Source organism: Streptomyces sulphureus DSM 40104, from assembly GCF_000381025.1.
Classification (GTDB): Bacteria; Actinomycetota; Actinomycetes; order Streptomycetales; family Streptomycetaceae; genus Streptomyces; species Streptomyces sulphureus.
In genome coordinates, this window is the sequence record NZ_KB905817.1 from 440,673 (window position 1) to 482,388 (window position 41,716).

General features: G+C 72.0%; 33 protein-coding genes, 1 pseudogene and 1 riboswitch (1 of these 35 running past the window's edge). Of the genes and pseudogenes, 20 read left to right on the top strand and 14 right to left on the bottom strand.

The features are described 5' to 3' along the window. Both F603_RS0117085 and F603_RS0117090 read right to left on the bottom strand, forming a co-directional pair. Positions 1-140 carry the 5' portion of a 2-hydroxyacid dehydrogenase gene (locus tag F603_RS0117085; RefSeq protein WP_019547200.1) on the bottom strand. It extends 913 nt beyond the left edge of the window, so only the first 140 of its 1,053 coding nucleotides appear in the window; the start codon lies at positions 138-140; its stop codon lies off the left edge, out of view. Next, positions 137-808, bottom strand: a complete 672-nt coding sequence (locus F603_RS0117090) for an HAD family hydrolase (protein ID WP_026328490.1) — start codon at positions 806-808, stop codon at positions 137-139. The genes F603_RS0117085 and F603_RS0117090 overlap by 4 nt, the downstream gene beginning before the upstream one ends. Positions 809-1,035: 227 nt before the next feature. On the opposite strand from F603_RS0117090, the gene F603_RS0117095 reads away from it, so the two are divergent. From F603_RS0117095 to F603_RS0117125, 7 genes are all read left to right on the top strand, one after another. Then, complete coding sequence (locus F603_RS0117095; protein WP_019547202.1) at positions 1,036-1,821, top strand: DeoR/GlpR family DNA-binding transcription regulator; 786 nt, start codon at positions 1,036-1,038, stop codon at positions 1,819-1,821. Positions 1,822-1,923: 102 nt separating this feature from the next. Next, complete coding sequence (locus F603_RS32290) at positions 1,924-3,249, top strand: MFS transporter (RefSeq protein ID WP_019547203.1); 1,326 nt, start codon at positions 1,924-1,926, stop codon at positions 3,247-3,249. Positions 3,250-3,532: 283 nt separating this feature from the next. Further along, the gene (locus tag F603_RS0117105) at positions 3,533-4,426 is read left to right on the top strand and encodes a TetR/AcrR family transcriptional regulator (protein WP_019547204.1); all 894 of its coding nucleotides are present in this window, start codon (positions 3,533-3,535) and stop codon (positions 4,424-4,426) included. Positions 4,427-4,516: 90 nt separating this feature from the next. Continuing rightward, positions 4,517-5,410 carry a beta-keto acid cleavage family enzyme gene (locus F603_RS0117110; protein ID WP_019547205.1) on the top strand — a complete coding sequence of 298 codons (894 nt, stop codon included), beginning with the start codon at positions 4,517-4,519 and terminating at the stop codon, positions 5,408-5,410. Positions 5,411-5,557: 147 nt separating this feature from the next. Further along, positions 5,558-6,532 carry a 3-hydroxyacyl-CoA dehydrogenase NAD-binding domain-containing protein gene (locus F603_RS0117115; RefSeq protein ID WP_019547206.1) on the top strand — a complete coding sequence of 325 codons (975 nt, stop codon included), beginning with the start codon at positions 5,558-5,560 and terminating at the stop codon, positions 6,530-6,532. Beyond that, entirely contained in the window at positions 6,529-7,020 is a 492-nt protein-coding gene (locus F603_RS0117120; RefSeq protein WP_019547207.1) for a thioesterase family protein, read from the top strand. Before F603_RS0117115 ends, F603_RS0117120 begins: the two co-directional genes overlap by 4 nt. A 127-nt stretch (positions 7,021-7,147) precedes the next feature. Next, the gene (locus F603_RS0117125; protein ID WP_245600805.1) at positions 7,148-7,726 is read left to right on the top strand and encodes a Uma2 family endonuclease; all 579 of its coding nucleotides are present in this window, start codon (positions 7,148-7,150) and stop codon (positions 7,724-7,726) included. Positions 7,727-7,848: 122 nt separating this feature from the next. On the opposite strand, the pseudogene F603_RS32295 reads toward F603_RS0117125, so the two are convergent. Then, a pseudogene (locus F603_RS32295) lies at positions 7,849-8,132 on the bottom strand (NUDIX domain-containing protein); the annotation flags it as partial. A gap of 356 nt (positions 8,133-8,488) precedes the next feature. Then, positions 8,489-8,575, top strand: a riboswitch (cobalamin riboswitch). Positions 8,576-8,631: 56 nt separating this feature from the next. Here F603_RS32295 and F603_RS0117140 point away from each other — a divergent pair. The 3 genes from F603_RS0117140 to F603_RS0117150 are packed head-to-tail and all read left to right on the top strand — an operon-like array spanning position 8,632 to position 11,503. Then, a complete protein-coding gene (locus F603_RS0117140) occupies positions 8,632-9,651 on the top strand; it encodes an ABC transporter substrate-binding protein (RefSeq protein WP_019547209.1) in 1,020 nt (339 codons plus the stop codon). Next, on the top strand, positions 9,648-10,688 hold the full coding sequence (locus F603_RS0117145) for a FecCD family ABC transporter permease (protein ID WP_019547210.1): 1,041 nt from the start codon (positions 9,648-9,650) through the stop codon (positions 10,686-10,688). Before F603_RS0117140 ends, F603_RS0117145 begins: the two co-directional genes overlap by 4 nt. Further along, complete coding sequence (locus F603_RS0117150) at positions 10,685-11,503, top strand: ABC transporter ATP-binding protein (protein WP_019547211.1); 819 nt, start codon at positions 10,685-10,687, stop codon at positions 11,501-11,503. Before F603_RS0117145 ends, F603_RS0117150 begins: the two co-directional genes overlap by 4 nt. Positions 11,504-11,958: 455 nt before the next feature. Here the strand turns inward: F603_RS0117150 and F603_RS0117155 are convergent, their stop codons facing one another. After that, complete coding sequence (locus F603_RS0117155; RefSeq protein ID WP_245600806.1) at positions 11,959-12,984, bottom strand: baeRF2 domain-containing protein; 1,026 nt, start codon at positions 12,982-12,984, stop codon at positions 11,959-11,961. 560 nt (positions 12,985-13,544) lie between these two features. On the opposite strand from F603_RS0117155, the gene F603_RS0117160 reads away from it, so the two are divergent. Both F603_RS0117160 and F603_RS0117165 read left to right on the top strand, forming a co-directional pair. Then, positions 13,545-14,420, top strand: a complete 876-nt coding sequence (locus F603_RS0117160) for a TauD/TfdA dioxygenase family protein (RefSeq protein WP_019547213.1) — start codon at positions 13,545-13,547, stop codon at positions 14,418-14,420. 177 nt (positions 14,421-14,597) lie between these two features. Beyond that, positions 14,598-15,791, top strand: a complete 1,194-nt coding sequence (locus F603_RS0117165) for a lipase family protein (protein ID WP_019547214.1) — start codon at positions 14,598-14,600, stop codon at positions 15,789-15,791. Between the two features lie 49 nt (positions 15,792-15,840). On the opposite strand, the gene F603_RS0117170 is transcribed toward F603_RS0117165, so the two are convergent. The 3 genes from F603_RS0117170 to F603_RS0117180 all read right to left on the bottom strand — a co-directional run bounded on the left by F603_RS0117170 (position 15,841) and on the right by F603_RS0117180 (position 18,627). Beyond that, positions 15,841-16,677, bottom strand: coding sequence for an SGNH/GDSL hydrolase family protein (locus F603_RS0117170; RefSeq protein WP_019547215.1), 837 nt, complete (start codon positions 16,675-16,677; stop codon positions 15,841-15,843). A 140-nt stretch (positions 16,678-16,817) separates the two neighbouring features. Next, on the bottom strand, positions 16,818-17,627 hold the full coding sequence (locus tag F603_RS0117175) for an SAM-dependent methyltransferase (RefSeq protein ID WP_019547216.1): 810 nt from the start codon (positions 17,625-17,627) through the stop codon (positions 16,818-16,820). Between the two features lie 124 nt (positions 17,628-17,751). After that, positions 17,752-18,627: a helix-turn-helix domain-containing protein gene (locus tag F603_RS0117180; RefSeq protein WP_019547217.1), complete on the bottom strand. Its 876-nt coding sequence runs from the start codon at positions 18,625-18,627 to the stop codon at positions 17,752-17,754. Positions 18,628-19,347: 720 nt separating this feature from the next. Here F603_RS0117180 and F603_RS0117185 point away from each other — a divergent pair. Next, positions 19,348-19,887 carry an ATP-binding protein gene (locus F603_RS0117185; protein ID WP_245600807.1) on the top strand — a complete coding sequence of 180 codons (540 nt, stop codon included), beginning with the start codon at positions 19,348-19,350 and terminating at the stop codon, positions 19,885-19,887. 252 nt (positions 19,888-20,139) lie between these two features. On the opposite strand, the gene F603_RS0117190 is transcribed toward F603_RS0117185, so the two are convergent. Further along, positions 20,140-22,035, bottom strand: coding sequence for a hypothetical protein (locus F603_RS0117190; RefSeq protein WP_019547219.1), 1,896 nt, complete (start codon positions 22,033-22,035; stop codon positions 20,140-20,142). Between the two features lie 146 nt (positions 22,036-22,181). Beyond that, on the bottom strand, positions 22,182-24,917 hold the full coding sequence (locus F603_RS0117195; protein WP_019547220.1) for a D-alanyl-D-alanine carboxypeptidase: 2,736 nt from the start codon (positions 24,915-24,917) through the stop codon (positions 22,182-22,184). A gap of 231 nt (positions 24,918-25,148) precedes the next feature. On the opposite strand from F603_RS0117195, the gene F603_RS0117200 reads away from it, so the two are divergent. From F603_RS0117200 to F603_RS34130, 3 genes are all read left to right on the top strand, one after another. Beyond that, a complete protein-coding gene (locus F603_RS0117200) occupies positions 25,149-25,934 on the top strand; it encodes a GOLPH3/VPS74 family protein (RefSeq protein WP_019547221.1) in 786 nt (261 codons plus the stop codon). Between the two features lie 384 nt (positions 25,935-26,318). After that, positions 26,319-27,179 (top strand): helix-turn-helix domain-containing protein, encoded by an 861-nt coding sequence (locus F603_RS0117205; RefSeq protein WP_019547222.1) that lies wholly within the window; start codon positions 26,319-26,321, stop codon positions 27,177-27,179. Between the two features lie 145 nt (positions 27,180-27,324). After that, entirely contained in the window at positions 27,325-27,531 is a 207-nt protein-coding gene (locus F603_RS34130; RefSeq protein ID WP_016906584.1) for a DUF397 domain-containing protein, read from the top strand. A gap of 217 nt (positions 27,532-27,748) precedes the next feature. On the opposite strand, the gene F603_RS35115 is transcribed toward F603_RS34130, so the two are convergent. From F603_RS35115 to F603_RS0117225, 3 genes are all read right to left on the bottom strand, one after another. Further along, positions 27,749-28,474, bottom strand: coding sequence for a hypothetical protein (locus F603_RS35115; RefSeq protein ID WP_158678652.1), 726 nt, complete (start codon positions 28,472-28,474; stop codon positions 27,749-27,751). 49 nt (positions 28,475-28,523) lie between these two features. Beyond that, positions 28,524-29,660, bottom strand: a complete 1,137-nt coding sequence (locus F603_RS0117220; RefSeq protein ID WP_019547225.1) for an ADP-ribosylglycohydrolase family protein — start codon at positions 29,658-29,660, stop codon at positions 28,524-28,526. Between the two features lie 122 nt (positions 29,661-29,782). Continuing rightward, positions 29,783-32,368 carry a bifunctional FO biosynthesis protein CofGH gene (locus tag F603_RS0117225; protein WP_019547226.1) on the bottom strand — a complete coding sequence of 862 codons (2,586 nt, stop codon included), beginning with the start codon at positions 32,366-32,368 and terminating at the stop codon, positions 29,783-29,785. A 473-nt stretch (positions 32,369-32,841) separates the two neighbouring features. Here F603_RS0117225 and afsR point away from each other — a divergent pair, with 473 nt between their 5' ends. The 3 genes from afsR (at position 32,842) to F603_RS0117240 (ending at position 36,637) form a co-directional block, all read left to right on the top strand. Next, positions 32,842-35,781 (top strand): SARP-family global regulator AfsR, encoded by a 2,940-nt coding sequence (gene afsR, locus F603_RS0117230; RefSeq protein WP_019547227.1) that lies wholly within the window; start codon positions 32,842-32,844, stop codon positions 35,779-35,781. Between the two features lie 203 nt (positions 35,782-35,984). Next, a complete protein-coding gene (locus F603_RS35385; protein ID WP_019547228.1) occupies positions 35,985-36,131 on the top strand; it encodes a hypothetical protein in 147 nt (48 codons plus the stop codon). Between the two features lie 269 nt (positions 36,132-36,400). Then, on the top strand, positions 36,401-36,637 hold the full coding sequence (locus F603_RS0117240) for a hypothetical protein (protein WP_019547229.1): 237 nt from the start codon (positions 36,401-36,403) through the stop codon (positions 36,635-36,637). A gap of 32 nt (positions 36,638-36,669) precedes the next feature. Here the strand turns inward: F603_RS0117240 and F603_RS0117245 are convergent, their stop codons facing one another. Next, positions 36,670-37,098 carry a pyridoxamine 5'-phosphate oxidase family protein gene (locus F603_RS0117245; RefSeq protein ID WP_019547230.1) on the bottom strand — a complete coding sequence of 143 codons (429 nt, stop codon included), beginning with the start codon at positions 37,096-37,098 and terminating at the stop codon, positions 36,670-36,672. 520 nt (positions 37,099-37,618) lie between these two features. On the opposite strand from F603_RS0117245, the gene F603_RS0117250 reads away from it, so the two are divergent. Further along, a complete protein-coding gene (locus tag F603_RS0117250; protein ID WP_019547231.1) occupies positions 37,619-38,308 on the top strand; it encodes a hypothetical protein in 690 nt (229 codons plus the stop codon). Positions 38,309-38,360: 52 nt separating this feature from the next. Here F603_RS0117250 and afsK read toward each other — a convergent pair whose 3' ends face one another. Next, on the bottom strand, positions 38,361-40,826 hold the full coding sequence (gene afsK / locus F603_RS0117255; RefSeq protein ID WP_019547232.1) for a protein serine/threonine kinase AfsK: 2,466 nt from the start codon (positions 40,824-40,826) through the stop codon (positions 38,361-38,363). Between the last annotated feature and the right edge of the window lie 890 nt (positions 40,827-41,716).

Consider the following 41,716-nt stretch of genomic DNA (forward strand, 5'->3'; position numbering starts at 1 on the left):
ACCGGGCCGAACGGCTCGACGGGCCAACCGGTGAGCTGGGTACGGAACTCCAGTTCCGCGCCGGGCGCCGCCTCGCGGAGCGCGTCGACGAAGAGCTGGGGGGTGATGAAGTGGTCACCCGAGGCCAGGACGCGGGTCATGACCTGTCACCTTCCTTGAGCTGGGACAGCAGGTGGCGGCGGACGGAGTCGTGGTCCGAGGCCGCGAAGGAGGCGCCGGCGAGCGCGTCCTCGGCCGGCGGGTACTGCGGGTTGGGGATGGCGACGACGTGCATCCCGGCAGCGGCGGCGGCACGCAGGCCGTTGCTGGAGTCCTCGACGGCGCAGCAGTCGGCCGCGGGGACGCCGAGCTTCTCGGCAGCGGCGAGGTAGACGTCCGGGCTCGGCTTGCCGCGGGGGACCTCGGCGCTGGAGACCGTCGCCTTGAAGTGGTGGTCGATGCCGTGGTGGACGAGGACGGCGTCGATCAGCCTGCGGGGCGCGGAGGAGGCGAGCGCGATCGGGCCGAGCCCTGCCGCGTCGGTCACCATCTCCCGCGCGCCGTCGAGGAGTTCGATGCGCCCCTCCTCCAGGGCCGCGACCATGCCGTCCACGACGGCGCGCTCGGTGTCCTCCGGGGAGTCGCCCGCGCCGGCGAACTCGGTGAGGAAGGTCGCCCACTCCGGGGCGCTCATCCCCTGGCAGCTCTTGGTCTGCTCCGCGCCCCACCGGGCACCGCGCTCGGCGGCGAAGGCCGCCCAGCCCTCCTCCCAGAGGTGCTCGCTCTCGACGAGCACTCCGTCCATGTCAAACACCACTGCTTCGGCCACGGCCGGTACTCCTTAACGTCGCGGTATCAGTAAATTAACACTGGTTCTGTTATCTGTCACCGCTTGACTGGTACAGCTTGTGTGTGCTTTGTGAACCGTGATGCGGTGCGCCACCGGGCACACCGCACAGGCCGACCGCCAATTCGTCACCGTCACACGGCAGTACGCCGCGACGCGGACGTCAACACCGCGGACGGCAGCCGATCGACACCAGGCAGGATGGTCACATGACGCCCCAGCCCGCACGCGCCACGCGCCAGAAGCGACAGCAGACCATCGTCGACTACGTGTTGGAGCACGGGGACGCCACGGTGGCGGAGCTCACCGAGCTCACAGGCGTCAGCGTGATGACCGTCCACCGGGACATCACGGAGCTCTCGGACCGCGGGATACTGCGCAAGTACCACGGCGGCGTCTCGGCCCAGCCGTCCACCGTCTTCGAGTCCAGCTCGGACTTCCGCCTGCACACCCACACCGCGGACAAGCGGGCGCTCGCCGAAGCGGCGCTCGACTTCCTCTCCCCCGGCATGTCCCTCATGCTCGACGACTCCACCACGGCGCTGGCGCTCGCCGCCAGACTCCCCGAGGTGGGCCCGCTGACCGTCGTCACCAACTACCGCCTGATCACGGAGGAGTTGCGCGGCTGCGAGGACATCCGGTTGATCAGCGTCGGCGGCGAGTACTCGCGCACGCACGACTCCTGGCTCGGGCTCTCGGCCCAGGAGATGATCGAGAGCTTCTCCGTCGACGTCACGCTCGTCTCCACGTCGGCGATGACCGCCACCATGACCTACCACCAGGAGCAGGAGATAGTGGCGATCAAGCGCGCGATGCGGGAGGCGGCGTCGACGGGCGTGCTGCTGATGGACGGCAGCAAGGTCGGGCGCAACGCGCTCCACCGCCTCGACCGGGTCGACAGCTTCGACCACGTGGTCCTCACCGGGCCCGTCGACAAGGACCTCCTCGCCGAGATGCGACAGCTCACCGATGTGCGCGTCACCGAGGTCGCTTAACAAAAGTTTCTGTGATTCTTAACAGACCTCTTGATATTTGTGTCGGCCGGGTTGAGTATCTCCACTTGCAACAAGTGTTCACCTCAGAGTGGAGGAACCGCCATGGCGGACACAGCCGCGGCGCCAGCCGGAGTGCTGGATCGGATAGGGATTCCCAAGCCCCTGCTGCTCGGCTACATCGGCGTTCTGCTGTTCATGATCGGCGATGGTGTCGAGAGCGCGTTCATCGCTCCATACATGGCGGACCACGGCGCGGGCACCGACGTGAAGGCCGGCTACGTCATCACCGTCTACGGCATCGCCGTGATGCTCGCCTCCTGGTTCTCCGGGGCGCTCTCGGAGTCGTGGGGACCGCGGCGGGTGATGTGGATCGGCCTCGTCGTCTGGGTCGTCTTCGACGTGCTGTACCTGGTCTTCGCGCTCGGTACGCAGAACTACGCGCTGATGCTGGTCTTCTACGGCCTGCGCGGGTTCGGGTATCCGCTCTTCGCCTTCGGCTTCCTGGTGTGGATCACCGGCACCGCCGCCAAGGCGCGGCTCGGCACCGCCGTCGGCTGGTTCTACTTCGCGTTCACCGGCGGCCTGCCGACCCTCGGCGCCCTCTGGGCGAGCTGGATGATCCCGCCGATCGGTGAGTTCGGCACGCTGTGGACCGCGCTCGGGCTGATCGTCGTCGGTGGTCTCGTCGCGCTCGTCGGCGCCAAGGCGCGCGCCGGCGGTGACCGGGTCAGCGCCGCGGACGTCAGCACCAAGGACTCGCTGAAGAACAGCATCTCGATCGTGAAGACGCACCCGCGCATCGTCGTCGGCTGCCTCGTGCGCGTCATCAACACGGCGCCGCAGTTCGGCATGTTCGTCTTCCTGCCGACCGTCTTCACCAAGGACATCGGCTTCGAGCAGGGCGAGTGGCTCCAGCTCACGTCGATCATCTACGGCACCAACATCTTCTTCAACCTGATCTTCGGCGCCCTCTCCGACAAGATCGGCTGGCGCACCACGATCGCCGGCTTCGGCGCCTTCGGCTGTGCCATCAGCGTCGGGCTGCTCTACTTCATCCCCGTCGCGCTCGGCCCCGACTACTACTGGGCGGCGATCATCGTCGGCATGCTCTACGGCGCGACCCTCGCCGGCTTCGTGCCGATCTCGGCGCTGCTGCCGAGCATGGCGCCGGAGAACAAGGGCGGCTCGATGGCGCTCCTCAACCTCGGTGCGGGCGGCGCGACCTTCGTCGGCCCCGGCATCGCGAGCCTCTTCCTTCCCTGGTTCGGCTCGGCGGGCGTCACGATCGCCTTCGTGGTGCTGTACCTGATCGCGCTCGCGCTCACCTTCTTCCTGAAGCTTCCCGAGGAGCAGGGGAAGAGCGGGGGGCCGCTGCTCGACGAGCGTCCGGAGCCCCCGGCCGAAAAGGCGGCGGCGCCGGCGTCCTAGACCGGTACCGCCGGGCCGCGCGGCGCCGCCTATCCCCCGGGCGGTGCGCACGGGCCCTCCCCCGACGGGCGGGTGGCCGACCTGAGGTCGGCCACCCGCCCGTTCCGTGTGCGCGGGGCGCTCGTTGCGCTGCCGTGCGTTGAGGCTGACTGATGCGTCAGTCAGAGACATGCGCAACAGCGGGGCGCCACACGGAATTTCATGGGTTCATTGTGGGGCGATACGGACAACTGCCGCGCATCGGTATTGCGGTTATCTCATCACGCCCGTACGGTGTCGAACCATGCAGCACCAGCCGGGCAGCCGAGTCGCCGACATCGGAGGCGAGGTGGCCGAGCGCGTGCGGCAGGTGATCACGCAGGCGGACTGCAGCCAGCGGGAGTTCGCCAGACGGATCGTGATGGACCCGTCGAAGCTCTCCCGCTCCCTCGGCGGCAGCCGCAGGTTCACCGCCGCCGAGCTCGCCAGGATCGCCGACGCGGCAGGCGTCGACGCCGCCTGGCTACTGGGCTCCGGCTCCGGGACATCCCCCGAGCACGTCCCGGAGCCGGTCCTCCCCGCGCCGCGCTCCCCGGAGCCGCGGCCCGCGCCCGAGGGCGGGAGGCCGTTGCAGATCGTTCGCGAGACGGTCCGCCTCATCGCGGAGCACGGCTTCCACGCCGTCCGTGTCGCGGACATCGCCGCCGCCTGCCGCACCAGCACGGCCACCATCCACTACCACTTCCCCGGCCGCGCGGAGCTCCTGGAGGCCGCCGTCCGCTGGTGCATGGACGAGGACACCGCCTCCCGCGCGGCACACCTCGCCGAGGCCGACGACGCGGCGGACGAACTCCACCAGCTCATCGCGCTCCAGACCCCGCGCACCGCGCAGCAGCGCAGGCAGTGGCTCGTGTGGATGGACCTGTGGGCCCAGGCCGCCAGGTCGACGGCGATCGGGCGGCTCCACGTCGAGTACTACAGGCAGTGGCGCACGACCGTCGCCGACGTACTGCGCCGCGGCGTCGAGCAGGGCGTACTCCGCGACGTCGACCCGGAGTTCAGCGCGCTGCGGCTCACCGCCCTCATCGACGGCCTGGCCAACCAGGTGCTCGCCGGAGACGGCGAGGAGCACAGCACCACCCCCGAGGAGATGCACGCTGCGCTGCTCTCCCACGTCCGGACCGAACTCCACGCCTGACGCCGCCACTTCAACCGGACCGCACCACGTCCCGCGCTCCGGCACGACCAGAAACCGCACCAACTCCCCCGCGTCGACGGAAGGTTCACCATGCCTCTGACCGAATCCACCATCATCACCGCCGCCCTCACGGGGGCCGGCGACACCGTCGGGCGCAGCCCGCACGTGCCCGTCACACCGGAGCAGATCGCCAGCTCGGCCGTGGACGCCGCCAACGCCGGGGCCGCCGTGGTCCACATCCACGTCCGCGACCCCGAGACCGGCGCCCCCTCGCGGGACACGCGGCTGTACCAGGAGGTCGTCGAGCGGGTGAAGGCGACCGACGTGGACGTGGTCATCAACCTCACCGCCGGTATGGGCGGCGACCTGGTGATCGACCCGGAGCGGCCGCTGGAGCAACTGGAGGGGACCGACCTCGTCGGCGGCCTGGAGCGGCTGCCGCACGTCGAGGAGCTGCTCCCCGACATCTGCACGCTCGACTGCGGCTCGCTCAACTTCGGCGACGGCTCCAACCTCTACGTCTCCACCCCCGACATGCTGCGCACCGGCGCCAAGCGCATCCAGGAGCTCGGCGTACGGCCCGAGTTGGAGATCTTCGACACCGGGCAGCTCTGGTTCGCCAAGCAGCTCCTCGCCGAGGGCCTCCTCGACGACCCGACCGTCTTCCAGCTCTGCATGGGCATCCCGTGGGGCGCCCCGGCCGACCCGGGCGTGCTCAACTCGATGGTCAACATGCTGCCCGAGGGCGCCCAGTGGGCGAGCTTCGCGCTCGGCCGCATGCAGATGCCCTGGGTGGCGCAGTCGATCCTGCTCGGCGGCAACGCCCGCGTCGGCCTGGAGGACAACCTCTACCTCAGCCGCGGCGTGAAGGCCACCAACGGCCAACTCGTCGAGCGTGCCGTGCAGATCACCGAGTCGCTGGGCGCGACGGTCGCGACACCCGACGAGGCGCGGCAGCGCATGGGTCTCAAGCCGCGTAGCTGAGCCCGCACTCGGGGCGGCTTTCGCCCCGACACCCCTTGACGGAGGGGGAGTTGCCGGCGCCCTGCCGCCGCGCCCGGCTCCCCCTCCCCGCACGTTTGTCGTCACCGGGGCCGCGATCCGCGTCCCCTTCTCGAGCAAGGACCCCTCATGCCCTTCACCCCCTCCTGCCCGCCCGAGGACGTCACCCGCGTCTCCTGCGTGGGCGCAGGCGTCATCGGCGGCGGCTGGGTCGCGCACTTCCTCGCGCGCGGCTACTCCGTCACCGCCTGGGACCCGGCGCCCGACGCGGAGGAGAAGCTCCGCCGACTCGTCGACGCCGCCTGGCCCGCGCTGGAGCAGCTCGGCCTCGCGGAGGGCGCCTCGGCCGAGCGGCTCACCGTGGTGCCGACGCTCGAAGAGGCCGTCGCCGAGGCGGAGTTCGTCCAGGAGAGCGCTCCCGAGAAGCTGGAACTCAAGCGCGACCTTCTCGCCCGGCTCGACGCCGCCGCCCCGGCCGGCGCGGTGATCGCCTCCTCCACCTCCGGCTACCCGATGACGGACATGCAGACCGAGGCGGCCGACCCGTCGCGCCTCCTCGTCGGACATCCGTTCAACCCGCCGTACCTCATCCCGCTCGTCGAGGTCGTCGGCGGGGAGCAGACCGCTGACGACGCGGTGGCGTGGGCGAGCAAGTTCTACGAGGTCGCCGGCAAGTCGGTGATCACCATGGACAGGGAGCTGCCCGGCTTCATCGCCAACAGGCTGCAGGAGGCACTGTGGCGCGAGGCGCTCCACATGGTCGCCAATGGCGAGGCGACGGTGCAGGAGATCGACGACTCCATCACCGAAGGCCCCGGCCTGCGTTGGGCGTTCATGGGTCCCTGCCTCACCTTCGCGCTCGCCGGCGGCGAGGGCGGAATGGCCCACATGCTCGACCACTTCGGCCCCTCGCTGAAGTCGCCCTGGACCCGCCTCGAGGCGCCCGAGCTCGACACCGCGCTCCGGGACGCGATGGTGGAGGGCTGCGACGAGGCCGCCGCCGGACGGACCATCGCGGACCTCGTCGCCGAGCGCGACAAGGGCGTCATCGACGTCCTCCGCGCCACGGGACGCCTCCCCGGCCAGCGCGGAGGTGCCGCGTGACCGCGCCGCTGCCCTGCTTCGAGGAACGGGTGCGGCCCGAGTGGATCGACTACAACGGGCATCTGAGCGAGGCGTACTACGTCCTCGTCTTCGGGCACGCGACCGACGCACTGATGGTGGAGACGGGCCTCGGCCCCACCTACCGCGAGCGCAGCGGCTGCTCGCTCTACACCGTCGAGTCGCACATCCGCTACCTCAACGAGGTGGACGACGGCGCCCGACTCACCGTCCGCACAAGGGTGTTGGGCGCCGACGCCAAGAAGGTCCGCTTCACCCACGAGATGTTCACGGGGCTGGAGCAGGCCGCGCCGCCCCCGGACGACGCCGCCCCCGTGGCGACGACGGAGCTGCTCGCGCTCCACGTCGACCAGTCGACGGGACGCACCTCGCCCTTCCCGGACGAGGTGCGCGAGCGCCTCGCCTCCCTCGCGGAGGAGCCGCCGGCGTGGGCGGGGCGCGCGATCGGGCGGGTGCCGAAGGCGGAGTGAGGCGGGGGCGGTCGGGGACGCGCGCGCTCCCCGACCGTCAACGCCCCGCAGTCCGAATGCACTCGCAAGGGTGCCTTGCAGTCGGGTGTCCGCACCTGCCGCGTCGCTCTCCCCCACCCTGGGACGCATGGGTACCGAAGGACGTGCGGACGCATGGCAACCACCCCAGGGCGGATGGACACTCGACCAGGTACGGCAGCTCGAGCCGTCCTTCGACTGGGAGCTGGCCGGCGGCGCCATCCTGCCCCGGCGGATGACCGACCAGTGGCACGACCAGGTGCGCGACGGCCTCCACGTCGCCCTCGCCACCGCCGCCCTGCCGCCGTACTCGGCAGGCGTCGCACGCTGCGTCCACCTCGACGACCGGAACGTCATCAAGCCCGACGTGATCGTCTTCACGACCGCCGGACTCGACCTGGACTCCCTGGAGTTCGTACCGGCCTCCCACGTCGCCCTCGTCGTCGAGGTGGTCTCCCCCGGCTCCCGCGTCGCCGACCGCTTCACCAAGCCCCGCCTCCTCGCCGGCACCGACTGCGCATACTGGCGCGTCGAACGGGAGGCGTACGGAGCGCCTGCCGTGCACGAGTTCGCGGCTTCGGACACCCCCGGTCCTGCGCCTTCCCCGGACGCCGTGCACCGGGAGAAGCTGGATGTGGAGGCGCCCTTTCCGGTCGAGGTGGATCTGCGGGGGTTGGTGTCGATGTGAGGGCTAGCACGGGTCGCGTCGTGGCCGTCGCGTGATGAGCGGGGCGAGGTTCTCGGCTAAAGATCTCTGTGTTTTGCACCTGGGCGTGGGGGTGAGCCCTGACAGCGATCCCCGCCGCCGGTTCAGCCGATGACGCCCGTCGCCTCATTCAACAGCAGGTAGAGCAGCCCGACGAGGCTGCCGCTGCTGACGACTTCCCGGCGGTCGATCATGCCGCGGATCTCCGAGATCGGTACCCACTCGATGCGGTCGGTCTCGTTCAGCTCGGTCGGGGGCCGGCCCAGGTGGCGCCGTCGGCGCGGAAGACGTAGTGCTCGGAGTCCGTGATCCCGTTTGCGGGCTGTGCGTAGACCAGCGGCTTCATGCCGTCCACGCGCCAGCCAGTCTCTTCCTCCACCTCGCGGGCTTCACCCGCTGACCGATCCAGTCGTGGCCGTGGCTCCAGAGAGTCATCGCCGCCGTCCTTGCGTGGGGGACCGTGCTCGAAACGGTACCCGCCGCACCGCCCGGACACTTCCTCCTCCGCCGTCCCTTCGGAAGGGTGCGCGGGACATTCTGCGTGGGCAGTTCCTCACTTATCGAGGAGAGCCACCGGCAGCATGCTCAAGCCGGTCTTCTCCCGTCCGAGGTCAACGCCTCCGCCACAAGCCCGCGTTGCCGCAGCCCGGCCGGATATCCGCGCACCCACTCCACCTGCACGAACCCACTCCACCCCCGTATGGCAGACTCCCCCCAACCACTCGATCGAGGCGGCAGAGGACGAGGAAGCCGGTGTGAGTCCGGCGCGGTCCCGCCACTGTGAGCGGCCGACGGGCGCTTTGCGTCCTGGTCGGCCGTGAGTCAGACACTGCCCTGTCGCCCGCCTCACAACCAGGGGACGCGGACATCCCCTTGAGGAGGAAGACATGGCGCGGCCACGCCCTGCCTCGCAACTGCGCCCGTTCGGCGTCCTGTTCGGCTGTCTGCTCCTGCTCACGGCGTGCGGCGCCGACGCGGGGAGCGGCGACGAGAAGGGCGCCAGGCCGGCCGGCTTCCCCTACACCGTCACCAACTGCGGTGTGCGCACGACCTACGAGGAGCCCCCGCAACGCGCCGTCGCGATGAATCAGCACGCCACCGAAGTGCTGCTCGCGCTGGGGCTCGGCGACCGCATGGTCGGGACCGCGTTCCTCGACGACGAGATCCTGCCCGAGTACGCCGCGGAGTACCGCAAGATCGATGTGCTGGCGAAGCAGTACCCCTCCCGGGAGGCGCTGTTGGGGGCCAACCCGGACTTCGTCTACGGGGGGTACGAGTCGGCCTTCGAGAAGAGCGAGGGCCGCGACCGCTCGACGCTCGGCGAGAGCGGCATCAACACCCGTCTGAACATCGAGAGTTGCACCAAGGGCCGCGTCGGCCCCGACGAGTTGGAGCGCGAACTCCGCGAGACCGCCCGCGTGTTCGGGGTGCCCAAGCGCGCCGAGCGTCTCATCGAGCGGCAGCACGAGCAGCTCGACGCCGTCGCGGAACGCCTCGACGGGGTCGACCGCACCGACGTCTTCGTCTACGACAGCGGGGAAGGCTCCGCCTTCACCGCAGGCGGTGGCGGTATCGGCGTGGAGCTCATCGAGCGGGCCGGCGGCCGCAACGTCTTCGCGGACGTCGGAAAGCCGTTCGCCGACGTCTCGTGGGAGAAGGTCGTCGAGCGGCAGCCCGAGACGGTGCTCCTCTACGACTACGCGGGAACGCCCCTCACCGAGAAGCGCAAGCGGTTGCTCGACGACTCCGCGCTGCAGGACGTACCGGCCGTCCGCGACCGGGAGTTCGCCGTCCTGCCGCTCTCCTCCGCGGTGCTCGGTGTGCGGATGCCGCAGGCCGTCGAGGACCTCGCGCGGCAGCTCCACCCGGAGCGCTTCCCCAAATCCGGTGACAAGGCCGGACGATGAGCTTCGCCATCCGCAACAGGGCCACAGGGAAGAGCGGTTACCGGCCGACGCTCGTGCTCGCCGTCCTCGCCGCGGTGCTCGCCGCCGGGTTCCTCGCCAACCTCGCGCTCGGCGCCACCCGCGTACCGCTTCCCGACGTCCTCGGCGCCCTCAGCGGTACGTCCGAGCCCGGGCCCCTCGCCACGATCGTCACGGACGTCCGCCTTCCGCGGGCGCTCCTCGCGTGCGTCGTGGGGGCCGGACTCGCCCTCGTCGGCGCCGTGTTGCAGGCGTTGGTGCGCAATCCGCTCGCCGACCCGTTCCTCCTCGGCATCTCCTCCGGCGCCTCCACGGGGGCCGTCCTCGTGCTCGTCCTCGGCGTGACCGCCATCCCGATGGCGGGCGGCGCCTTTCTCGGGTCGCTCCTCGCACTCGTCGCCGTCTACGCGATGGCGGGCCGCGGCAGCGCGATGACGACGGGGCGGCTCGTGCTGTCGGGAGTGGCGATCCAGTACATCCTCTCCGCCTGCACCAGTCTCCTCCTCGTCCTCTCCCCGCAGAACGAGCACCTCCGCGCGATCCTCTTCTGGACGCTCGGCGGGCTCGGCGGCGCCCGCTGGTCGCAACTGTGGCTTCCTGCAGTGGTGTTGGGCGTCGGGCTGGTACTGCTGCTCGCGCTGGCGCGCCCGCTCGACCTGCTGCTCGCCGGGGAGGAGGGCGCCGCCGCGCTCGGCCTCGACACCGCCAGGTTCCGCGCCGCCGTCTTCGTCCTCGCGTCGCTCGTCACCGCGTTTCTCGTCACGGTGAGCGGCGCGATCGGCTTCGTCGGACTCATGGTGCCGCACGCGGCGCGGATGCTCGTCGGCGCCTCGCACCGGCTCCTCCTCCCCGTCTCCGCGCTCGGCGGCGCGGCCTTCCTCGTCGTCGCCGACCTCGGCACCCGGCTCGTCACGGCACCCGAAGAGATACCCGTGGGCGTGCTGACGGCGCTCACCGGCGGCCCGTTCTTCCTGTGGCTGCTCCGGCGCGGCCGCAGGAACGAAGGGGGAATGACGTGAACGGCCTTTTCGGCGGCGGGACTTCGCCCGCCGCGCTCCGCGTGGAGGGGCTGTGCTACTCCGTCGGCGACCGTCAACTCCTCGACGGCGCGACGCTTGTGGCGCACCCCGGCGAAACCGTCGGCCTCGTCGGAACCAACGGGAGCGGCAAGACGACGCTCCTCCGCTGCATCTACGGCGCGCTGCGTCCCGACGGCGGGCGCGTCCTCCTCGACGGCGCCGACACCGCGTCGCTCGGCGCGAAGCCCAGGGCCCGCCGTATCGCCGCCGTGCCGCAGGAGAACGGCGCTTCGTTCGGGCTGACGGCGCGCGAGGTGGCCGCCATGGGACGCTCGCCCCACAAACGGTTCTGGGAGCCCGACGACGCCGGCGACGCCGCCCTCGTCGAGGCGGCGCTGGAGCACACGGGCGCCGACCGCCTGGCGTCCCTCCCCTTCGACGCGCTCTCCGGCGGCGAGAAGCAACGGACGCTGCTGGCCCGCGCGTTGGCGCAGCAGCCGGCGCTCCTCGTCCTCGACGAGCCGACCAACCACCTCGACGTCCGGCACCAGCTCGACCTCCTCACCCTCCTCGCCGGCCTCGCCACCACCTGCCTCCTCGCCCTCCACGACCTCAACCTCGCCGCCTACTTCTGCGACCGGCTGTACGTGCTCGACGGCGGCCGCATGGTCGCCGAGGGCCCCCCGTCCGAGGTGCTCACCGAGGAGCTCCTCGCCGAGGTCTACGGGGTGCGCGCCGAGGTGGGGCGGCATCCCTCCACCGGCGCCCCGACGGTCGTGTACCTGCCGGGCGGGGAGGCGTCCGGCGGCTCTTGAGGGACGCGGCGGGTCCTCCGGCAGCGGGGAGGAAGCTGGCGCGGACGTCAACTGCTCGGGGACAACGACGGGTTCGCGCCCGGCATCCGAGTCGACAGGAAGCGGCCCTGTCCGGGCGGGGACGGCGACAGCCCGGCGGGTAGGTCATCAGCGTCGGCCTGAGCGAGCAGGACAGACGCCCCCGAGTGACCGCGTGCGGCCACGAGACCGCATCGCAAGGAGGCCGTCGCGGAGGACGACGAGAAAGGCGCAACTCCTCGGCATCGGAGCCATAACGGTTAAACGGCCGTTCCGTGCGGGACCGCGCGCGGAACACCGACCGCACAGCGGCCGAAGGGAACGCCCGGCCGGTGAGCAGACGTGCGCACCACGCCTCCACCAGCCGGGCGCCCCACGCGACTAAGCCCGTACCGTCAATCTGTCGCGCCCCGGAGGGTGTTCAGCCCCATACGGGCTCACTCCGCAACCTCGCCCATCGGCGGAAAGCGGAGAACGCCGCCGACGCCGTCCTCCAACCCCGTGCCGGTGGGGACGAGTTCGAGGGAAGCGCCGGTCTCCGACGCCGACTTCACCAACAGCGCCTCGCGGCTCGCCGGTACGCCCGGTTCCAGCAGGAGGGTGTCGAGAGCGCCCACCTCAGCGGCCCGCAGCACCTCGGGGTCGCCCATGGTGCCGCGGTCGTGGGCCTGGCCTTCGCGCAGGCGGGACAGCTCGTCGGCCGCGCGGCGCTTCTCGTGCTCTCCGGCGACGCGCAACACCTCGTCGGTGAGGGCCTGTTGGGCGCCTGCCTCGTCGCTGCCGCCGCTCCCCGTCTCGACGAGGAGCTCGGACGCGGCCGTGGAGAGCTGCTCCCGCACCGCCGTGCGGCCCTGCACCTCGCCGGCGAGGAGCACGACGTCGGGCGCGAACCGGGTGCGCGCCCTGTCGATCGCCGCGGCGACCTCCTTGGCGTTGCGCTGCACGGCCTCGTCGGCGCGGCGCTGGATACGGCGGTGCGCCAGTGCGCCCTCCCGCACATGGTGCGGCGTCTCGATGCCGGTGCCCTCGACCTCCTCGCCGTTCCGCTCGACGGGGACGTGCTCCTGCGCCACGACCAACTCGCGGAGCTGTGCGCCTTCCTGGTCGGCCGAGACGAGCAGGATGCGCACCGACCTAGCCTGCTCGCGGACGTACGCGCCGAGTTCGGGGAGCACGCCCCAGTGCGCGTCGTCGCCGGTGCCGAGGGCGGCGTCCCAACGCTCGTCGAGGACGACTCCGTCGTCGGCGGAGGCGACGAGGACGCGCCCGTCCGCCTGCTCCTCGCCGGCCGGGTCGCGGGCGAGCGCCTGCTCTGCCGCGTCCAGCGCCTGCTCCGTCGCGCCCTGGGACTCCAGACGCTCACGCAGCGCCTTCCAGCGGAGGCGGTTCTGCGTCTCGGAGTCCTCGCCCGGCGACCTGGCTTCCAGGTAGACGGCGGCGAAGGGCCCTTCGTGGGCGTACACGCGCTGCAGTTCCTTCAGCTCCATGGTCAGCCCCAATCAGTGCAGGCGACAGCCGGTGGCGGGCTCCGCCGCCGGCTTCGTTCACGGCCCGGCGCGGGTGGTGTGCCCGGTGGGCCGTGGTCTTCACGTACCCCTGTGTGTGTTGTCAAACGTCGACGAACGCGACGCGTCCACACGGCTTCGGAGCGTCGCCGTGCACATGCGCAGGGCGCACGCGGAGTTGACGAGTCGGAGTTTCGGTCCGAAAATGTCCCGCATGATCAAGCACTCGACGTCAGCGCAGGGCTTCGCCTGTCGCCCGTGGCGCCGCGGGTGCGAACGGTCCGGTCTCTAGTACCTCCAGGTGGGCTCCCCCTCTGCGGAGCCCACTCACCCGTCTCCGTGAGTACCGCGGTCGCGGCTGCCGTGCCGCGGCGCTCCCCTTCCGCGCATCCCGCCGACCCGCCCGGTCCGGACGGGTCCGAAGACGAACTCCGAGGTGTCCCATGACCGTTGCACCAGAAGCCCCCGCAACCGCCGCCGCTCCCACTCTCCGTGAAGCACGCGTCCCCGCCGACGGCATGTACGAGGGCACGCGCGTCCTCAGCCCCTTCCCCGAGGGATGGGAGGAGCGCCCCTACAGCCGTATCGAGGTGACCCCGCTCAGCCGTGTCATCGGCGCCGAGATCCGCGGCGCCGACCTCTCGGAACCGCTCGACGAGGAACTCCGCGAGGAGATCAACCGGGCCCTGCTGGAGTGGAAGGTCGTCTTCTTCCGCGGCGCCCACCTCACCCCCGAGCAGCAGCGCGCCTTCGCCCGCAACTGGGGCGAGCTGGAGACCAACCCGCTTCTCGCGCGCGGCTCGGCCGACGACGTCGTCCGGTTCGACAAGAGCGCGGGCTCGGTCCCCACCTTCGAGAACGTCTGGCACACCGACGTCACCTTCCGCGAACGCCCCGCGCTCGGGGCGGTGTTGCAACTGCGCGAGGTGCCGCCGGTCGGCGGCGACACGATGTGGGCCGACATGGCCGCCGCCTACGACAACCTCTCCGACGAGGTGAAGGAGCGGATCGAAGGCGCCGTCGCCGTGCACGACTTCATTCCGGGCTTCGTCCGGTTCTACGGCCCGGAGAAGGTCGCCGAGCACCAGGACGAGTTCCCGCCCGTCGAGCACCCGGTGGTGCGCACCCACCCGGAGACGGGGCGGAAGATGCTCTTCGTCAACACGTCGTTCACCACGCACATCAAGGGCATGGACCGCGCCGAGAGCGACCGGCTCCTCGCCTACCTGACGCGGCAGGCGCACACCCCCGAGTACCAGGTGCGCTTCCACTGGCAGGCGGGCGACATCGCGTTCTGGGACAACCGCGCCACCCAGCACTACGCCGTCGCCGACTACGCCCCGCAGCCGCGCGTCGCCGAGCGCGTCGCCATCGCGGGCGACCGGCCGTTCTGACGGCGGCCGGCTGACGGTTGCCTGCGGCGGGGCGGAGCGCGGCTCCGTCCCGCCGCTCGGTTTGCGCCAAGTGCACGCCTTACGGCCGAAGTTGTGTGCGGTGACAGTGGCTCGGCCCGCCCGGAAGGGTAGCTTCCGCCCGACACCTCCAACCCACAGGAGAGTTGGGAGAGCCGCATGCAGCATTCCCTGCGCCGCGCCTGCACCCGGGCCGCCGGCGCCACCGTCGCCTTACTCCTCTCGGCGGCCTGGCTCAGCCCCGTCGCCTCGGCCGCGGGACACGACCGGACCGCGCCGGCCGCCGACCCGGGCGGGATCGTCGCCGCCGAACCCAGCGAGTTCCGGCTGTCCCTGGGAGTACCGACGGCCACCGAAGCGTGGCGGATCGAGTACGCGTCCACGGCCGCCGACGGGAGCAGCAACACCGTCTCGGGGAGCGTCATCGTCCCCAAGGACCTGCGCAAGGGCCCCCGTCCGCTGGTGACGTACGCCGTCGGAACCGTCGGGATGGGCGATCAGTGCGCCCCGTCCGCGACCAACCCCACGGGCGGGACCGTCGAGAGCCTGCTCATCAACAACGCGCTGCTGCGCGGCTGGGCCGTGGCCCTCACCGACTACGAGGGGCTCGGCACGCCCGGCGACCACACCTACACGGTCGGCAGGGCGGCGGGCACGGCCGTCCTCGACGCGGCGCGCGCCGCGCAGCAGTTGCCGGCGGCGCAGGATCGCGGCGTCGGGGCCGACTCGCCCGTCGGCATCATGGGGTACTCGCAGGGTGGCCAGGCGAGCGCCTGGGCGGCGGAGCTGCACGCCTCGTACGCGCCCGAGTTGGACGTAAAGGGCGTGGCGAGCGGCGGCGTCCCCGCCGAACTCACCGACGTCGCCGACCACAACGACGGGGGCGACAACGCCGGCTTCGTCCTGATGTCGGCGATCGGCCACGACGCCGCCCATCCGGAACTCGGCCTCGACGGCTACCTCAACGACAAGGGCCGCGCCCTCATCGCGGAGACCCGCGAGGGGTGCACGGACGAGATCCTCGACTCGGCAGCGGGCGAGACGATCGCGGAGAACACCACGAGCAACCCGCTGGAGGAGCAGGACTGGCAGCAGCGTCTCGCCGAGTCCACCCTCGGCACACAGGCACCCGGCTTCCCCGCGTACGTCTACCACGGCGGCTCGGACGAGATCATCCCGCGCCACCTCGGCGAGGGGCTCCGCGACGACTGGTGCGCGGAGGGCAACCCCGTCAAGTGGCGCTCGTTCGCGGGGCAGAGCCACGTGGGGACGGCGATCCTCGGGTCGCTGCCCGCGGTGCAGTTCCTCGGTGAGCGCTTCGAGGGCGGCGCCGTCGAGGACGACTGCGGCTGAGGCCGCCGCGCGGCGGCGCGTCCCGCACGCGCCGCCGCGACGACTCCGCCTACAGACGGGTGTTGATCAGCTCCGTCACATGCCGCTGACCGGCTGCCGTCGGATGGAGCGGGGCCCCGTTGGAGAGCGGGAGGAGGCCGTCGACCCACCGGTTGCTCGGCGTCTGGCAGGCGTCGTGGCCCTGGGTCGTGCCCGGGTCGACGAAGTCGAAGCCGGCCGCCGTCGCGCGGTCGCCGACCATGGCGTTGAGCTTGTCCTGGACGCTGTTGATGTACGCGACGTCGCCGGCGGAGATCGGGACCGCCGGCCAGCACCCGGTGTCAGGGGGCAGGATACGCAGGTATCCGGTGACGACGACCCGGGCGTCCGGGGCGCGTTCGGCCACGCCGGCGAGGACGTCGTCGATCTTGGGGGCGGTCTCGGCGATGCGTTGGGCGAGCTGGTCGGCACCGCCCTCGGTGTAGTGGTCCTTGCACGGCGTGCCCTTGGGGTCGGGGACGCTGCGCAGGGCGCAGGTGAGAGCGATGTCGGCGAAGCCGACGTCGTTGCCGCCGACGGTGAGGGTGACGAGGTCGGTCTCCGGGGTGACCGACTCCAGTTGGGGATCGAGGACGCCGTCGGTGACGGCGCCCGCGCAGGTGGCGTCGACGAACTCGGTGCCTTCGAGGCCCTCGGCGACGAGCGCCGGGTAGTTGTCGCGCGAGCGCAGGCACCCCGTCTCCGGGTCGATGACGGTCTTGGTGAGAGAGCCGAGCGAGGCGTACGAGTCGCCGAGGGCGACGTAGCGTTCCAAGGGGTCTGCGGTCTCGGCCCCGGCCGCGACCGGGGTCAGCAGCACGGCGGCGAAAGCTGCCGAGCACAGGGCAAGTAGACGTCTGGCACGCACGGTTGGGCCTCCTGACTACTCTCCGGTAAACGAACCGAAGATAGAGGCAGACCCCCGCGCACTCAACACTGCGGACAGAAATGCCCGGAGGCGACAAAACCCGGGAGAGCTCCGCTCTTTTCGTCAGCCCCCGCGACGTGTCAGGGCTTGCGCGCCACCGCCGCGTAAGAACCGACCTGCGCCGGCTCCCACTTCGGATGCCCTTGCTCGTCCGAGGGGTCGGGGCGCCACTCGTCGGCGACCACGACCCCTGGCTCCAGCAGATCGAGACCGTCGAGGAAGCGGACGAACTCCTCGCGCGTACGCGCCTGGAACGGGGTGCCGCTGCGCCGGTAGATCTCCTCGCCGCGCCGGGTGTCCTCGGGGGCGAAGTCCGGCGTGATGTGGGAGAGCGCGAGGTGGCTGCCGGAGGGGAGGCGCGCGCACATGTCGCGGACGAGCGCGTACGGGTTGCGCTCGTCCGGAGCGAAGTGGAGGAGCGCGAAGAAGCAGAGCGCGACCGGTTGCGAGAGGTCGAACGTGCCGGTGACGGCGGGATGTTTGAGCACGTCCTCGGTGAACGCGTCGGCTTCGACGTAGGCGGTGTCGCCCTCGGGCGTGCCGTGCGCCAGGACGTCCACGTACTCGACGACCATGGGGTCGTTGTCCACATAGACGACCCGGCACTCGGGCGCCACCTCCTGTACCACCTGGTGCAGGTTGGGCGCGGTGGGGATGCCGGCGCCCAGGTCGAGGAACTGGCGTACCCCCGCCTCTGCGAGGGCGCGTGCGGCCCGGCGCATGAAGGCGCGGTTGGCGCGCGCAGCGGTGCGGACGTTCTCCGAGAGCGCCAGGACCTCCTCCGCCGCCGCGCGGTCGGCCGGGAACCAGTCCTTGCCGCCGAGGTAGTAGTCGTACATCCGGGCGGGGTGCGCGCGTAAGGTGTCGATCTCGTTTCTGCGGTCGCTCACGCTGCTCCTTCTCGTCTCGGTCGCAGGTCGCTCGAGGTGTGACTGCTCCCGGTACGCGGACCGCTCCCGGATCGGTGGAAGTTGGCGCGTCGGATGAGGCGTGGGAGCCGTTCCGGAGGAAGCCTCAGCCGCCGTACTCCTTGTGGAGCCGCTCCAGGTAGCCGCGGAGGTCGGGCAGGTGCTGGTGGGCCAGGCGGGAGGCGCGGATGTGGGCCTCCAGGTGGGTCGTGACGTCCTCGGGCTCGTCGAGGTAGGAGGCCGAGGTGAGGCCCTCTGTGTAGACGATGTCCTGGAGTTCGGGCTCGTCGAAGCGGAAGTAGGTGAAGTGGCCGGCCGCCGCGGTGTGCGGGCCTGCGCCTAGCGGGAGGACGCGTATCGTCAGCTCCGGGAGGTCCATCGCCTCCAGCAGGTGCTCGATCTGGCCGCGCATCACCTCCGGGCCTCCGACGACGCGGCGGAGCGAGGTCTCCTCCATCACCACCCAGATCGTGGGGCGTTCGGCGCGTTCCAGTAGGTCCTGGCGCCGCAGGCGGATGTCGACGCGGCGCTCCAGCTCGTCCTCCGGCTCGTTGGGGAAGCCTGCGCGCATCACGGCGCGGGAGTAGTCGCGGGTCTGGAGTATGCCGGTGACGTAGTGCGGCTCGTAGGTGCGCAGCAGGCGGGCGCCGCTCTCCAGGCTGACGTAGGCGCGGAACCAGGTCGGCAGCGCGTCGCGGAACGGATGCCACCAGCCCGGCTGGTTGGCGCGCTCGGCCATCTCGAGGAACTCGGCGGCCTCGTCGGCCGGAACCTCGTAGAGGCGAAGAAGCTCCTTGACATAGAGCGTCTTGAGGCCGACCTGCGCATTCTCGATGCGTCGCACCGTGAGTTCGCCGGTGCCGAGGGCCTTCGACGCGGCCTTGAGCGAGACGTCGCGCGTGAGGCGCAGCTCCTTGAGGCGTCTCGCGAGGATGATCCGCAGCACCGTGGGGGTGCTGGAGCCGGTCGGCAGTTCGCTCATCCGCTTCTCTCCCCCACCACGACACGTGAACCCAACGCGGCGGCACTTCACGGGAGTTGGGCCATACACAGCGGATACGTACCCCGCTCGGACCGCCGCGAAATTATCAGAACGGCGGACCGGTAGGTAGCCCCGCCGCCCCGTACCGGCCGACGCGGGGGCCTCCACTTCCCGTCGGACGCGCCCAACAGGGCTGCGCCGGCGGGTAGTTGTCGACCCCCTTGGAGCGTAGGGGGCGTACGGGGAGTAAGGAAAGCCGGGTGGGCACTCCCGGCGAATGCCCCGCGCGCCTTCAGCTCCCGAACGAACGGCACTGCTCCACGACCACGCACAGTGCCCACGACGCCGAGCCGGGCGCACCACCGCCCACCCGCGCGCCCACCGAAACGGAAGTGGATGCGCCGGAGCCAACAGGACGGCCCGCAAACGACGTCCGGGACATCGCAGCACCGCAAAGGGCCTTCGGAGAAGACCGACGCCGCGCTGACGCGCCCCCTCCGAACCGATCGACGGGAAATTATCAGATTGATACTTGCGAGCAGAACCACGGGCAGCGCATAGTGAACACCAGACCCGGTGCACCAATATCCGTGCGGCCAGGGGCAGTTGGACGTCCAATGACGTGCGTCCAGGTGTCCCGCCGCGTAGTTCGCCGCCGGAGACGCCGCCCGCGGGAGGCAGCCGGCGCGCACCGCACCTTCCCCCATGGAGGCGACACGCGTGCCCAGCTCCCCACTCGACGCCACGTCGTTCTCCGGGCGCCCGGCACACGAGTCGAGCCCCGAACACCGCTGGCACCTGCCGGCACGCCACCCCAGCGTGCGGCGTGCCAGGCACACCCTGGACACCTGGCTCAGTGAGCACAGCGTGCCGCCGGACACCCGGGAGACCGCCGTGCTGATCCTCTCCGAACTCGCCACCAACGCCATCACGCACACCAACAGCGCCACCGTGACGTGCCGAATATGCCTGCTTCCGCAGGGACTCCACGTCGAGGTGCACGACCACGACCCCGCCGGCAGCGCACCGCACCGCCGCTCGCCCGGACCCGAGGCCGAGCACGGACGCGGACTCCACATCGTGGACAGCCTCGCCGAGAACTGGGGCGTCAGCGCCACGCCCCACACGCACGGCCACGCGGTTTGGGCCCAACTCCCCAGCAGCAGGCGGTATGCCGCACTGGAGAACGCACACCCGGGCCGCGACGCCGTCTACGGCACCGGCTGGATCACGGAGGCCGGCGAGGCAGCAGCAGACTGACCGGCCCACCGCGGGCCCTGAGCCCGCGGCCGCTGACGGGGCGGGCGAGGCGGCGGCGTACGCACGGGGGTCGTACGTCGCCGGCCTCGCCCGCTCTTCGCGTTGCACCGGCTGAAAGCGGGGGCGTCCCCGCGCGTCGTCCTGCCGTACGGCGGCGCGCTTACGTCGCTCTCCTTGCGTCGGGCGGGCGTTGACGTGAAGGCCACCTTCCGCGACGGCGAAAGCGGCCACCCACTCGGCCGGCGACCCCGCCTACGGAGCGCCGGACCCTGGCGAGCTCTCCGACCCGGCGCCCTCGCCCGCCTCCTGGGGCTCCGGGCAAGTGGTGCCGCGGGGCACGCGGTAGGGGGCCGTGATGCGGTAGGTGCCGGCTGCGGGGGCGTCGAGGACGGTCCAGGTGTCGAAAACGGGCTCGTCCTTGCCCTGGGGCGGCGGCCCGCCGACCGTCGGCTCCGCCTTGCGGAGGCAGCCGTGGACGTTCTGTTCGGGGGTCGCCGGAGAGCGGTACGGCTTCTCGTCCGCATCGACGACGGAGAGCCACGGGGACCACGGCACCCGCAGCCACACCTCGCCGGCTCGGGGGACCTTCACCGTCACGCCCTCGGGCCCTGCGCGCTCTATCTCGGCAGGCGGGGGGACGAGCGGCTGCGCGCCCCGCACCTTGTACAGCCGCCAGTCCGAGTCCGACCAGACCTCGCGGAGGTAGGGCAGCCCGGAGCGGACGAGCGCCGCCTCCCGCTTGGCTGCGCCATCGGGTCGTTCCTCCTCGGGGAGCACCACATACCGCACCGCCCAGCGGCGCAGCCACTCGTGGTAGGTGGCGGGGGTGAGGCTCCCGTCGTCGTAGAAGACGGGGTTGCGGTCGCGGTCCGCCTGACGGTTCCAGCCCCGGGCGAGGTTGACGTGCGGCGCGAGCGCGGAGGACTCGCGGTGGCTCGCGGCCGGCACCACCTCGACGCGCGCCTTGTCCGCGTCCCTGCGCTCCAACTGGTCGACGAGGGGGGCGAGGCTGGTCGCCCAGACCGGGTCGGGCGTGGTCCGGGCGATGTCCCAGACCGGCTTGCTGATCTGCCAGCCCATCACCACGACGAGCGCGACGACCATCACCACCCCGCTCCTGCTGCGCCAACTGCCCACCACCTTCGGCACCGCGGCGAGCAGCGCGACGGCACCGAAGAGCAGCCCGAGCCGCTCGACGTTCGACCCGATCTGGGAGGGGATGGCCCAGGTGAGGATGGTGCCCAGGCCGTAGACGGCGGCGCCGAGGCGGACCGTCCGCCACTCGCGCGGCACGAGCACCAGCACCGCGATCGAGCAGAGCACCGGAAAGACGAGCGAGACCAGCGGCATCGGCTGGGTGCCCTGGAAGGGAAAGAAGAACGCGGAGAACGCCACCACGACGGGCGGCCCGACGGCGAGCGCCGCCGCGGCCTTCCGCCGCCCCGAGAGCAGCAGCGCCCCGGCGACGACTTCGAGGAAGAGCCCGGCGACGGGGCTGCCGGCCGTCGCCAGGCAGGCGAAGAGGACGGTCGCCAGCGCGCGCGTCACCTGCCCGAGCCTGGAGGCGCGCAGCCGTCTCGGCCACGCCCAGATGACGGCGACGGCGGCGAGACCGAAGAGCACGCCGAGCGCGAAGGTCACCCGCCCCGAAGCGGCGTTGCAGGCGAAGGCGAAGGCGCCCCACAGCGCGGGCAGCAACGCGCGCTCCACGCGCCGCTCCAGGACGAGGCCCAGCAGCCAGGCGGAGAGGACCCCGGCGAGTATCAGCGTGGTGCGGACACCGATCGCCGCCATGATGTACGGCGAGACGACGCTGTAGGAGACGGGGTGCATCCCGCCGTACCACGCCAAGTTGTAGGCGGAGCCCGGGTGTTGGGAGGAGAACTCGGCCCAGGCGTCCTGCGCCGCGAGGTCGCCGCCGCCCGAGGCGAAGAGCCACAGCCACAGCAGATGGAGCGCCACCGCGAGAAGCGCCGCCGCGTACGCGGGGCGGCGCCAGGTGCGCCCGAAGGCCGCGAGCACCCCGCGCAGCCGGCCGGCGCCGGGAGGCCGCGCGCCCGAACTCCCGGGCGCGGCAGCGCGATCGGCCGACGCGGCGCCGTCCTCCTCGCCGCCCTCCGAAGCCTGCGGCTGCTGCACAGTGGTCACTGCGCCAACCCCCCATGCGGTTCAAGTGGGACGTAATGACGCTACCCGACACCGCCGACAACGGCCTCCGGCTCGGGCGGCCGAGCGGCCTTGGCGCTCGCGTCGGCCCCGTGCCGCCGGAGCGGGCGCTCCGGCGGCACGACGGCTCAGAACAGGTGCGTCAACTTCGAGCCGAAACCTGGCTCGGTGAGGTCCTCCTTCAGCACCACGGGGACCTTGACCTGTCCCGGACCCTCGCCTGCGGTGAGTTCGCCGACGCGGTCGCCCGCCGACGCCTCGTGCGGCACACCGTCCTTCGCGGCGTCGAGGTCGAGGTGGACCTTGAGCCCCGCCCAACCGACGGCCTCGACGTCCTTCGCCACGACCACAGGCGTCTTCCCGCCGAGTTGGTCGTCGACGTACCCGACGGTGTCGCCCTTCCTCAGCACCTTCACCGACTCCAGGCTGTCCTGTGCGGTGTCGATGAGCTTCTTGCTCTCGGCGAGCACGGTGTCGAGGATCGACGGCTTGTACTGCCCGAGCACCGCGCCGACGACCAGCTGGGTGGTCCCGCCGACCTCCTGCTCCGCGGCGAAGAGCAGGTTGCCGCCTGCGTGCGTCGTGGTGCCCGTCTTGATGCCCACCACCCCGTCGAGCGGGACGAGCTTGTTCCAGTTGGGCTGCACTTCGCCCTTTGCGTCCGTGTACTGGGGCTGACGCACGACCTCGCGGAAGAGCGAGTCCTCCATCACCTTCTTGCCGAGCTTCACCTGGTCCTCGGCCGTACTCACCGTCTCCACCTTCAGCCCGCTGGGGTCGGTGTAGGTGGTGTTCTTCATCCCCAGGTCCTTGGCGGCCTCGTTCATCTTCTTGACGAACGCCTTCTCGGAGCCTGCGTCCCAACGGGCCAGCAGCCGGGCGACGTTGTTCGCCGAGGCGATCATGATGGCGTCGATCGCCTCGCGTTGGGTGATCTTGTCACCCTCCTTGACCTCCACGGTCGACTCGTTCTGCGCGCTGAGCCCCGCGTCCTTTTCGGCCTTGCGGTCGACGGGGATCACGGCGCCCTTGCCCTTCTTCACCGGGTGGTCGCGGAGTATGACGTAGGCCGTCATCACCTTCGCGACACTGGCGATCGGCACCGGCTTCTGCTCGCCGTGCGTGCCGAACGAGCCGAGCCCCGAGACGTCGACGACGGCCTGCCCCTCCGACGGCCACGGCACGGAGGGCTCGTCGCCCTTGAACGTGTACGTCTCCGCCGCGGTGAGCTCCAGCGAGGCGTCCGGCAGCGGACGGACCGCCTGGACGACGACGAAGACCACGGCGAGCAGGAGGACGAGCGGCGTCCAGATCTTCACCCTGCGGACGGCGGTGCGCAGCGGTGTCTCGGGCGGCGGCGGGGTGTTGGTGAGCTGCGCGAGCAGGTCGAGCGGCTGCGGCTCGGGCGCCGGCTGCTGCCTCGTCCGCTCCGCCTCGCCCTCGGCAGGGAGCGCGCCGGGCTCGGGCGGCTCCGCACCCGGCGCCTCGCGCGGCGCCTTTGTGTCTTCGGGTGGTGAAGACGGGGGCGGGCCCGCGGGCTTCGGCGGCACCGAGGGGGGCGGCGGGGTCGCCTTCGCCTCGTCGAGCGACTTCAGCGGGACGAACTGGCTCGTCCGCTCGGCTTCCCTCTCGGCCTCGTCGGGCTTCTTCCTGCCGCCGGGTGAACTTCCCTGCTTTTCCCGGGACTTACCGGGTTCGCCCCGTTTACCGCTTTCGCCTTTTTCGTCCCGCTCCTCGTTGGTGCCCGCGCCTTCAACGCCCGAACTCCCCGCTGTCGTGCCGGAGTCCTTCGCGCTGCCGCTACCGGCGCCCTTCCCCGCGGAAGAGCCCGCCCGCGGGTCCTTCCCCGGGCTGCCGGACGACGCCTTCCCTGATGCGAACGAGCGGATGGCGGTCGTCGGTTGGTCCACGGGACGTGCGGCGCCTTCCTCCGCCCCGACGCCTTCGCCCTCCTCGGGCTCGGCACCTTCGGGCTCGGCGCTCTCGTCCTGCGAACCGGCACCGTCGCCACCCTCGGACGCGTCCCCACCGGCCCCGTCCCCGGACCCGGCACCCGAGTCACCGGACCCGGCACCCGACGCGCCCGCCTCGGGCGACGACTCCGAATCCGCCTCGTCGCCAAGGGAATCGGAGGCGGCGTCCCGCTCCCCTGCGTCCTCGCCTTTCGCTGCGGCCCCGTCGGACTCGCCCGCCGCTTCCTCGGGCGCCGAGGCGTTCCGCGCCTCCTTGGCCGAGCCGAAGAACGCCGTCGTCATCCGCTCGGCGCGGCGTGCCGCGGATTCCTCGTCGTCGGGCGACGGCTCCTCGCGGCGGACGGCACTGAACATCGCGGTCGGCTGGTCGGGCTCCGGCTCGGGCGCGCCCTTCGGGCGTACGGGCAGCCCGGATTCCCCTTCGACGTCCGGGGATTGGGGCTCGTCCCCGTCGCCCTCCGTGCGCGCGGCCGAGCTCCCGCGCTCCTCGTCGTCGGCGGCTTCGCTCTCCTCGCCTCCGGAGGGGCTTGTTCCGCCCTCGTCCTGGTCCCCGGCGACCCAGGCGGCCACCGCCGCCTTCAGGCGCTCGTCGCCCTCGGCGGGGCGCCCTTCCGCGTCCTCGCTGCCCTCCGCCGGCTCCTCGGGGCGTTCCTCGTCCGGGGGTTCGACCCCCTTGCCCCCGGCCGGCGCCGGTGCCTCCTCGGCGTCCGCCGCCGCTTCCGCTTCGCTCTCGTCGCGCTCCGGCGCCTCGTCCGACGCCGCCTCCTCCGGGCCGGCAGTCGGGGACTGCTTTTCGGCCGTCTCCTCGGATCGCGCAACCGACCCGTCGTCCCGAGTCGTCTCCCCCGACGACTTCTCCCGCTCCGACCTGTCGGGGGACTCGCCCGCCACCGATGCCTCCTGATGCTCCTGCTACGCGCCGCTGCCCTACCAGTTAACAGTGTCCAGCGCACCGCCCTCGCCACGGAGTGCCGCCGGTGCGCTTCGGGTCGGCCCGTGAGCCCTCCCACCCGCGAGACGAGAACGACATAGCTACTGGTTCCCGCACATAACGACCGCGCACTCTCGACAGACCATTGTGAGAGGCGTCACCCTGTCATGCATCCACGCGGGGAGGCATGGATGGGCAGGAGCCGCAGAACAATTCCGGAGGAGCTTCTGCTGCTCGCCTTGGACCCGGCCACGGGCACCACGGCGCAGCCGCAGTCGCTCGACCTCGGTCTGGCCGGTGCACAGCTAGTGGAGCTGGCGCTGGCGGGACGGATAGCCCCAGACGGGGACCGTATCGCCGTGGTACTGCCGCGGCCGACAGGAGATCCGACGCTGGACTCCGCACTGGAACTGCTGCGCAGGCGTGGCAGTCCCGTACGCGCGGTCCACTGGATCGGCGGGCCCCGCTTGGGACTTCGCCAAACCTATCTCACACACCTGGAGCGGTGCGGCATGGTGCACGCCGTCGCCGGCCAGATGTGCGGAGTACTTCCGACGACGCGCTACCAGGCGACGGACACGGCGATCAGCAGGGAGATAAGGGCCCGGCTCGATTCCGCGATCCGCACCGGCGTTCCACCGGACCCACGGACGGCGGCGCTCGCCGCGCTCGCCCACGCGGTGGGGCTCGGCAAGCACCTCTACCCCGGGAACGAGGGGCGGTCCTGCCGCTCCCGGCTCCGGGATCTGATCAGGCACGACCCGATGGGCGGCCTCGTCGCGCACGCGGTGATGGACGTCCAGAACGGCGCCGGCCCGCAGCCGCGCCGCGCACCGAACGGCGGGGCGCCGCCCCGCAAGAACGGAGCCGTCCGCGCGACGGCCGGCGCCCCGGCACACGCGCCGGAGCACCCCGAGCACCCCGAGCACCAACAACGGCACCCTGCGGGAGGGATGGCGCGGGCCGGCGCCCGCTGACTCCCCTCCGCCGTACGCGCGCGGCGCGATCCGCGCCCGAACTGCACGCGTACACAAGCGAGTTCGCGTCCGCCGTCCGGCGGCCACGACGGACCGGGCCCGACGCCCGCCCGTACGGGGCCTCCGGACGGGCGGGCGCGAAGCGCGTCCCCGCCCGGGGAACGCACGCCGGAGGACGCCCCACGGACGGCGCGCACGCCGGGCGCCTCCGTACGCGCACCACCGGCAGTCGCACAGGAAGCCGCACCACCGGGGCAGCAGCCCCGCCCCGGCGCGGCCCCACCGTGTCCGAACCTGCACCCTCTGTTGCCATTCGCCAGCGGTGGGCCACGTGTTGGTGGCAATCTGCTGGAGTTGTCGTACTTAAAGCGGAGGTGCAGTTTCGTGGCGCCCAACGTCAATCCCACCGTCCGACGCCGCCGTCTCGGCCAGGAGCTGCGCCGGCTCCGCGAGTTGAGAGGCATGACGGCCGAGGAGGTGGCCGAGCGGCTACTCGTCTCCCAGTCCAAGATCAGCAGACTGGAGAACGGCCGCCGCAGCATCAGCCAGCGGGACGTCCGCGACCTGTGCGGCGTCTACGAGGTGGAGGACCGCCGCATCGTCGACTCCCTGATGCAGATGGCGAAGGAGTCGCGGCAGCAGGGCTGGTGGCACGCCTTCGGCGACATCCCCTACAGCGTCTACATCGGCCTGGAGACGGACGCCGCCTCGCTCCGCGTCTACGAGCCCCAGGTCGTCCCCGGGCTGTTGCAGACGCACGCGTACGCGGAGGCCGTGGTCGCCGGCGCGCTCCCGGAGGCGACCCCCAAGGACATCCAGCGCCGCGTGGAGGTGCGCATAAGGCGCCAGGAACGCATCAGGGAGACCAAGCACCCGCTGCGCCTGTGGGCCGTGCTCGACGAGTCCGTGCTCCGTCGGGAGGTCGGCGGGAGACAGGTGATGGCCGAGCAGTTGGAGCACCTCAACCAGCTCACCGGACTGCCGCACGTCACGGTGCAGGTGATGCCGTTCACCATGGGCGCGCACCCGGGGGTCAACGGTCAGTACGCGATCCTGGAGTTCCCCGAGGCGTCGGACTCGACTGTGATCTACCTCGAAGGGGTCACCAGCGACCTCTACTTGGAGAAGGCCAACGACGTGCAGAGCTACAGCGTCATGTACGAGCACCTGCGGGCGCAGGCGCTCAACGCGGACCAGACACGGGAGTTCGTCGAAAAGGTCGCGAAGGAATACGCACGCGGCTGAGGACGGGAGGGTAGTCCTACGGACCTTGCGGTGTGAAGCGCCCTCTGGAATATGCCATCCGGTCGGGTGAACAAGCGCGTGATCAAGCTGCGACTAGGCGTAACGTCCCGCCAAGTCCTGACGAACCGGAACCACCGGAGCGCATATGTCACTTCAGCAGGGAAAAACACGCCGCTGGACCAAGTCCAGCCACTCGACGGGCAACGGGGCCTGTGTGGAGGTCTGCTCACCGGGCGTGCGGCTCGTGGCCGTACGGGACTCCAAGGACCCGGCCCGCACCCCGCTCGCCTTCGGCCCGCGCGCGTGGCGCGGCTTCGTCACCGGATTCGGTGAGGGCCGGCAGACCGTCTGACGCCGCGCCCCGGCCCCCTCTCGACTGGCCCGCCGTCCCGGCCGAGGGGGGTCGGACCCCCTTCGGCCCGCCCTGCTCGGCGAGTTGACCGCGTCGTCGCGCTCCCCCGCGGCGTCGAGACACCGGCGGTAGGGATGGGTGAGGTGCCGCGTGCGAACGGCGGCGGCAGCCCCGAGGAGCGAGCAGGCGGCGCCCAGGACGACGCGGACGAGCAGCGTCACCCGCCACGAGACGAGCAGCGCCGTCGTGCTGACGCCGAGCGCGGCCAGGTAGCGGAGGAAGGCCGAGGAGAGGCAGCCGAGCGAAGCCTCCGCGGACGAACCGTTCTCCGGCTCGGTTGCCGCGAGCCAGATCGACGGCACGAAGACGGCCGCCGCCACCCACGGCGGCCAGGCGCCCCCAGCGACCTCCAGCGGGTGGACTCGCCGTCGTCCGCCAGGAAGTGCGCGACGATCGACTCGGCGATCCCCGCGTTGACGCTCGTCGCGTCGCCGAGGCACTCCAGCGCGAGGAGCTGCTCCTCGTCGTCGCCCGGCTCGAAGAGTGCGCAGACCACGCCGGTGCACTCGACCGAGGCGACGGCGCACCACAGCTTCACCGCCTCGCGCCAACCCTCGGGATTGGCACGGAAGTTGGCGAGCAGGCGCTCCGGGCTGTCGTAGAGCTCCTGCGCCGCGAGGAAATCCCCGAGGGTGAGGTGTGCGAAGGCGTAGTGGCAACAACTGGCTGCACTGCACGATCCCACCGAGGATCGGCGCGGTCCGGAAGTTGGGGCCGGGGAGCGCCTCGGTGGGTCCGGGCGCGGTCGAGGCGGCTGCCGCGCCTCGCGCCCGGCCGCGACCTGTGCGAGACCGGAGAGGTACTCCTTGGCGGAGTAGGCGGCCACCAGCGCGAGGAGGGCTCCGAAGCCGTACGGCACGAGGACTGCCGTCCATCCCCCCATGCGTCCATCGCACGCAACCTCCGTGCCGTCAGCCCCCGTTGCGGGCGGGTCAGGAGCCCCGCGGGTACCGCAGGGACCAACCGGGCGCCATCGCCTGCGGCGTGTGCAGCGCCGCGCCCTGCGTCATCTCCATCGCGAAGTCGTCGGCGAGCTCCAGGATCGTGCCGCGGCCCTCCAACTCGGCGAGCCATGCGGGCGGCAGGGCCGTCTCGCCGTGGAGCGCGCCGAGGAGGTTGCCGCAGACCGCCGCGGTGGAGTCGCTGTCCCCGTCGTGGTTGACGGCGAGGAGCAGCCCGTGGCGGACGTCCTCGGCGACGAGCGCGCAGTAGACGCCGATGGCGAGCGCCTCCTCGGCGACCCGCCCCTCGCCCAGCGCGGCGATCCGCTCCGGCCCCGGGATGCCCTGCCGGACGGCGCCGAGGGCGCGCTTGAGGGACTCCGTCGTCTCCTCGTGGCCCTGCCGCGTGGCGAGTTGGGCGAGCGTGCGCTGGACGGCGGAGTCGAGCGGTTCGCCCCGCGCGAGCCCGTGGACGACGAGCGCGAAGGCGCCGGCGGCGAGCGTCCCCGAGGGGTGCCCGTGGGTCTGCGCCGCGCACTCGACGGCGAGTTGGAAGACGAGCTGCGGCTCCCAGCCGACGAGCAGCCCGAAGGGGGCGGAGCGCGTCACGGCGCCGCACCCCTTGGAGGCGGGGTTCTTCGGATCGTCGAGCGTGCCCATGCGGGTGTCGCGGAGTGCGTCGACGCATTCCTTGTTCGGGGAGCGTTGCGCGTAGAGCCACTCCTGACGGGCCAACCAGCCGTCCTCCGCGCGGCGTTCGTCGGGGCCCCAGTCGCGCTGGGTGGCGGCCCAGCGCAGGTAGGCGCGGTGGACGTCGGTCGGCGGGTGCCACGAGCCGCCGTCGCGGCGGACGTGGGCGCGGACGAGCCCGTCGACGGTGAAGAGCGTCAGCTGCGTGTCGTCGGTGACGGCGCCCCGGCGTCCGTACGCCTCCCCGTAGTCGGTGACGCCCTCCGCGCCGTGCGTCTGCCGGATCGCCTCCAGCGAGTCGCCCTCCACCGCCGCGCCGAGCGCGTCCCCGATCGCCCCGCCGAGAAGGCACCCGCGCACGCGGCTCCGGAAGTCCTGCTGCTCGGCACGGCCCCATCGCCCGCCCGCGACGGCGGGTATCGGCCCTGTCTCGCTCACTCCCCGTTCCCCTCCCTGGTTCTGCGAACCCCCCTTGCGGGCCCCGAGGTTACCGAGCGGGGTGCGGGCCGCACCGCCCCGGCGGGCGGCGGCGGCCGGGTGGGGCCGGCCGCCGCCGCCCGCTACTGTCCGAGGACGGGGAGCAGTTCGGGCAGGTGCCCGTCGGAGGCGAGCGCCGTGGCGCGGCGCTCCTCCGGCACCTCGCCGTAGACGGAGGTGCGCGGCTTCGCCGGCCTCCCCGCCGCCTCGGCGATCGCCTCCAGGTCGCGGATGGAGCGGTAGGAGCCGTAACTCGACCCGGCCATACGGGAGATGGTCTCCTCCATCAGCGTCCCGCCGAGGTCGTTGGCGCCCGAGCGGAGCATCTCGGCTGCGCCCTCGGTACCCAGCTTCACCCAGCTCGTCTGGATGTTGGTGATGTGCGGGTGGAGGAGCAGCCGGGCCATGGCGGTGACGGCGCGGTTGTCGCGCATGCTCGGGCCGGGGCGGGCGATGCCCGCGAGGTAGACCGGCGCGTTGGTGTGGATGAACGGCAGCGTGACGAACTCCGTGAAGCCGCCGGTCTCCTGCTGGATCTCGGCGAGCAGCCGCAGGTGACCGAGCCAGTGCCGGGGCTGGTCGACGTGGCCGTACATCATCGTCGACGACGAGCGCAGACCGAGGCGGTGCGCGGCCTTGACGACCTCGACCCAGGTGGCGGCGGGGAGCTTGCCCTTGGTGAGGACCCAGCGCACCTCGTCGTCGAGGATCTCGGCCGCGGTCCCCGGGATGGTGTCGAGGCCGGACTCCTTGGCCTGTGCGAGCCACTCGGGGATCGAGAGTCCCGTGCGGCTCGCGCCGTTGACGACTTCCATCGGCGAGAAGGCGTGCACGTGCATGCCGGGGACGCGCTCCTTGACCGCTCGCGCGATGTCGAAGTAGGCGGTCCCCGGCAGGTCGGGGTGGATGCCGCCCTGCATGCAGACCTCGACGGCGCCGACGTCCCACGCCTGCTGCGCCCTGTCGGCCACCTGGTCGAGGGAGAGGGTGTAGGCGTCCGCGTCGGTGCGGCGCTGCGCGAAGGCGCAGAAACGGCAGCCGGTGTAGCAGACGTTGGTGAAGTTGATGTTCCTGGTGACGATGTAGGTCACGGCGTCGCCCACCGTGTCGCGGCGCAGGGTGTCGGCGATGCGGCACACCTCGTCGAGCGCCTCGCCCTCGGCGTGGAGGAGGGCGAGGGCCTGGTCGTCGGAGAGCTTCGCCGGGTCGTCGGCGGCCTGCGAGAGCGCCTCGCGCACGTCGGTTTCGATACGTTCCGGGACCATGCCGGGGGCCGCCCGTTCACGCAGCGCTTCCCAGTCGCCGTAGACGGAGTCGAAGTCGTCCCTGCGGTCGGCCGTGCGGCCCTCGGTGTCGATGGTGCGGTGGAGTTCGGTGCGCCCTGCGCCTGCCGCGGTGAACTCTTCGTCGGGCTCCTGCCACGGGAGCCCCGAGGGCCGGGCGTCCTCGCGCGCGAGCCCCGTCTCCGGGTCGGCGAGCGCGCGCACGTGCGGCAGGACCCGCGGGTCGAGCCAGGGCTCGCCGCGGGCCACGAACTCCGGGTAGACGGTGAGGCGTTCGCGGAGCTCGAAGCCGGAGGCCGCGGTGCGCTCGGCGAGTTCGTCGATCTGGGGCCAGGGGCGCTCGGGGTTGACGTGGTCGGGGGTGAGCGGGGAGACGCCGCCCCAGTCGTCGATGCCGGCCTCGATCATGCGCCCGTACTCGCCTGCGACGAGGTTCGGCGGCGCCTGGACGCGTGCGGACGGGCCCAGGATGTGCCGTGCGACGGCGACGGCCGCGACGAGTTCGTCGAGTTCGGCGTCGGGCATGCCGCGCATCGCGGTGTCCGGCTTCGCGCGGAAGTTCTGGACGATCGTCTCCTGGAGCCCGTGGTAGGCGCGTTGGGCGCGGCGCAGCGCGAAGAGCGACTCCGCCCGCTCCTCGTAGGTCTCACCGATGCCGATGAGGATGCCGCTGGTGAAGGGGACGTTGGAGCGCCCGGCGTCCTCCAGGACACGCAGCCGCACCGCAGGCTCCTTGTCGGGCGAGCCGTGGTGCGGGTTGCCCGGCTCGCTCCAGAGCCGCTCGCTCGTCGTCTCCAGCATCATGCCCATCGACGGCGACACGGGCTTGAGCCGCTGGAAGTCCGTCCAGCCGAGGACGCCGGGGTTGACGTGCGGGAGCAGGCCCGTCTCCTCCAGGACGCGGATCGCCATGGCGCGCACGTAGGAGAGGGTGTCGTCGTAGCCGTGCGCCTCCAGCCACTCGCGGGCTTCGGGCCAACGGTCCTCGGGGCGGTCGCCGAGGGTGAAGAGCGCCTCCTTGCAACCGAGTTCGGCGCCCTCGCGGGCGATCTGGAGCACCTCGTCGGGCGAGAGGAACATGTCGTGCCCCTCGCGCCGCAGCTTGCCGGGGACGGTGACGAAGGTGCAGTAGTGACAGCGGTCGCGGCACAGGCGGGTGAGCGGGATGAAGACCTTGCGCGAATACGTGATCGTGCGGGGGCGGCCGGCCTCGGCGAGGCCGGCGTCCCGCAGGTGTGCGGCGGAGGCGGCGAGGGCCTCCAGATCGGCGCCGCGTGCCTGGAGGAGGACGGCGGCTTCGGCGGTGTCGAGGGCGACACCGTCGCGTGCGCGCTTGAGCGCGCGGCGCATGGCGTTTGCGGTGGGTCCCTGCGCGTTCGAGGTCATTCTCCGAGGATATGGGCGTGTCCCGACGGGCGGCCGGGACGGGGAGTCGGCCTCGGGGGCGCGCCGTGGCGACGGCGGCGGCGCAGGGTACTGTCCGCGTTCGGCGAACTGCTGCCGCGTCAGCGGAATTCAGCCATCCGGTGCCATCGCGGTATGTCATGATCGGTGGGCGGACGTACCCCCGCGCCGCCGGCGCGGGCCCGCGTGCGCGTTGCGCGTGTTGTCGAAGAACTCTCCTGCTGGTGAGGGGAGTTGAAGACGATTACATGACGCGCCGGTAAGTCGTCGACCGGACGATCCTGCTCCGCCGAGGACGGCGCCCGTTCACTATGCGCACCTGATCGGGGTCGGCAGAGGGCTTGCACACCGTACGAGGACTCCGCAAGGAGGCCGGTACCCGGCTGACGGAATTGGCAGGGACAAGGCAGACTGACCCCTTGCGGCAGTGGAGGAAGTACCCCAGGGGGGCGACCATGGGCGCGGCCAACCACACGGGGCACGGCACCGAGTGGGCACAGCACCTGCGCTTCACCCTGCTCGGACCCGTCCGAGCGACGCACGGTGAGCGATCCCTCGGCATGGGGTCACCCCAGCAGCGAGCGCTGCTCGCCGCCCTCCTGCTGCGCCGCGGCCGCACGGCGACGGCCGAGGAGCTCATCGACGACATCTGGGGCGAGGAGCCGCCCGAGCGCGCCAAGGCGGCCCTGCGCACCTACGCCTCCCGCCTCCGCAAGGCGCTGGGGAGCAGCGCCGAGGTCCTCGTCAGCGAGTCCGGCGGATACGCCCTGCGCACCGCGGGCTTCGCCACCGTCGACCTGGAGCAGGCCGTGCACCTCGCCGACGAGGCGGAGCAGGCCACCGCCGCGGGCGACCACACCAAAGCCCGCGAACTCTACGCGCGCGCACTCGAGTTGTGGGACGGCGAAAGCCTCGCGCAGATCCCCGGGCCCAACGCGGAGAACCAGCGCGCCCGCCTGGAGGAGTGGCGGCTCGGCCTCCAGGAGCACCGCATCGGCCTCGACCTGCGCACGGGCGCGCACGCCGACGTCGTCAGCGAACTCACCGCCCTCACCGCCGCTCACCCGCTCCGCGAGGGCCTCCGCGAGCTGCTGATGCTCGCCCTCTACCGGAGCGGCCGTCAGGCCGAGGCCCTCGCCGTCTACGAGGACACCAGGCGACTCCTCGCCGAGGAGCTCGGCGTCGACCCGCGCAGCGAACTCTCCGAGCTCCACCAGCGCATCCTCGAGGCCGACGAGGGCCTCACCTTCGAAGCGGACGAACCGGCCCAGGTACCGGTGACGTTCACCAAGCCGGCCCAACTTCCCGCGACCGTCGCGGACTTCACCGGGCGCCGGGCGTTCGTCGAGGAGCTCTCCGACCAGCTCTCGGCCGCGGGCGGCACCGTGATGGCCGTCTCCGCCGTGGCCGGCATCGGCGGGGTGGGGAAGACCACCCTCGCCGTCCACGTCGCGCACGCCGCCGCCGACCGCTTCCCCGACGGGCAGCTCTACGTCGACCTCCAGGGCGCCGGCCCCGCCCCAGCCGACCCGCAGGCGGTGCTCGGCTCCTTCCTCCGTGCGCTCGGCGCCCCCGACTCCTCCATACCCGAGGGCGTCGAGGAGCGCGCCGCGCTCTTCCGCTCCCTCCTCGCCGGCCGCCGCGTCCTGACCCTGCTCGACAACGCGCGCGACGCCGCGCAGGTCCGCTCCCTGCTCCCCGGCACCTCCGGCTGCGCTGCGCTGCTCACCAGCCGCGCCCGGATGGTCGACCTCGCGGGGGCGCACCTCGTCGACCTCGACGTGATGAGCCCGGAGGAGGCGATGACGCTCTTCACGCGCATCGTCGGGGCCGAACGCGTCGCCGCCGAGCGGGAGGCGGCGATGGACGTCGTCGCGGCCTGCGGATTCCTGCCGCTCGCCATCCGCATCGCGGCGGCCCGCCTCGCAGCCCGTCGGACCTGGACCGTCACCGTGCTCGCCAGCAAACTCGCCGACGAGCGCCGCAGGTTGGACGAGCTCAAGGTGGGCGACCAGGCCGTGAAGGCGTCCTTCGAACTCGGCTACAGCCAACTCGAACACGAACAGGCCCGCGCCTTCCGTCTGTTGGGCCTCGCCGACGGTCCCGACATCTCGCTCACCGCGGCCGCCGCCATGCTCGACCGCGGCGATGAGGAGACCGAGGACCTCCTCGAATCCCTCGTCGACACCTCGCTGTTGGAGTCCGCAGCGCCCGGCAGGTACCGCTTCCACGACCTCGTCCGCCTCTTCGCGCGCGCGTGCGCCGAACGCGACGAGCAGCCGCCGAGCGAGCGGGACGAGGCGCTGGCGCGGCTCCTCGACTTCTACCTCGCGACGGGCCGCAACTTCCGCGCGAGGGACCAGCCGGACGAGCTGCTCACCCAGCACCTGGAACCCACCCGCCACAGCGGGCTCGCGTTCCGCGACAACTCCGAGGCCGTCGCGTGGCTCTTCGCCGAGTCCGCTTGCTTCCTCGCCTGCGCCCGGCAGTCCGTCGGTGAAGCGGGACTGCGTGCCGCCGTCGACCTGCTGATGGCGACAGCCGACCTCTCGGAGGCGGGCGTCAACATCCGCGAGTACGAGCGCGTCGCCGAGGAGTTGAGCGTCGCGGCGCACACGGCGGGCGACATGCACGCCGAGGCGCGGGCACGCTCGGTGCTCACGGCCGTCCACTTCACCACGGGGCAGTTCGACAAGGCCGATTCGGAGGCGAAGGTCGCGGGGGCGCTGGGCGAGGCCGCCGACGACCGGATCTCGTCCTCCTTCGCCGTCAACGACCGCGGCATCGTCGCCATTTACCAGAACCGTCCGCGCGACGCCGAACGCCACCTGACGCAAGCGCTGGAGCGCTTCCGCGCCTACGGCAACGAGTCCTCGGAAGCGAGCGCCCTCTGCAACCTCGCCAGGGCGAGGGTGCAGTTGGGCGAGGCGCACGAGGCGATCCCGCTCGCGCAGCAGGCCGTCGAGATCTACCGCCGTACGGACGCGTCGATGCGGCTCGCCAACGGCTGCTACACGCTCGGCATCGCGTTCGCCGCTGCCGAGCGCTGGCACGCGGCGAACGCGGAGTTCACCCGCGCCCTCGACCTCTTCGACAGGACCAGGCAGCACCTGTGGGCCGGCATGGCCCACTTCCGCCTCGCCGAACTGCACCTCTCCACCGACCAGCCCGCCGCCGCGGCACGGCACGCGGAACGCGCGCTCGGGCTGCGCGGCATCGGGGGCGAGTGGCGTCGCGGCACGATCCTGTTGCTCCTCGGCCGGGCCCTCCACCGGCTGGGGCAGTCCGACCGCGCCCGCGCCTGCTGGTCCGAGGCGCTCGCCGTCTTCGAGCGCCTCGGCAGCGACGAGGCCGCGGTGGCAAGGGGCCTTCTGACCCCCGTCGTCGCCGCCTGAGAGGGCCGTCGGTCCGTCGTTCATCGTTCGTTTATCGCCCTGCGCCATGCTGCTAGCAGTCGGTCCGGCACTTCGGGGGGTAGGCGGACTGACGGGAAACCGCCGCTACCACACGGGCGGTGGAGAGCCCCGTCCGGCAGCCCACGGGGGAGCTGCCGGACGGGAGCTCCAGTAGTCCGCAATCGACCAAGGAGACAGCCACCATGAGCACGCACGAGAAGAAGACGCAGGCGGACGAGGACGAGCAGCCCAGTACCAAGAACCGCCACGTGTCGAGCGAGCCGCTCACCGAGGACGCGGGCGAGATCCGTCCGAACAACCGTCACGTGTCGAGCGAACCGGCCAACTGACCGAAGTGCTACGGCCTTGACGTTGCCCAGCGTCAAGAGCCGACAGCTACGGGGGACGAACGGGTCGCGGTCGACGGCATCCAGGGGGGAGCCGTCGACCGCGGCCTGCTTCCGTACACACTGCTGCTGTTCTCTTCACCAACTGCCCCTTAAAACCAAGCGCCATGGAATTCGGCCAGTTCGAGGCTTCGGGCGCGAAGGGAATGAAATGTGAAGAGTTCGTCACTACACTGCGGACAAGAACCCGCCCCATTCCCCGAGGAGTTGCCGTGTCCAGAACCCGCAAGGCCGTTGCCGTCTGCGCCGTGACGGCGGGCGTACTCGCCGCGGGCGCCGCCCCCGCTCTCGCCTCGGACGTGAGCGCCCAGGGCCGCCACGTCAGCTCCGGTCCCTCGACCACGAGCGAGGACAACCGGCACATCAGCTCCCTCACCGCGGCGTCGGAAGGCGACAGCCGCCACGGCAGCGTCGCGCCCCTGGGGGCCGACAACCGGCACAGCAGCTAGGCCGCGGCCGCCGCCGAGGTCGGCAGCGCGGTTCAGAAGCTCCCGAGGTCGGAGCTGAGCCAGTGCTCGGGATGCATATGGATGACGACCTGCTCCCCATGGGCGGTCCACGCCTCGTCGACGTACGGGGCGACCTTGTCGGCCGGCAGGTAACGGGCGGCGACCTCCCGTAGGTCGTCCTTGGTCGCGGGGACGGTGCCCACCACGGGCCCTTCCACGGAGACGTAGCGGACGCTCGGCTGGATACGCTCCACGAGCATCGTGAACCTCCCCGCCGCGGCGACGAGTTCAGCCTTTCGGGAGTCGCGCCCCGTCAACACCCAAAGATTCGCGCCCGGTTGGTACTGATACCAGACGGGGACGCTCAGCGGGCCCCGCCCCTCGCTGCCCGAGTCGACCGACAGGGCACCGATGTGCGGTTCGGCGAGGAACCGTTCACGCTCTTCGCGGGGCAGGGCCATGGTCTCCTCCTGGTCTTCTCCGGGCGGGCGGCTGCGGGACGGACGCCCGCCGGGGGCGGGTACCCCGCGACGGCGGTACGCACACGCACGCCCACGCACCGCGAGGGCGGTGCCGCCCCGGCACTCTCCGCAGTATGCGCCCCGCACCGCCGCGGTGCGCCCCGAAACCCCGCACGCCCCGCGTGCGCGTCGTCCGGGCGCGAACGCCTCTCGCCGTGCCCGGCGTTGGCGGTCCGTCCACAGGCTGTGGACAACGCGTCGCCGCCACCCTTCCCCACGTGCGGCGCGTGGAGAAGTCTGCCGCTCGCGTAGGCGCACACCGCCAGGGACGCGCCCCGGCTCCCGCTCGGTCGCGAGGGCGGCGGCACCGACGTACCGTCGAAAGAGCCCCGGCGCCGCCCACGTCCCTCCGCGGGCGGCACCGGCGAAGGCACCTTCGCGGCGTCCCGGCGTCCCCTCTTCCGGCGCCTCCGACGCCCGCCGGACGAGACGCTGCGGCGCCGGAAAGCGAGGCGGCAAGATGGTGCGGTACATGGTCGGCTCGTTGATCGCTCTGGTCGGCGCCGCCGCTGCGGTACGCAGCCCGTTCCGCGACTGGTACGGAGGGGCGCGGGGGCGCGACACCGGCTGGTACGACCTCTTCACCCCGACGGGACCCACAAGCGGCGCCGGACTCTTCGGCGGCCTCTTCCTGCCGATGCTCGTGGCCGCCGCCCTCGTGGTGCTCGGCGTCGTGCTGCGGCTGCGGACGCTGGTCGTCGCCGGGGGCGTCGTCACGCTGGGCATCACGATCCTCTGGATGGTCCGGCAGGCCCTGAACACCACGGACGGACTCACCCTGGGCGGAAACGGGGTGGGCATCGGCACCGCCGCCGCACTCGCCGGAGGCGTCGCCATCCTCCTCGGCGCCGCGGTGATGCACGGCCGCAGACGCCTGACCGAAAAGCGCCACCACCGACGCCACCACGAGCACCTCGGACACTACGACGCCGCACACGAACCGTACGACGCGTACGACGAGACCTACCGCACTCCCCCGGACCACCCCGCGGACCCGTACCCCGGCGCACCACCGCAACCAGGGCCCCGCCAGGACCAACTCCCCGAGGAGCGCGACACGGAGACGCTTCCGCCCGTCACGCCGCTCCGCCCGGAGGACGAGCGACGCGGGCGGGACGAGCCCGGCGGGGAGGGGCGGCGGGCGGCTTGAGCGCGGAGAGGCGCCCACCGCGCGCTCACCGCGGACGTCTCCACGCACGCCGCTAGCGGGACTGCCCCGTTCCCTTGCCCGCGTCGAGGGCGTAGACGCAACGGTCCTTGCTGCACGCGTAGACGACGCCGCCGGACTCGACGGGGGAGCCGGTGATCTCACCACCCGTCGCCAGCTTCCAACGGAGCTGGCCGCCGACCGCGTCGACCGTGTACAGACAGTGGTCGGCAGAGCCGAAGTGGACCCTGCCGGCCGCGGCCACCGGGCCGCCGACGATGTCTCCTCCCGTGGCGAAGCGCCATCGCGGGGTGCCGCTCACGGCGTCGAGCGTGTAGAGCGCGGCGCCGCTGCCGAGATGGACGAGGCCGTCGGCGGCGACGACCGGTTCCGTCGAGTGCCTCGCCTCCGTCGCGATGCGCCAGCGGTCGTTGCCGCTCACCGCGTCCAGTGCGTAGACGGTGCCGAGGTAGTCGGCGAGGTAGATGCCGCCGCCCGTCACCGCGGGGCCCGCCACGAACGTCGGCGGGCACAGGAACGCGGCGGGTGCGTCGAACCGCCAGCGCTCGGCGCCGCTCTGCACGTCGAGGGCGAAGACCCTGGAGCCCGCACAGACGTAGACCGTGCCGTCCTCGGCTGCGGTGAGCCGGACGGGCACTCCGCCGGTGACCGAGGCGTCCCCGACCGGGTACGACCACAACTCGGCGCCCGTACGCGCCTCCAGAGCGTGCAGGCGGCCCTCGCCCCAGACGTAGACGCGGCCGTCCGCGATCACGGGGCCGCCCTCGCGGGTCTCGAAGTCGGCCTGCATGCCGCCGACTTCCCAGAGACGCTCGCCGCTCGCGGCCTCCCACGCCTGGACTCCGCCGCCGCGGGTGCCCACGACGACCGTGCCGCGGTCCACCGCGAGCGAGTAGACCCAGCCCTCGGTGCCGAGGCGCCAGCGCTCGGTGCCGTCCCGCGCGTCGAGCGCGTAGAGGCTGGGGCCGTCGGAGGCGTGGACCCTGCCGCCGGAGACCGCCATCGACCAGGCGACCTCCCGCGTCTTGAACTGCCGCCTGCCGCTTGCCACATCGAGCGCGTGCACCTCGAACGACGTGACGTAGAGCAGGTCGTCGGCGACGAACGGGGTGCCCCAGACGTCGTTGGACATGCGGAACCGCCACGGCCGCCAGCGCGCCGCCGCCTCCGGCGGGGCGCTCGGCTCCGGTGCGGACGCCTGCGGCGGGGAGGGCGCCTGGGCGCCGTTCGGAGGGCGCACCCAGCCGGTGCCGGGGCCCGCGTCCGGTTCGCGGGGCGGCTCGTCCGTGCGGCGCGGGCCGGGGCCGATCGGCACCTGGGCGCCCGGGAGCACGACGGAGCCGCCGTCCGCCGGAACGTGCAGGCCCGAGGGCGCCGGGGCGGCGTGCGCGCCCTGCTGCGGCGCGACGGCGCTCTGCTGCGGACCGCCGCGGGCGCCGACCGCGGGCGGCCCTGCGGAGACGGGCGGGTACGCCGCATGCCTACCGGGCTGCGCAGGGCGGCTCGGCTCGGGCGCCTGCCCGTGGCTCACGGGCGGGGCCTGCTGCTCGGGCACGGGCGGTCCCGCCGCATGCCCGCCCGGCGGCTCCGCACGCGGCACCCTGGGACGGACGCCTCGCCGCTCCTCGATCAACTCGACGGCCTTCGCCGGCAGCCACGCCGACACCGTTCCGCTGTCGTCCTTGCCGCTGAAGAGGTGCGGGGCGAGCTGCGCCTGGAGGTCTGCGGGCGTGGGCCTCTCGTCCGCGTTCATGCGCATGCACGACTCGATCAGCGGGCGCAACTCCTCGGGGAGGCCCTCCAGGTCCGGCCCTTCACGCAGGAGCATGAAGACCGTCTCCACCGGGTTGACGCCGTGGAAGGGCGCGTGGCCCGTCGCGGCGAAGACCAGCGTGGAGGCGAGCGAGAAGACGTCGCTGGCGCCCGTGACACTGCGTGAGTCGCGAGCCTGCTCGGGGGACATGTAGGCGGGGGTGCCGACGGCCACGTTGGTCATCGTCAGACGCGTGTTGGAGACGCCCGAGGCGATACCGAAGTCGATCACCCGCGGGCCGTCCTCGACGACCAGCACGTTCGACGGCTTCAGATCACGGTGGACCAACCCTGCCCCGTGGATCGACTGGAGCGCCTCGGCGACGCCCGCCGCGAGCCAACGGACCGCCTGGACCGGAAGCGGCCCGCACTCGGTGACTATCTCCTCGAGCGAGGGAGACGGCACGAAAGCGGTGGCGAGCCACGGGACCGCGGCGCGCGGATCGGCGTCCACGACAGCGGCCGTGTAGAACCCGCTGACCGCCCGCGCGGCCTCCACCTCGCGGGTGAAGCGGACGCGGAAGAGCTGGTCCTCGGCGAGTTCGGTCCGCACCGTCTTGATTGCCACGCGTCTGCCGGAGGCGGATCGGGCGAGGTACACCAGCCCCATGCCTCCGGCGCCGAGACGGCCGAGCACCTCGAACTGGCCGATCCGCCGCGGATCGTGCTGCGTCAGTTGCTCCACCACTCGCCTGCCACCTCCCCGTGGGGGCTCGTCGTCGTCCGCCCCGTGCAGCTTCTCACCGCTGCGAGGGGCCGGGGGCCCGGAGGCCGATTCTTCCTGCCGAGGGCGCCGGTTGCGAACCCGGGGGCATCGCAGGCCCTCCGATCCCGACAGGCGAACCGCATATTACGGGTCCGAGCTGACATTCCTCCTCCGACGGTGAGCTACCCTCCGCGCCGGCGCACCTGAGGCGCGCCTGCACGCGGGGGCCGACGTGTTGTGCGAGGGGCGCCCGCCCGCTGCCTGGTGCGCCTGGCGCACCACCAACCGGCGGGGACCGCCGTGGAAATGAACACCGTTCGTGCGCCTGTGCTTCCCGCCGCAGCCGAACGCCGGGCGGGGAAACGTACTCCGTATCACGGGGCGGCGTCGCGTGTTCGGCCGGGATTCCCCAATTCGCGGGGACTGCCGGGAGGTTCGCCTGTGGTTTCGCTGCTCGTGGTGGCTCGCTCGTGGTGGGGGTGAATCGGCGGACCGTCACTGTGCTTTCACTTACGGAATTGGGTGACTCAGTTGTGGGCGGCCGGTTCGGGAGATGGAGCGGGGCCTGAGAATGAGCCGAGCCTTGACGGTGTCTTTGGTTCCGGTTTCGGGCGGTCGTAGTTTACGGGTTCGCGGGTTGCCGGGGTTCTCGAGTGCCTTTGGGGGCGGGGCAGTTGTTGGCGTCGTGCGGTACGTGCGTTTTTGCGGATGTGGCGGGAAGAGCGCGTGTGAAAGTCGCGGGGTCGGGTGTGGTTGGGGTTCTGTCGCAGTGGGCAGAGGAGTTCGGCTCGGGGCTCGGGGCTCGGGGCTCGGGGCTCGGGGCTCGGGGCTCGGGGCTCGGGGCTCGGGGCTCGGGGCTCGGGGCTCGGGGC

Excerpts from the sequence above, each read along its gene's own strand:
- F603_RS0117165 (WP_019547214.1), top strand. The coding sequence starts at position 14,598 with ATGCAGCATTCCCTGCGCCGCGCCTGCACCCGGGCCGCCGGCGCCACC.
- F603_RS0117160 (WP_019547213.1), top strand. The coding sequence starts at position 13,545 with ATGTACGAGGGCACGCGCGTCCTCAGCCCCTTCCCCGAGGGATGGGAG.
- F603_RS0117145 (WP_019547210.1), top strand. The coding sequence starts at position 9,648 with ATGAGCTTCGCCATCCGCAACAGGGCCACAGGGAAGAGCGGTTACCGG.
- afsR (WP_019547227.1), top strand. The coding sequence starts at position 32,842 with ATGGGCGCGGCCAACCACACGGGGCACGGCACCGAGTGGGCACAGCAC.
- F603_RS0117250 (WP_019547231.1), top strand. The coding sequence starts at position 37,619 with ATGGTGCGGTACATGGTCGGCTCGTTGATCGCTCTGGTCGGCGCCGCC.
- F603_RS0117110 (WP_019547205.1), top strand. The coding sequence starts at position 4,517 with ATGCCTCTGACCGAATCCACCATCATCACCGCCGCCCTCACGGGGGCC.
- F603_RS35115 (WP_158678652.1), bottom strand. The coding sequence starts at position 28,474 with ATGGGGGGATGGACGGCAGTCCTCGTGCCGTACGGCTTCGGAGCCCTC.
- F603_RS0117180 (WP_019547217.1), bottom strand. The coding sequence starts at position 18,627 with ATGAGCGAACTGCCGACCGGCTCCAGCACCCCCACGGTGCTGCGGATC.
- F603_RS35385 (WP_019547228.1), top strand. The coding sequence starts at position 35,985 with ATGAGCACGCACGAGAAGAAGACGCAGGCGGACGAGGACGAGCAGCCC.
- F603_RS0117095 (WP_019547202.1), top strand. The coding sequence starts at position 1,036 with ATGACGCCCCAGCCCGCACGCGCCACGCGCCAGAAGCGACAGCAGACC.
- F603_RS0117245 (WP_019547230.1), bottom strand. The coding sequence starts at position 37,098 with ATGGCCCTGCCCCGCGAAGAGCGTGAACGGTTCCTCGCCGAACCGCAC.
- F603_RS34130 (WP_016906584.1), top strand. The coding sequence starts at position 27,325 with ATGTCACTTCAGCAGGGAAAAACACGCCGCTGGACCAAGTCCAGCCAC.
- F603_RS32290 (WP_019547203.1), top strand. The coding sequence starts at position 1,924 with ATGGCGGACACAGCCGCGGCGCCAGCCGGAGTGCTGGATCGGATAGGG.
- F603_RS0117225 (WP_019547226.1), bottom strand. The coding sequence starts at position 32,368 with ATGACCTCGAACGCGCAGGGACCCACCGCAAACGCCATGCGCCGCGCG.
- F603_RS0117115 (WP_019547206.1), top strand. The coding sequence starts at position 5,558 with ATGCCCTTCACCCCCTCCTGCCCGCCCGAGGACGTCACCCGCGTCTCC.
- F603_RS0117200 (WP_019547221.1), top strand. The coding sequence starts at position 25,149 with ATGGGCAGGAGCCGCAGAACAATTCCGGAGGAGCTTCTGCTGCTCGCC.
- F603_RS0117105 (WP_019547204.1), top strand. The coding sequence starts at position 3,533 with ATGCAGCACCAGCCGGGCAGCCGAGTCGCCGACATCGGAGGCGAGGTG.
- F603_RS0117125 (WP_245600805.1), top strand. The coding sequence starts at position 7,148 with ATGGGTACCGAAGGACGTGCGGACGCATGGCAACCACCCCAGGGCGGA.
- F603_RS0117140 (WP_019547209.1), top strand. The coding sequence starts at position 8,632 with ATGGCGCGGCCACGCCCTGCCTCGCAACTGCGCCCGTTCGGCGTCCTG.